This window comes from Clostridium sp. Marseille-QA1073, from assembly GCF_054863625.1.
In genome coordinates, this window is sequence record NZ_JBSVQM010000015.1 from 1 (window position 1) to 57,671 (window position 57,671).

At 27.8% G+C, this 57,671-nt stretch carries 54 protein-coding genes (1 of these 54 running past the window's edge); 48 read left to right on the forward strand and 6 right to left on the reverse strand.

All coding sequences use genetic code 11. The annotated features are described in order from the left end of the window. Positions 1-181 precede the first annotated feature (181 nt). The 11 genes from cdaA to ACY1IQ_RS13615 all read left to right on the forward strand — a co-directional run bounded on the left by cdaA (position 182) and on the right by ACY1IQ_RS13615 (position 10,645). Positions 182-1,030: a diadenylate cyclase CdaA gene (gene cdaA / locus ACY1IQ_RS13565; RefSeq protein WP_454052653.1), complete on the forward strand. Its 849-nt coding sequence runs from the start codon at positions 182-184 to the stop codon at positions 1,028-1,030. Then, positions 1,000-2,253, forward strand: a complete 1,254-nt coding sequence (locus ACY1IQ_RS13570; RefSeq protein WP_461614444.1) for a CdaR family protein — start codon at positions 1,000-1,002, stop codon at positions 2,251-2,253. The genes cdaA and ACY1IQ_RS13570 overlap by 31 nt, the downstream gene beginning before the upstream one ends. Further along, the gene (locus ACY1IQ_RS13575) at positions 2,234-3,838 is read left to right on the forward strand and encodes an NAD(P)/FAD-dependent oxidoreductase (protein ID WP_461614445.1); all 1,605 of its coding nucleotides are present in this window, start codon (positions 2,234-2,236) and stop codon (positions 3,836-3,838) included. The genes ACY1IQ_RS13570 and ACY1IQ_RS13575 overlap by 20 nt, the downstream gene beginning before the upstream one ends. Before the next feature lie 102 nt (positions 3,839-3,940). Next, positions 3,941-5,029, forward strand: a complete 1,089-nt coding sequence (gene buk, locus ACY1IQ_RS13580; protein WP_461614446.1) for a butyrate kinase — start codon at positions 3,941-3,943, stop codon at positions 5,027-5,029. Positions 5,030-5,256: 227 nt separating this feature from the next. After that, positions 5,257-6,162, forward strand: coding sequence for a phosphate butyryltransferase (ptb, locus tag ACY1IQ_RS13585; protein WP_461614447.1), 906 nt, complete (start codon positions 5,257-5,259; stop codon positions 6,160-6,162). A gap of 17 nt (positions 6,163-6,179) precedes the next feature. Then, positions 6,180-7,250 carry a butyrate kinase gene (gene buk / locus ACY1IQ_RS13590; RefSeq protein WP_461614448.1) on the forward strand — a complete coding sequence of 357 codons (1,071 nt, stop codon included), beginning with the start codon at positions 6,180-6,182 and terminating at the stop codon, positions 7,248-7,250. Between the two features lie 12 nt (positions 7,251-7,262). Beyond that, on the forward strand, positions 7,263-7,934 hold the full coding sequence (locus ACY1IQ_RS13595) for a nucleotide-binding protein (protein ID WP_461614449.1): 672 nt from the start codon (positions 7,263-7,265) through the stop codon (positions 7,932-7,934). Positions 7,935-8,069: 135 nt separating this feature from the next. Continuing rightward, positions 8,070-8,279 (forward strand): 4Fe-4S dicluster domain-containing protein, encoded by a 210-nt coding sequence (locus ACY1IQ_RS13600; RefSeq protein ID WP_039635976.1) that lies wholly within the window; start codon positions 8,070-8,072, stop codon positions 8,277-8,279. 16 nt (positions 8,280-8,295) lie between these two features. Continuing rightward, positions 8,296-9,363, forward strand: a complete 1,068-nt coding sequence (locus ACY1IQ_RS13605) for a 3-methyl-2-oxobutanoate dehydrogenase subunit VorB (RefSeq protein WP_461614450.1) — start codon at positions 8,296-8,298, stop codon at positions 9,361-9,363. Further along, positions 9,363-10,112: a thiamine pyrophosphate-dependent enzyme gene (locus ACY1IQ_RS13610; protein ID WP_461614451.1), complete on the forward strand. Its 750-nt coding sequence runs from the start codon at positions 9,363-9,365 to the stop codon at positions 10,110-10,112. Before ACY1IQ_RS13605 ends, ACY1IQ_RS13610 begins: the two co-directional genes overlap by 1 nt. Positions 10,113-10,114: 2 nt before the next feature. After that, on the forward strand, positions 10,115-10,645 hold the full coding sequence (locus ACY1IQ_RS13615) for a 2-oxoacid:acceptor oxidoreductase family protein (protein ID WP_461614452.1): 531 nt from the start codon (positions 10,115-10,117) through the stop codon (positions 10,643-10,645). 239 nt (positions 10,646-10,884) lie between these two features. Here the strand turns inward: ACY1IQ_RS13615 and ACY1IQ_RS13620 are convergent, their stop codons facing one another. Further along, entirely contained in the window at positions 10,885-11,127 is a 243-nt protein-coding gene (locus tag ACY1IQ_RS13620) for a hypothetical protein (protein WP_461614453.1), read from the reverse strand. 519 nt (positions 11,128-11,646) lie between these two features. Between ACY1IQ_RS13620 and ACY1IQ_RS13625 the strand changes: the two genes are divergently transcribed. The 16 genes from ACY1IQ_RS13625 to glmS all read left to right on the forward strand — a co-directional run bounded on the left by ACY1IQ_RS13625 (position 11,647) and on the right by glmS (position 30,003). Then, positions 11,647-12,438, forward strand: a complete 792-nt coding sequence (locus ACY1IQ_RS13625; RefSeq protein ID WP_461614454.1) for a polymer-forming cytoskeletal protein — start codon at positions 11,647-11,649, stop codon at positions 12,436-12,438. 33 nt (positions 12,439-12,471) lie between these two features. After that, positions 12,472-13,092, forward strand: coding sequence for a YhbD family protein (locus ACY1IQ_RS13630; protein WP_461614455.1), 621 nt, complete (start codon positions 12,472-12,474; stop codon positions 13,090-13,092). Between the two features lie 82 nt (positions 13,093-13,174). Next, positions 13,175-13,528, forward strand: coding sequence for a hypothetical protein (locus tag ACY1IQ_RS13635; RefSeq protein WP_461614456.1), 354 nt, complete (start codon positions 13,175-13,177; stop codon positions 13,526-13,528). 489 nt (positions 13,529-14,017) lie between these two features. Then, on the forward strand, positions 14,018-15,367 hold the full coding sequence (glmM, locus tag ACY1IQ_RS13640) for a phosphoglucosamine mutase (protein ID WP_461614457.1): 1,350 nt from the start codon (positions 14,018-14,020) through the stop codon (positions 15,365-15,367). A gap of 749 nt (positions 15,368-16,116) precedes the next feature. Then, positions 16,117-16,836: an ABC transporter ATP-binding protein gene (locus ACY1IQ_RS13645; RefSeq protein WP_461614458.1), complete on the forward strand. Its 720-nt coding sequence runs from the start codon at positions 16,117-16,119 to the stop codon at positions 16,834-16,836. A 12-nt stretch (positions 16,837-16,848) separates the two neighbouring features. Next, on the forward strand, positions 16,849-18,417 hold the full coding sequence (locus tag ACY1IQ_RS13650) for a putative ABC exporter domain-containing protein (protein ID WP_461614459.1): 1,569 nt from the start codon (positions 16,849-16,851) through the stop codon (positions 18,415-18,417). A 173-nt stretch (positions 18,418-18,590) separates the two neighbouring features. Beyond that, positions 18,591-19,157 carry an RNA polymerase sigma factor gene (locus ACY1IQ_RS13655; protein ID WP_461614460.1) on the forward strand — a complete coding sequence of 189 codons (567 nt, stop codon included), beginning with the start codon at positions 18,591-18,593 and terminating at the stop codon, positions 19,155-19,157. Next, positions 19,136-20,506 carry a hypothetical protein gene (locus ACY1IQ_RS13660; protein WP_461614461.1) on the forward strand — a complete coding sequence of 457 codons (1,371 nt, stop codon included), beginning with the start codon at positions 19,136-19,138 and terminating at the stop codon, positions 20,504-20,506. Before ACY1IQ_RS13655 ends, ACY1IQ_RS13660 begins: the two co-directional genes overlap by 22 nt. A gap of 794 nt (positions 20,507-21,300) precedes the next feature. Then, positions 21,301-21,492: a hypothetical protein gene (locus ACY1IQ_RS13665; RefSeq protein WP_461614462.1), complete on the forward strand. Its 192-nt coding sequence runs from the start codon at positions 21,301-21,303 to the stop codon at positions 21,490-21,492. A 79-nt stretch (positions 21,493-21,571) separates the two neighbouring features. Then, complete coding sequence (locus ACY1IQ_RS13670) at positions 21,572-22,882, forward strand: radical SAM protein (protein WP_461614463.1); 1,311 nt, start codon at positions 21,572-21,574, stop codon at positions 22,880-22,882. Beyond that, positions 22,875-23,561, forward strand: coding sequence for an ABC transporter transmembrane domain-containing protein (locus ACY1IQ_RS13675; RefSeq protein ID WP_461614464.1), 687 nt, complete (start codon positions 22,875-22,877; stop codon positions 23,559-23,561). Before ACY1IQ_RS13670 ends, ACY1IQ_RS13675 begins: the two co-directional genes overlap by 8 nt. Before the next feature lie 76 nt (positions 23,562-23,637). Continuing rightward, positions 23,638-24,465: an ATP-binding cassette domain-containing protein gene (locus ACY1IQ_RS13680; RefSeq protein ID WP_461614465.1), complete on the forward strand. Its 828-nt coding sequence runs from the start codon at positions 23,638-23,640 to the stop codon at positions 24,463-24,465. 166 nt (positions 24,466-24,631) lie between these two features. After that, positions 24,632-24,835 (forward strand): hypothetical protein, encoded by a 204-nt coding sequence (locus ACY1IQ_RS13685; RefSeq protein WP_461614466.1) that lies wholly within the window; start codon positions 24,632-24,634, stop codon positions 24,833-24,835. A gap of 240 nt (positions 24,836-25,075) precedes the next feature. After that, the gene (locus tag ACY1IQ_RS13690) at positions 25,076-26,398 is read left to right on the forward strand and encodes a TraB/GumN family protein (protein ID WP_461614467.1); all 1,323 of its coding nucleotides are present in this window, start codon (positions 25,076-25,078) and stop codon (positions 26,396-26,398) included. A gap of 643 nt (positions 26,399-27,041) precedes the next feature. Further along, a complete protein-coding gene (locus tag ACY1IQ_RS13695; RefSeq protein ID WP_461614468.1) occupies positions 27,042-27,233 on the forward strand; it encodes a hypothetical protein in 192 nt (63 codons plus the stop codon). Positions 27,234-28,176: 943 nt separating this feature from the next. Beyond that, entirely contained in the window at positions 28,177-30,003 is a 1,827-nt protein-coding gene (gene glmS, locus ACY1IQ_RS13700; RefSeq protein WP_461614469.1) for a glutamine--fructose-6-phosphate transaminase (isomerizing), read from the forward strand. Positions 30,004-30,418: 415 nt separating this feature from the next. Here glmS and ACY1IQ_RS13705 read toward each other — a convergent pair whose 3' ends face one another. After that, entirely contained in the window at positions 30,419-31,318 is a 900-nt protein-coding gene (locus tag ACY1IQ_RS13705; protein WP_461614470.1) for an AraC family transcriptional regulator, read from the reverse strand. A gap of 257 nt (positions 31,319-31,575) precedes the next feature. Between ACY1IQ_RS13705 and ACY1IQ_RS13710 the strand changes: the two genes are divergently transcribed. The 5 genes from ACY1IQ_RS13710 to murC all read left to right on the forward strand — a co-directional run bounded on the left by ACY1IQ_RS13710 (position 31,576) and on the right by murC (position 35,697). Then, positions 31,576-32,034 carry a GNAT family N-acetyltransferase gene (locus tag ACY1IQ_RS13710; RefSeq protein ID WP_461614471.1) on the forward strand — a complete coding sequence of 153 codons (459 nt, stop codon included), beginning with the start codon at positions 31,576-31,578 and terminating at the stop codon, positions 32,032-32,034. Between the two features lie 187 nt (positions 32,035-32,221). Continuing rightward, positions 32,222-32,698: an NUDIX hydrolase gene (locus ACY1IQ_RS13715; RefSeq protein ID WP_461614472.1), complete on the forward strand. Its 477-nt coding sequence runs from the start codon at positions 32,222-32,224 to the stop codon at positions 32,696-32,698. Positions 32,699-32,715: 17 nt separating this feature from the next. Beyond that, positions 32,716-33,174 (forward strand): GNAT family N-acetyltransferase, encoded by a 459-nt coding sequence (locus ACY1IQ_RS13720; RefSeq protein WP_461614473.1) that lies wholly within the window; start codon positions 32,716-32,718, stop codon positions 33,172-33,174. A 99-nt stretch (positions 33,175-33,273) separates the two neighbouring features. After that, the gene (locus ACY1IQ_RS13725; RefSeq protein WP_461614474.1) at positions 33,274-34,125 is read left to right on the forward strand and encodes an aminoglycoside 6-adenylyltransferase; all 852 of its coding nucleotides are present in this window, start codon (positions 33,274-33,276) and stop codon (positions 34,123-34,125) included. Positions 34,126-34,260: 135 nt separating this feature from the next. Next, complete coding sequence (gene murC, locus ACY1IQ_RS13730; RefSeq protein ID WP_461614475.1) at positions 34,261-35,697, forward strand: UDP-N-acetylmuramate--L-alanine ligase; 1,437 nt, start codon at positions 34,261-34,263, stop codon at positions 35,695-35,697. Positions 35,698-35,903: 206 nt separating this feature from the next. Here the strand turns inward: murC and ACY1IQ_RS13735 are convergent, their stop codons facing one another. Both ACY1IQ_RS13735 and ACY1IQ_RS13740 read right to left on the reverse strand, forming a co-directional pair. Next, positions 35,904-36,467 carry a D-glycero-alpha-D-manno-heptose-1,7-bisphosphate 7-phosphatase gene (locus ACY1IQ_RS13735; protein ID WP_461614530.1) on the reverse strand — a complete coding sequence of 188 codons (564 nt, stop codon included), beginning with the start codon at positions 36,465-36,467 and terminating at the stop codon, positions 35,904-35,906. A gap of 224 nt (positions 36,468-36,691) precedes the next feature. Further along, complete coding sequence (locus tag ACY1IQ_RS13740) at positions 36,692-37,729, reverse strand: zinc-dependent alcohol dehydrogenase (protein ID WP_461614476.1); 1,038 nt, start codon at positions 37,727-37,729, stop codon at positions 36,692-36,694. Between the two features lie 520 nt (positions 37,730-38,249). Between ACY1IQ_RS13740 and ACY1IQ_RS13745 the strand changes: the two genes are divergently transcribed. From ACY1IQ_RS13745 to ACY1IQ_RS13795, 11 genes are all read left to right on the forward strand, one after another. Then, positions 38,250-39,122: a transglutaminase domain-containing protein gene (locus tag ACY1IQ_RS13745; protein WP_461614477.1), complete on the forward strand. Its 873-nt coding sequence runs from the start codon at positions 38,250-38,252 to the stop codon at positions 39,120-39,122. Positions 39,123-40,919: 1,797 nt separating this feature from the next. After that, positions 40,920-42,353, forward strand: a complete 1,434-nt coding sequence (locus ACY1IQ_RS13750; protein WP_461614478.1) for a serine hydrolase — start codon at positions 40,920-40,922, stop codon at positions 42,351-42,353. Between the two features lie 18 nt (positions 42,354-42,371). After that, a complete protein-coding gene (locus ACY1IQ_RS13755) occupies positions 42,372-44,669 on the forward strand; it encodes a GNAT family N-acetyltransferase (RefSeq protein ID WP_461614479.1) in 2,298 nt (765 codons plus the stop codon). A gap of 36 nt (positions 44,670-44,705) precedes the next feature. Then, positions 44,706-45,461, forward strand: a complete 756-nt coding sequence (locus ACY1IQ_RS13760) for a hypothetical protein (RefSeq protein ID WP_461614480.1) — start codon at positions 44,706-44,708, stop codon at positions 45,459-45,461. Between the two features lie 172 nt (positions 45,462-45,633). After that, positions 45,634-46,140, forward strand: a complete 507-nt coding sequence (locus tag ACY1IQ_RS13765) for a GNAT family N-acetyltransferase (protein WP_039636032.1) — start codon at positions 45,634-45,636, stop codon at positions 46,138-46,140. 15 nt (positions 46,141-46,155) lie between these two features. After that, positions 46,156-46,812 (forward strand): hypothetical protein, encoded by a 657-nt coding sequence (locus ACY1IQ_RS13770; RefSeq protein ID WP_461614481.1) that lies wholly within the window; start codon positions 46,156-46,158, stop codon positions 46,810-46,812. Then, positions 46,790-47,368 carry a hypothetical protein gene (locus tag ACY1IQ_RS13775; RefSeq protein ID WP_461614482.1) on the forward strand — a complete coding sequence of 193 codons (579 nt, stop codon included), beginning with the start codon at positions 46,790-46,792 and terminating at the stop codon, positions 47,366-47,368. The genes ACY1IQ_RS13770 and ACY1IQ_RS13775 overlap by 23 nt, the downstream gene beginning before the upstream one ends. A 159-nt stretch (positions 47,369-47,527) precedes the next feature. Continuing rightward, entirely contained in the window at positions 47,528-47,965 is a 438-nt protein-coding gene (locus ACY1IQ_RS13780; RefSeq protein WP_461614483.1) for a 2-thiouracil desulfurase family protein, read from the forward strand. Between the two features lie 30 nt (positions 47,966-47,995). Continuing rightward, on the forward strand, positions 47,996-48,415 hold the full coding sequence (locus tag ACY1IQ_RS13785; RefSeq protein WP_461614484.1) for a GNAT family N-acetyltransferase: 420 nt from the start codon (positions 47,996-47,998) through the stop codon (positions 48,413-48,415). 293 nt (positions 48,416-48,708) lie between these two features. Continuing rightward, a complete protein-coding gene (locus ACY1IQ_RS13790) occupies positions 48,709-49,161 on the forward strand; it encodes a hypothetical protein (protein ID WP_461614485.1) in 453 nt (150 codons plus the stop codon). 255 nt (positions 49,162-49,416) lie between these two features. Further along, positions 49,417-50,232, forward strand: coding sequence for a hypothetical protein (locus ACY1IQ_RS13795; RefSeq protein ID WP_461614486.1), 816 nt, complete (start codon positions 49,417-49,419; stop codon positions 50,230-50,232). A gap of 238 nt (positions 50,233-50,470) precedes the next feature. Here ACY1IQ_RS13795 and ACY1IQ_RS13800 read toward each other — a convergent pair whose 3' ends face one another. After that, a complete protein-coding gene (locus ACY1IQ_RS13800) occupies positions 50,471-51,070 on the reverse strand; it encodes a hypothetical protein (protein WP_461614487.1) in 600 nt (199 codons plus the stop codon). Between the two features lie 618 nt (positions 51,071-51,688). On the opposite strand from ACY1IQ_RS13800, the gene ACY1IQ_RS13805 reads away from it, so the two are divergent. Genes ACY1IQ_RS13805 through ACY1IQ_RS13815 form a run of 3 tightly spaced genes read left to right on the forward strand, consistent with a single transcriptional unit; the run spans position 51,689 to position 54,325 of the window. Continuing rightward, positions 51,689-53,209, forward strand: coding sequence for a serine hydrolase domain-containing protein (locus tag ACY1IQ_RS13805; RefSeq protein ID WP_461614488.1), 1,521 nt, complete (start codon positions 51,689-51,691; stop codon positions 53,207-53,209). A 42-nt stretch (positions 53,210-53,251) separates the two neighbouring features. After that, positions 53,252-53,716: an aminoacyl-tRNA deacylase gene (locus ACY1IQ_RS13810; RefSeq protein ID WP_461614489.1), complete on the forward strand. Its 465-nt coding sequence runs from the start codon at positions 53,252-53,254 to the stop codon at positions 53,714-53,716. Positions 53,717-53,743: 27 nt separating this feature from the next. Beyond that, the gene (locus tag ACY1IQ_RS13815; protein WP_461614490.1) at positions 53,744-54,325 is read left to right on the forward strand and encodes a GNAT family N-acetyltransferase; all 582 of its coding nucleotides are present in this window, start codon (positions 53,744-53,746) and stop codon (positions 54,323-54,325) included. A gap of 187 nt (positions 54,326-54,512) precedes the next feature. On the opposite strand, the gene ACY1IQ_RS13820 is transcribed toward ACY1IQ_RS13815, so the two are convergent. Next, complete coding sequence (locus ACY1IQ_RS13820; protein ID WP_461614491.1) at positions 54,513-55,826, reverse strand: sodium-dependent transporter; 1,314 nt, start codon at positions 55,824-55,826, stop codon at positions 54,513-54,515. Positions 55,827-56,328: 502 nt separating this feature from the next. Here ACY1IQ_RS13820 and ACY1IQ_RS13825 point away from each other — a divergent pair. After that, positions 56,329-57,303 carry an MBL fold metallo-hydrolase gene (locus ACY1IQ_RS13825; protein WP_461614492.1) on the forward strand — a complete coding sequence of 325 codons (975 nt, stop codon included), beginning with the start codon at positions 56,329-56,331 and terminating at the stop codon, positions 57,301-57,303. A gap of 195 nt (positions 57,304-57,498) precedes the next feature. After that, on the forward strand, positions 57,499-57,671 hold the beginning of the coding sequence (gene pepF, locus ACY1IQ_RS13830; RefSeq protein WP_461614493.1) for an oligoendopeptidase F. Its footprint extends 1,792 nt past the window's final position; 173 of the gene's 1,965 nt are visible here — the first part of the coding sequence; its start codon is at positions 57,499-57,501; its stop codon lies off the right edge, out of view.

Genomic DNA, 57,671 nt, shown 5'->3' on the forward strand with positions numbered 1-57,671 from the left:
TGCATCTACTTAAGAATAGAGCTATTGCTTTTTTATTATTGTTATATTAAGGAGTAAGGAAAAATATTCATAAATTATAAATTCATTATTTTACTAAATAAAAATAAACTTACAATGTATTATAAATAAAATTATTAGTGTATAATTATAATTAGGAATTATAGTAAGAGGTGAGGCAGCAATGGAGGGTTTAAATTTTATAATAAATAGCTTAAAAGGATTTGATATATTTTCACTTATAGATATCTTAGCAGTTTCTGTAATATTTTATAAAGGATACACACTTATAAAAGAAACAAGAGCTGTACAACTCTTAAAAGGTGTATTACTTATATTTTTATTAATACCTATAAGTGAGTTTTTCAATTTGACAATGCTTAATTATATCTTAAGCAATACAATCACAATTGGATTAATTTCTGTTGTTATTATTTTCCAACCTGAAGTTAGAAAAGCATTAGAACACATAGGAAGAACTTCCTTCATGGATAAGATAATTTATGAAGATGAAGAAATTATGAATAATGTTGTTAATGAAATTGTTGATGCTGTAGAAGAGCTAGCTAAAGAAAAAACAGGGGCACTAATTGTAATTGAACAAAAGACAGGGCTTGGGGATATTATAAATACTGGTACTAAAATAGATGCAGTAGTTTCTTCTGCACTACTTCAAAATATATTTGTTGTAAATACTCCTTTGCATGATGGAGCTACAATCATTAGAAATGATAGAATTGTATCAGCAGGATGTTTCCTTCCACTTACTAATAATGACAAATTGAATAAGCAGTTAGGTACAAGGCATAGAGCAGCTATAGGTGTCACTGAAATAACAGATGCACTTACAATTATAGTTTCCGAGGAAACAGGTGTTGTATCTTTAGCTGTGAATGGACGACTGCTAAGACACTATGATAAAGATAAGTTAAAGAGTATTCTTGTTAAGATAATGAAGAGTAGACATAAAACGGAAGTAACATTTAAAGAGAGGGTTAGAGTATGGATAAAGAGAAAAGACAAGATATCTTAATTAAAATTTGTTGTATCATAGCCTCATTTGCATTATGGTTTTATATAAGAGGTACGGAAAATCCTATTACAAGTCATTCAATAAAAAATATACCAGTACAAGTTTTAAACACAGAAGCTTTAGCTCAAAATAATTTAGTGTTACTACCTGACCAAGATTTTAAAGTTAATTTAAATGTAAAAGGACCAGCATCAGCTGTTTACCATATAGATAAAAATAAAGATTTTAAAATTGTAGTAGATTTAAGTAAATATGCTCTAAAAGCAGGAAAAAATACTATACCTATAGAGATAACGGAGAGCCCAAGTACTGTAAGTATAGTGAGTGAAAATTTATGGATAGATGTACAAATTGATACTTTAAAGGAAAAAGAGGTAGCGGTTATACCGGATATACAAGGAGAATTAACTCCAGGGGCATTTAAAGAAGAGCCATTTATTTCTCCATCAGTTGTAAAAGTAAGTGGACCATCTAAATATGTAGATATGGTACAAGGTGTATTAGGAAAAGTAGATGTTACTAATATGGATAGAGATGTAGAAAAAGTTGTTGAATTAATACCAATTAATGCTGATGGAAATGTAGTAAATAATGTTACATTATCAACTTCTACTGCAACAATGAAAATCTCAATAAAAAAAGGTAAATCTGTACCGATACGAATTAACACTACTGGGGAAGCACCAAATGGAGTAACGATTGAAACTATGGATGTCAATCCCAAAAATGTTGAGATAACAGGTGTTAGTGATGTAGTAAATAATATAGCTAGCTTATTAACAGAACCTATAGACTTAAGTACTATAAATGCCGATACAACTTTAGATGTGAATTTACAAGTACCTGAGGGTGTTAAAATATCAAATGATATTATTACGGTAAAAGTTAAGTTTACTTTAGATTTAAAGAAAAAATCAGAAAAAACCTTTAATATAGGTATAAAACAGCTTAATGTTCCAGAAAAATCAACGATAACTCTAGATAAAGATACTTTGGAATTAGTATTATCTGGTTATGATGAAGACTTAAATAAGGTGACCCCAGAAGCTATTACTGCAACTTTAGATTTGAAAAATTTAAATGAGGGAGATCACGATGTTCCAATAGTTATTTCTGGTATTTCAGAGAATTTAACAAAAGTATCACAAAATATACAAACCGTAAAAGTAAACATTAAGAAAACTACGGAGGGAAGTAACGATAATGTGGATTCGAGTGAATAACCTAATCCTAGATATAGAAGAGGATATTAATTTATTAAAAACAAAAGCGGCTAAAAAGTTAAAAATAAAAGAAAATCAAATAAAAGATTTTAGAATTTCTAAAGAATCTATAGATGCACGTAAAAAGAATTCTATAAAATTCAATTACTGCGTTGAAGTTACCTGTGATAATATGGAGAAAATTGTATTAAAGGCTAATAGTAGTGATGTTAAAATAGAAAAGAAAAAATATACTGCAGAAATTGAATTTGGAAATGAAAAAATGCATAGTAGACCAATTATAGTAGGGATGGGACCAGCAGGACTTTTTGCTGGTCTTCTTATGGCTCAAAAGGGATATAAACCTATAATAGTTGAGCGGGGCCAGGATGTAGATAGTAGAAGTAAGTCTGTGGACAATTTTTGGATTAAAGGAAAGTTAAATACAGAGTCTAATGTCCAATTTGGAGAAGGTGGAGCAGGTACTTTTTCTGATGGAAAGCTAACGACAAGAATTAAAGATGATAGATGTGATTATGTTTTAGAGGAATTAGTTAAGGCAGGAGCACCAGAAGAAATATTATATATGGCAAAACCGCATATAGGAACAGATATATTAAAGTCAGTAGTTAAGAATATAAGAGAAACTATTATTAATTTAGGTGGAGATGTATTATTTAATTCTAAACTAGAAGATTTAATCATAAAGAATAATAAGGTAGAAGAAGTAATTGTAAATGGACAAAAAATACCTTGTGAAGCATTAATACTAGCTATAGGCCATAGTGCAAGAGATACCTATGAAATGCTTTTTAAAAGAGGGGTATTTATGACACCAAAGCCTTTCGCTATAGGAGTTAGAATAGAACATCTTCAAAGTTTAATAAATGAAAATCAATATGGAAAGTATAAAGATCATCCTAGGCTAAAAGCTGCAGAATATAAGTTGACTTATAATAGTAAAAATTTAAATAGATCTGTTTATAGTTTTTGTATGTGTCCTGGTGGTCAAGTAGTTGCTGCTGCTTCAGAGGAGAATACGGTAGTAGTTAATGGAATGAGTAATTATAAAAGAGACAGCGATAATGCTAATTCAGCTATAGTAGTATCTGTTAATCCAGAGGATTTTGGAAATACTTCTCCAATAGCAGGTATAGAATTCCAAAGACGTTATGAAGCTTTAGCTTATAAGGTGGCAGGAAAAAGCTATAATGCACCGCTACAATTAGTAGAAGATTTCTTACAGGATAGAAAATCAACAAAATTAGGTAAGGTCAAACCGAGCTATACACCAGGTTATGAATTTAGTGAAATGAAGGATTGCTTACCTAATTATGTCATAAAGGCTTTAAAAGAAGCACTACCGATATTTGACAAGAGGATAGAGGGATTTGGCAGTGGTGATGCAGTACTGACAGGCGTTGAAACTAGAACATCTGCACCAGTTAGAATAAATAGAAATGAAAGCAATACAAGTATCTCAACAGAAGGATTATACCCTGCTGGTGAAGGTGCAGGATATGCTGGAGGAATTATATCTGCTGCTGTAGATGGACTGAAAATTGCAGAAGCAATAATGAAAAAATACAATGTGCCGAATTGTTAGTCATTTTAAGTTGATATTTACATTGCAAATTTGATAAAATATAAGTGGGGATTTATAAAAATTGTAAAAGTATGGCGAATTTTCGACATAGAGGGGGATATTATGGCAAAGAAAAGTTATATGTTAGTAATTAATCCAGGATCTACATCTACAAAGCTAGCAATTTTTAATGATGAAAATTCTATAGTATCAACAAATTTAACTCATGATATAGAAGAAATTAAAAAGTTTGATACTATATATGATCAAAAAGATATGAGAGTTAAAATGATTCTAGAATGGCTCAAAGAAAAAGGTATAGAATTAAATGAATTAGCTCTTGTAGTAGGAAGAGGTGGTCTTTTAAGATCCATGCCAGGTGGAACTTATGAAGTCACAGAAAGAATGCTTGAAGATTTAAAAATAGGAATACAAGGACAACATGCTGCAAATTTAGGTGGAATTATTTCATATGAAATAGCTAAAAGAGTAGGAATACCTTCCTACATTGTTGATCCAGTTGCAGTAGATGAAATTGAAAATGTAGCAAGAATATCAGGAATGCCTGAACTGCCAAGAAGGTCTTTACTTCATGCACTAAATATGAAGGCAGTAGTTAGAAAAGTTTGTAAGGATAAGAAATTAGATTTTTTTAATAGTTCTTTTGTAGTAGCACATCTTGGTGGAGGAATATCTATATCACCATTTAAAGATGGAAAATTAATTGATTGCAATAATGCAAGTCATGAAGGACCATTTTCTCCAGATAGAACAGGAACACTTCCAGTAGGTGATTTAGTTGAACTTGCTTTTAGTGGAAAATATACAGAAAAAGAGCTAAGTAAAAAAATAATGGGACAAGGCGGTTTAATAGCTTATCTTGGAACTAATGATGGAAGAATTATAGACAAGCTTATTGATGAGGGAGATAAAAAAGCAGAGCTTATTTTTAAAGCTATGGCTTATCAAATTGCAAAAGAAATTGGATCTATGTCAATAGCATTAAAAGGTAAAATGGATGCGATAATAATAACAGGGGGATTAGCTCATAATAAAAGGTTAATGAACTGGATTTCTGAATATGTAGGATTTATTGCACCAATAGAATTGGTTCCTGGTGAAGATGAAATGTTAGCTTTAGCTCAAGGTGCTTTAAGAGTACTCAAAGGAGAGGAAATTGCAAAAATTTATGAGCAAGAAGTAAGCTTTTAATTCTTCATTTTGAATTAGGCATCTTGCAAAAAAATAATAAGTCAGTATGTTAGCCTATTTTGCATCATACTGCGTTGTTGGAACCAATCTATTATTACTATGAATGGAACCTGAGACCTTGTCTGATATAAAATAGACTAATATCTTTGACCTGTTTTTTCTTTCAGATGTCTTATAGATTATCATTAGCTTAAAAAGCTATAACTAATGCATAGGGAGGATAAAAAATGATAAAGTCATTTGATGAAATTATTGGTAAAGTTAAATCTCAAGCTATAAAAACTGTGGCAGTTGCAGTGGCTCAAGATGAACCGGTATTAGAAGCTATAAGAGATGCTAAAAAAAGTGGCATTGCAAATGCTATACTAGTTGGTGACAGAGAAGAGATAATTAGTATTGGTAAAAAAATAGGAATGGACATGGATGACTTTCAGATTATTGACGAAAAAAATGTAAATGCTGCTGCATTAACAGCAGTTAAATTAGTATCAAGTGGTAAAGCGGATATGATGATGAAGGGATTAATAGATACAGCTACATTTCTAAGAGCAGTATTAAACAAAGAAGTGGGACTGAGAACTGGAAAGCAAATGTCTCATATAGCAGTGTTTGAAATTCCAGGATATGATAGATTAATATTTTTAACTGATGCAGCCTTTAATATGTATCCAGAATTAAAAGAAAAGGTAGATATAGTTAACAATGCCGTTATGGTTGCAAAAGCAGTAGGAGTTGAAACTCCAAAGGTAGCACCAATTTGTGCTGTAGAAGTTGTAAACCCAGCAATGCAAGCAACACTAGATGCTGCTATGCTTTCAAAAATGAATGAAAGAGGTCAAATAAAAGGATGCATAATTGATGGTCCACTAGCACTTGATAATGCATTATCAGAAGAAGCAGCTTATCATAAGAAAATATCTGGTCCAGTTGCTGGAAAAGCAGATATATTACTTATGGCGAACATAGAGGCTGGCAATGCAATGTACAAATGCTTAACATATACAACAAAATCTAAAAATGGTGGATTACTTGCTGGAGCAGCAGCACCTGTTATAGTTACATCTAGAGCAGATTCACCAGAATCTAAGATGAATTCTATAGCTTTAGCTGCATTAGTTGCAGAAAGTAGATAGTTTAGGAGGATAAATTTATGGCGTTTAAGTTACTTATTATCAATCCAGGTTCAACTTCAACAAAGATTGGTGTATATGAAGACACAAATCCTATATTAGTTGAAACACTAAGACATAGTTCTGAAGAAATTGGAAGATTTCAAGCTATATATGACCAATTCAATTTTAGAAAAGAAGTTATATTAAATGTATTAAAGCAAAAGAATTTTGATGTCAATACATTAGACGCAATTGTTGGAAGAGGTGGATTACTTAAGTCAATTGAAGGTGGCACATATGCTATAAATGAAGCTATGTTAGAAGACTTAAGAATAGGAATACAAGGACAGCACGCATCTAATTTAGGTGGAATAATATCTAATGAAATAGCTAAAGAATTAAATATCCCAGCCTACATAGTTGATCCAGTGGTTGTAGATGAAATGACTGATATAGCTAGAATTTCTGGTATGGCAGAATTAGAAAGAAAGAGTATATTCCATGCACTAAATCAAAAGGCTGTTGCTAAGAGATATGCTAAAGAAAAAAATATTAAATATGATGAATTAAATTTAATAGTAGCTCATATGGGTGGTGGAATTTCTGTTGGAGCTCATGAAAAGGGTAAAGTTGTTGATGTTAATAATGCATTAGATGGAGAAGGACCATTTTCACCAGAAAGAAGTGGTGGATTACCAGTTGGAGACTTAGTAGGTATGTGTTTTAGTGGAAAATATACCAAAGAAGAAATTAAAAAGAAAATTACTGGACAAGGTGGATTTGTAGGATATTTAAATACAAATGATGCCAAAGAAGTTGATGATAAAGCTTCAGCAGGGGATGAAAAATATAAATTAATATTTGAAGCAATGGGATATCAAGTAGCAAAAGAAATAGGTAAGTGTGCGGCAGTTCTAAAAGGAAAAGTTGATGCTATAATATTAACAGGAGGAATTGCATATTCTAAATCAATGGTAAACTATATTAAAGAAAGAGTTGAATTTATCTCTGAAGTAGTAATTTACCCAGGAGAAGATGAGTTATTAGCACTTGCTGAAGGTGGATTAAGAGTTTTAAAAGCAGAAGAACAAGCTAAAGAATATAAATAAAAAGGTGATAATATGAGTAGAATTAGGGTTTTTACAGGTCATTTTGGAAGTGGAAAAACAGAAATAGCAATAAACTACGCCATAAACCTAGCAAAAGAAGGAAAAAAGGTTGCAATAGTTGATTTAGATATTGTAAATCCATATTTCTGTGTTAGAGATTTAAAAACCGAATTAGAAAAACATAACATAAAGGTTATATCTTCTAACCCAGATTTCGTAAATGCAGAGCTTATGGTAGTACCAGCAGAAGTACTTTCTGTATTTAATGATAAAAGCTATGATGTGGTATTTGATGTAGGAGGAGACGACTCAGGAGCAATAGGACTAGGTCAATATAACAGATATTTTAGAGAAGAACCTTATGATATGTATTTTGTTATAAATGGAAATAGGCCATTTACATCAAATAATATAGATACTAAAGAATATATACAAATGATACAAAGGGCTTCAAGACTTAAGGTATCTTACTTAATATCAAATACTAACTTATCCTATGAAACAACTAAAGAACATATAGTTAAAGGTGATAAGGAAGTTTCAAAATTAAGTAAAGATCTTAATATACCTCATGCATTTACAGTTTGCACTAAAGATTTAGTGGATGAAGTAAAAGATGAGATCAGTGGAAAATTATTCCCAATAGACATTTTTATGTTACCACCATGGCGAAAGTATGAATAGTTAGAATTTTAACAATTAAGAAAATTGACAGCAAATTCATACAGCGTTAAAATAGAGTGGACAACCATAAAAATAGTTATCTGAAATGCCAAATTATTGAAGTATAGGGTTTGGCATTATAAGGAGGTAGAAGTTATGGCAAAAGTTATCTTTAGAGAAGAAAGATGTAAAGGATGCGGTAACTGTATAGCAGCATGTCCTAAGAAAATAATAAGCTTCTCTGAAAAACTAAACTTAAAGGGTTATCATCCAGCTACAATCACTGAGGATAAAAAAGATGAATGTATTGGATGTGCGTCATGCGGAAGAATGTGTCCAGATCTTGTAATTACAGTTGAAAAGTAAAGAGGAGGTTAGATTCATGGCAGAAAAAGTATTAATGAAGGGAAATGAAGCTATCGGTGAAGCAGCTATTAAAGCTGGATGTCAATGCTTCTTTGGATATCCTATAACACCACAAACAGAAATATCAGCATATCTTTCAAGAAGAATGCCTCAAATAGGAAGAGTATTCTTACAGGCAGAGAGTGAAATTGCAGCTATAAACATGGTTTATGGATCAGCAGGAACAGGAACAAGATGTATGACATCTTCAAGTTCACCAGGAATAAGCTTAAAGGCTGAAGGAATATCATATATAGCAGGTGCTGAACTTCCTTGCGTAATCGTTAACATTGTAAGAGGGGGTCCTGGACTAGGTAGTATCCAACCAGCACAATCAGATTATTTCCAAGCAACCAAAGGTGGAGCACATGGTGACTTCAATATGCCAGTATACGCTCCAGCTTCAATACAAGAAATGGTTGATATAATTCAAGATGCTTTTGATGTTGCTGAAATATACAGAACTCCTGTAATGGTAATGGGAGACGGTATGATGGGTCAAATGATGGAACCTGTTGAATTTAAAGAGAGAGAAGCTAAAGAACTTCCAGCTAAAACTTGGGCTGCTGAAGGTCTAAGAGGAAGAAAAACTCATAATGTAATAAATTCTCTTTACTTAAAACCAGAAGGTTTAGAAGAGCATAATATAAAGTTACAAGCTAAATTTAAAGCTATAAAAGAAAATGAAGTTAAATATGAATTATTTAATTGCGATAGAGAAAATGAATTAGTATTAGTTGCTTATGGAACAACTTCAAGAATTTGTAAGAATGTTGTTAAAATGGCTGAAAAAGAAGGTATTAAGTTAGGCTTAATAAGACCAATAACTTTATGGCCATTCCCAGTAGAAGCTTTTGATAAAACTGTAAATAATACAAAAGGATATTTATCAGTGGAACTTAGCTGTGGACAAATGGTTGAAGATGTAAGACTAGCTGTTGAAGGAAGAAAACCAGTAAGCTTCTTTGGAAGAAGTGGTGGAATAGTTCCAAACCCAGATGAAATTTTAGATAAAGTAAAAGAAATAGTAGGAGGTGCTAAGTAATGGCTATAGTATTTGAACCAACAAAAGCATTATTAGATGTTCCTACACACTATTGTCCAGGATGTACTCATGGGATTATCCATAGAATAGTAGGAGAAGTTCTAGAAGAATTAAATGTTTTAGATAAAACAATAGGAGTTGCTCCAGTTGGATGTTCAGTTTTAGCCTATGATTATTTTGCATGTGATATGTTTGAAGCAGCACATGGAAGAGCACCAGCAGTTGCAACAGGAATAAAAAGATCAAAACCAGATTCAGTAGTGTTCACATATCAAGGAGATGGAGACCTTGCTGCAATAGGAACTGCAGAGATAGTTCATGCTGCAACAAGAGGAGAAAATATAGTTACTGTATTCGTTAATAACTGTATATATGGTATGACAGGAGGACAAATGGCTCCAACTACATTACCAGGGCAAGTAACAGAAACTTCTCCATATGGAAGAGATGTAAAAACTCAAGGACATCCAATAAGAGTTTCAGAAATGATAGCTACTTTAGAGGGTGCTTGTTATGTTGAAAGAGTGTCTGTAGATAGTGTTCCAAATGTACTTAAAACTAAAAAAGCTATAAAAAAAGCTTTTGAGAATGCTATAGCAGGAAAAGGATTCTCATTAGTTGAAGTATTATCAATATGCCCAACTAACTGGGGATTATCTCCGAAAGAGTCAATGGAATGGTTAAGAAGCAATATGATGCCATTCTACACTTTAGGAGTAAAAAAAGACACAACTGCGGAGGTGAAGTAATTATGGCATCACAAGAAATTATATTTGCTGGATTTGGAGGACAAGGTATTCTTTCAATGGGTAAATTCTTAGCTTATGCAGGAATGGACGCTAATAAAAACGTTTCTTGGTTACCATCTTATGGTCCAGAGATGAGAGGAGGTACAGCTAACTGTTCTGTAATAGTTACTGATGACCAAGTTGGATCTCCTATAGTTACTAAACCAACTTCAGTTGTAGTAATGAATAGACCATCATTAGATAAGTTTGAAAAAACATTAGTTAAAGATGGATTATTGATAATAGATAGTAATTTAGTAGATAGAGAGATTGAAAGAACTGACATTGAAGTTATAAAAATTCCAGCACAAGATGAGGCTGCTAAAGTAGGAAGCGGTCAAATAGCTAACATGGTGCTTTTAGGAGCGTTAGTGGCTAAAACTCAAATAGTTTCTATGGATGAATTATTAGAAGCTTTAAAAGCTCATGGAAAAGAAAAATTCTTTGAAATTAATAAAAAAGCGCTAGAAATAGGAGCTTCATACACTAAATAATAAAAAGTTCCATTGTTTAAGCAATGGGACTTTTTTAGATTAAGGAATTAGTTTAATCAAAATTAATTTCTTAATCATAATTCTTCATTCTTCATATTTAATTTTTAATTTCTATAGGATTTTCATTAATTAAGTTTCTCATAAGTAAAAGACTGAGAATTTTATTGTTAGTAAAAAATCAATCAGGATCACCAATTTACTGGTGATCCTAATTAAAATATAAAATATATTACAAGATTTTAAATATTTTTAGGATCTTTATCTTCATGTGCTTTAATATAGCCTTTATAGCTACAATTTGGGCATTGGATTTTATAATTGTTATAAGTAAGAAATGCTTTATTTGTTTTAGAATTAAAGATGAAACCGCATTCTGGACAAATAAAATAGTATTTCTTAATTGTGTTTTTAAAGATGAAAACAATAATTAGTGTTAAAGATACTGCTATAATAGGTAATATACCAGTAATAGAAGAATCCATTCTTCAATAATCCCCCTTTATGATTAAACAAATAATAAATTATATATTACCGAAAATAATAACTTTAAGCAAGAACATTCCACAATTAGCATCTTAAATATAATTATTATAGTAAATTAGTAGTTTAAAATTAGCTAAAAGATTTATTTTTACTTTATAAAAGATAATCTATTAAACTTGTATTATTTTAAAGAAGATGCAGAATTATGAAGTATTAATTGAAAAGTTATGATTTTGTTGTAATTATATTATATTAAAATAAATGATAATTTACATCCTGTTTAAAAAAATTTTAAAATAACATTGCACAATGAAACAATGTTATGTTACAATGATTTTATAAAAAACATAGATAATATTTTTGTAAATAATTTTAAAGTAAATATTTAGTTATAAAAATATAATTTTTTTAACTAAATGGATACAATTTGAATAATAATTTTGATAAATTTTAGACATAAATTATTTTAGAAAGCTATATTTGGAGATAGATTTGTATTTAAGAAAGAGGGGATGTATATGTCATTTGATAAAAATGAATTAAGAGAATTAAAGATTTCAGGAAGTGGAAGTTCTTCAGGTGGTAAATTTGATGAAGTAAGTATAAGTGGAAGTGGAAAAATATATGGTGACACAGAATGTAATAATTTTAGAATAAGTGGAAGTGGGAAAGTAATTGGAAATTTAAATGCATCAGAGTTTAAAATAAGTGGCAGTGGCGGAGTAGAAGGAAATTTGAAATGTAAATCAGGAAAGATTAGTGGTTCAGGTAAAGTATTAGGTCATGTTGATTCAGAAGATTTTAAGATAAGTGGAAGTGGAAAAATTGAAGGAGATTTAAGTGGAAAAGAAATTACAATTTCTGGTTCAGCAAAGGTACTAGGCAGTATTTATGGAACTGATGTTAAAATTTCTGGCGGAGTTGATATTGAAAAGAATGTGGAAACAGATAATTTTCAAATGACTGGCAGTTTTAAATCAAGGGGCATGTTAAATGCTGAGAATGTTAATATATATTTAGGTGGAAATTCTAATGTAGAAGAAATAGGTGCTACTAATATTGAAATTTTAAAAAGACCTTCAAGAAATAATATAGTAGTATTAATAGCTAAAGTCATTGGAAATAGTTTTGGAACACTAACTACTAAAGTTATTGAAGCGGATGAAATTTATCTTGAAAATACTAAGGCAGAAGTTGTTAGAGGAAAAAATGTTATAATAGGTGATGGTTGTAACATAAAGTTGGTAGAGTATAAAAATGAATTTAAGATATTAGGTAATGGGATAGTTGGTGAAGAAAGACATATATAAAGTTAAAGCCAAAGAAAAGTGGGAGGTGATAACTTGGAGGATTTAATATCTAAAAAAGAACTTTTAGAAGTGACTAATATTTCCTATGGTCAATTATATAGGTGGAAAAGAAAAAAATTAATTCCTGAGGAATGGTTTATAAAAAAATCTAGTTTCACAGGGCAGGAAACCTACTTTCCAAAGGAAAAAATATTAGACAGAATAGAAAAAATATTATCCTTTAAAGAAGATATGCAACTGGATGATTTGGCAGAAATGTTTTCACCTAAAGTTCAAGTTGATAAAAAGAGTAAAGAAGAACTTCTAAAGCTAAATATTATAGATAACTCTACTCTAGAAATCTATATTAAGGTATATGGTGAAAAGGAAATATATGATTTTCATCATATACTCTCAATGTATATTTTAGATGATATTTTACCTAAGGGAGAAATAATCTTAGATGAAGCTAAATCTATAATAGCTATTATAAATAATAATTATATGAAATTTCAAAATAATAATTATAAAATATTTTTAATAAGAAAATTAGGAGTTTCTTTCTGTATAGCTACTGTTGAGAATAACAACGTAATATTAGATGAAAGCGTAAAAGTTGTACTAGAATTAGAGTTATCTAATTATATAGAAGAGCTAAAATTAAAGCTAATGTAATTTAAGAATAATCCTATTTTTAGAATTACTATAATTATCTTATCATATACTTTATAAGTAGTACTAATTTAGGAGGGAGTCAATGAGGGATGAATTAACTAATATATTAGTTTCTCTTAAGGAAAATAATATATCTGTTGATAATGCCAAGATGTTAATTGAACGATTATATACTCCTTATAAAGGAAAAAATATAAGTATTGTAGTATTTCAAAGTGGAAAAGATCCTGTTAAGCTTAATTTGCCTATAAAATTTGTACTTTCTGTAATTAAAACTTTTGGTACAATACCAAATTTAGGAATAAGACAATTAGAATCAGTTGATTTAAAAAAGCTTTCAAAGCTTATATCAGTAGCAGTACAAGAGAAGATTACAGGTGAAATTTTAGAGCTAGAAACAGATGAGCATAATATAATTAAGATTTCTATAGTGTAAACCTTAATCAATGGAGAATTGAGAATGGAAAATTGACAATTATGCTTGAAATTAATTTTTGTTAACGTGAAGTTACTAGGTTTTTATAAAAAGTTACTGCGTAACTTCAAAGAAGAACAAATTTTAAATTTCTCAGCTTTTGCTGAGAAGTGTCTTAAATTGTAAACTAAAAAAGTTTTAATTAGAATGCTTAAAATTCCAACATTTTTAACATATAAATTAAATTTGAACTGGTATAACTATAGATACATTTAAAAGCATGATATAAGGTCATGCTTTTTTTACTTGAGCTCATTGTCGCAATTTCCAATTTCTTCTCATATTGTAGAGGTAAGGGTTTTATATTATAATAACAATGTATATTCATTAATAATCTATGAAAGAAACTATATTTATATAAAATTTGATTTTAGGCATCTGAAATAAAATAATTAGTAAAGATGTCTTGTGCGAAATTAGAGAAAAACGGATTAGAAAAGAGGTAAAAATATGAGTAGAATATTTGGTACTGATGGTGTTAGAGGCATTGCTAATAGTGAATTAACAGTAGAACTTGCATATAATTTGGGACGAGCAGGAGCTTATGTACTAACTGAAACAGCACATAAGCCTAAAATATTGGTTGGAATGGATACTAGAATATCAGGACATATGCTTGAAGCAGCATTGGTTGCTGGAATCTTATCTGTTGGTGCGGAAGCAGTTTGTTTAGGTATTGTTCCAACTCCAGCTGTTGCTTATTTAATTAAGAAATATAATGCTGATGCGGGAGTAGTTATATCTGCTTCTCATAATCCTGTGGAGTATAATGGTATAAAGTTCTTTAATAAGGAAGGATTTAAGTTAAGTGATGAGTTAGAAGATAAAATACAAGCTACTATAGAAAATAATTTTCAAGGAGTGCCTGTTCCTGTAGGAAAAGACTTAGGAAAAAAATCTATATTTGATACAGCCATTGAGGATTATGTTGATTTTGCAATTTCAACAGTTGAGGGAAATCTAGAAGGATTAAAAATAGCAATAGATTGTGCTAATGGTGCTTCATACAAGACTTCAGAATTAGCACTTAAAAAGTTGGGAGCAGAAGTCTTAACTATAAATAATACTCCAGATGGATGTAATATAAATTTAAATTCTGGTTCAACTCATCCTGAAGGGTTAATGAAATTTGTTGTTGATAACAAGTGTAATTTAGGACTAGCCTTTGATGGTGATGCTGATAGATGTTTAGCAGTTGATGAAAAGGGAAATCTTATTAATGGAGATTTTATGATGGTAATTGCTGCAAAGCATTTAAAACAGCAAGGAAAGTTAAATAAGGATACAGTAGTTGTAACTGTTATGAGTAATTTAGGATTAGATATAGCATTAAAAGAAGAAAATATAAAAACTATCAAAACTAAAGTTGGAGATAGATATGTTTTAGAAGAAATGAAAAAGAGCGGATATAGTATAGGTGGAGAGCAGTCAGGACACGTTATATTCCTAGACCATAATACAACAGGAGATGGATTAGTGTCAGGATTACAACTTGCTTCAACAGTTAAAGCAAGTGGAAAAACTTTAAGTGAACTTGCTTCAGTTATGACAGAACTTCCACAGATATTAGTTAATGCTAAAGTTCCTAATGATATGAAAAATATTCATAATGAAGATAAGGAAATAATGGATGAAATAGCTAAAATGGAAGCAAGACTTCAAGGATGTGGAAGAGTATTAATAAGACCTTCAGGAACAGAACCTTTAGTAAGAGTAATGCTTGAAGGAAAAGTTCAAAGTGAATTAGATGAGATGGCACATTCACTAGCTAAATTAATAGAAGAAAAGGCAAATAAATAAACTCTTTAACTAGCAATAATTTTATTGCTAGTTTTTTGCTTTAGTAGAATAGTAGTGCAGCCATGAAAGGATTCTCGTGAGGTGCAGTACCTAATTTAATAAATAATTTTATTGGAACTTAATTCTTAATAAATTAATATATTGAAAAATTGTATATTATAAGCTGCACATTGTTAATTCAATAACATTATTTAATTATTAAAAATTCATTAAATTACTAAACTTAAAGTTTTTATATGCAATAATAGAAGAGAAACAAATTTATTATATAACTCTACTTAATTATAAGTTAATAATTATAAACTATGAATTTAACCTTACTCTGAAGAACTTAGCCAATTGAGAATTGACTATGGAGAATTGACAATTATGGTGGAAATTAATTTTGTAAATTAATTTCTTAAAATGGATTATTCAGCAAAAGTAACATAGTCACTTTAAAAAGAAATAAGTTTAAAACTTATCTTATAAAAGAGAAGTATTAGTAATTCTCCATTGTCAACAGTCGATTCTCAATTATAAAAGGGTGTAGTGTTTAGTTAATAGGAAATTGACAATTATAGTAGAATTTAATTCTTACTGAATTAATTTCCTAAAATGAATCAATTATGAATTTCTTCAATTTTATAAAGAAATTCATAAAATATACTAAAGATTTACTTGTATTTATAAAAGTTATGAGTTATTATATACTATATTAAACGATATAAGATAATATGTATTACATATTATTGATAAGGGGGAAAACAATGTTAAAGGTTGAAAATCTAACAAAGAAATATGGTAAAACCTTAGTGGTAAAGGATGTATCCTTTGAGGTTAATGATGGAGAGATTGCTGTATTGTTAGGACCAAATGGTGCAGGAAAATCAACCACTATAAAATCAATCTTAGGATTATTGAAAACTAAGGGAGAAATTAAGGTAAATGGATATGAGAATAAGTCTATAGAGGCTAAAAGAGACTTAGGGTTCATTCCAGAGATGCCAGTTTTATATGATTGGTTAACAATAGAGGAACATGTTGAGTTTGTATCTAAGGCTTATGGAATAAAAGATTATAAAGAAAAAATGGAAGAGTATTTTGAGAGATTTGATTTAAAAGATAAAAGAAGCAAGCTTGGTAGAGAACTATCTAAAGGTATGCAACAAAAGGTTTCAGTTATTTGTGCTCTAATTACAAATCCAAAAGTAATTTTATTTGATGAGCCAATGATAGGACTTGATCCTAAGGCGATAAAAGAGATTAAAGCAATTATTAAAGAATTAAAAAATAATGGTTGTACTATTGTTATTTCAACTCATATTATAGATTCTGTAGATGAACTTTGGGATAGAGCTTTAATAATGGACAAGGGTGAAATTGTAGTGTCTAAGTTAAGATCCGAAGTTGAAGAAGGTGGAGAATCACTAGAAGAAATTTTCTTTAGAGTAACAGAAAAAAGTAATAAAGAAGCAGAAGAAAAGTAGGAGGTGGGATAAATGAAACCATTACTTTATATACATTATAGAAGCTTCATTAATTTTTTTAAGGATATGGTTAAAAAGCCTCTAAAGCTTTTAGGTATGACTTTTTATATTGGACTATTAGTCTTTGCAATAATTGCAGGATTAAAAAGTGCAACAAGTGGTGATTACAAATCGCCAGAAATGCTATTAGCTATAACATCAAGCGTTTGCATTTTCTTTTATGGATTAACCTTATTTGGTAGTGGAAGTAGTAAGGGGCTATTTAGAAAAAGTGATGTAAACTTTGTATTTACATCTCCTATTAAGCCGCAAAAGGCAATTGTTTATGCCTGCATTAAAAATATGGCACAGCTTCTTATGTTTATCATTATGATTGCATTTAATTCAGCTACATTGGTGAAGTTCTTTAATTTAAAAGATACAGGTTTAATAAATATTTATGTATCAATGATTTTTTGCTTAATTTCAACTAGTGCGGTATCTGTATTATTAATAGCACTAAACACTAAATATCCGATATTAGATAGAATAACTAAGTATATAGCATATATATTAGGTGTAACTCTTGTTATACAATTTGGATTTAGTTATTTTTCAACTAATAACTTATATGAAGCATTTATAAACACTTTTAATAGTAATGTTTTATATTATATTCCATTACTAGGATGGAATATGCAGATAGTTAAAGGTGGATTAGTTGGTTTTGAAGTTAACACTATTATTTTCATAGGAGTATTTTTATTATTTATAGCTGCAATAATCTACACTATAAATAAAATGAGCTTAGAGTATACAGAAGAAATGGTACAAAAAGCAGAAGAGTTTGAAGAAGCGCTAGAATCTGTTAAAGATGGTAAACAAATGAATGTTTTCAGCAAAAATAGAAAGGCAAAAATGTTAAGAGAAGCCAAAGTTAATTACAATAAAAGTGGTGCTGCAACAATCTTTAAAAGACAGATTTTAGAATTTAAAAAGCGTGGAGTATATACTCAAGGATTAAAATTATTAGCATTTACATTAATTACTGCTATAGCAACATATAAATCAGGAGAAAACGGATTCAATATAGCACTTGGAATAAATTTATATTTTGCTTTTATAATGACAATGTCTGGAGCAGTAGGAGGAGAAAGAAAAAAACACTATATTTATTTAATTCCAGATAGTAATTTCAATAAGTTATTTTATAGTACTTTATTTGATAACTTAATCACTATTTTTAATGGGTTAGTAATTTTCTTACTTCCTGCTATTATATTTAGAATAAGTATAATTAATGTAGTATTAAATATAGCTATATATTCAATGTTTCATTATTATTTAAGATATAATGAAATAATATTTAGTAAGTATTTAGGAAATATATTAACAAAACAATTGAAACCACTTATATATTCCTTACTTTTGGTTATAACTTTAGCCTTAGGTGGAGTAATAATTGGAGTAACATCAGCTTACATTGGTGAAGCATTCACTATTATTTATGGTAAAATAATAGCATTAATATATATAACAATTTTATGTTTCATATTTATGATATGGGCAAAAGCTATATTTAATAATATGGAATTGGAATAAAGGGATTTAAGAATAGCAATAGAAGATAGCTTTGAAAGAGGCTATCTTTTTTTGTGATTAAATTAATAGTTATAATACATAAAATTTTATTATTTTTCCAAAATTTAAGCTTTAAAGTTGTATTACTATATGAAAGGCTTTTCAAACTAGTAAATTTTGGGGGGAGGGGTATTGTGGATGATAAAGAAATCATCAAATCAATATTAGAGGGAAATAAGAACGATTTTGAAAAAATACTCATTAAATATGATAAAAAAGTATATGGATTTATATGTAAGCTTATAGGAGATAAACATATAGCTCAAGATTTGGCTCAAGAGACTTTTCTTAAGGCATATAGAAATCTTTATAATTTTGATTGTAATAAAAATTTTATAACTTGGCTTTTTACTATAGCTAAGAATACTAGTTTTAATTATTTAAAAAGCAATGAAGCTAAAAGCTTTGAAAAAATTGACGAAGAATTTGCCCATGATTTAACACCAGAAGTAGTTATTGAAAATAAAGAAAACGCGAAAGAACTATATGAATTAATTCATAGTCTGCCTGAAAAATATAGAGTTCTAATATTACTTAAATACGTAGAAAAATTAACTGCAGAAGATATAGGAAAAGTTCTAAACCTGCCAAAAGGTAAAGTAGAATCAAGACTTTATATAGCTAGGCAAAAACTTATATCCATGAGAAATAAGAATAATGAAAAGAAGGTGAAGAATTTATGTATGATAAAAGACAATTAAAACTTATAAATAAGCTATTTAATAAAGAGAAAACATATGATATAAATTCTGAAGAAGAAGCCATTCTTGAAGAAGAACTTTTAGAACTATTTGAGGAAGAAAAGCCAGATGAAAATTTTAGAAGTAATATAATGGAATTAATAAATAAAGAAGATGTTCAATTTAAGAATAAAAAGTTAAGAAAAAATAAAAAATCCTTAATAGCAGCTTGTGCAGTTGTACTAGTTTTAATGGTTATATTGCCACATAACAAAGTTATAGTAGATGCTATTGAACAATGGGTAAGAAATATAACTATTAGCAATAAGAATATCTCACAAACTTTTAAAAGCGTAGAAGACATAGAAAGTTTGATTGATAAAAATGAAGAAAGAAAATTAGATGAGTATGAAAAAATGAAAATGTTTAGACCAATATGTAGAAAAGTATATAAAAATATTAATTCAAAAGAAGCGGAAGAATACCTTAAAGATGAATCAATAATACAATTGCATAAGGTTGGTAATTTAGAATTATGTAATATGATATATCAAGAATACAATAATTATAAGAGGTTTGAATATCATTTTTTACGTAGAGCAGATAAAAATGTGGAGGATTATGGAAATGTTGATATTGTTATAGAGCAGCATGAGGAAGTTTTTACAAATATGACTACTTACAGCGAAAACAGTGAGTTTAAAAAAGTTAAGGTATTATCTTATGAAGGGGTATTTGAAGATACAACATCTAAGTATGATAGTAAATGGGCCTATTCAAAATCTATTTTTGTACCTATTCCAGAAGAAAAAGTAGAGGTGACATTAGTATTTCAGAATTATTTAAGTGAAAATTTTGAAAAAGAAATAATAAAAATGACGGAGCAGATAATAAAAGAAATAAAGAGAAATAAGAATTTAAAAATAGTTACTGAGAAAAAATATGATACTGCAAAAGAGGGAAAGAAATATATAAAAGATCAATCAATTATAAAGTTACATGAACTATTAGGAATACAATTGGATAGTATGGAATATAAAAAGTATACTACTAAAGAAAAATTCAGCTATTTATATATAGATAAAAATCTTGAGGCAACATCTTCTAAGAGTATAAATAATATTAGTGTAGACATAACAAAATATAATAAAGATAATAGTAGCAATATATCAGTACCAATTTCAATTTTTGAAAAAGTAAAGATTTTATCTTATGATGGAATATTTATGACACGTTATGATGATGGCAATTGCCTTGAATTATATATGCCAGATAAAAAAATTAAGATACATTTATCTTCTACAAATGATATGAAAAAAGAAGATGCAATAAAAGCTATGGAAGCAATAATAATGGACATTAACAAATAATTTAAATATGGCAGAAACAGAATGGTATTTAAGAAGCTCTTAAATACCATTTTGTTTATGTACTTAGTTACAGGATAAATTTATATTATTTCATACTTTTGCTCTTTAAATAACTATATCAGAAATTTTAGTCAACGAGAAATTAACAATTATAGTTGAAATTAATTGAGAAAGGTGCATTGTAAATTAATTCCACCTCACATGAACAGCTTATACAATTGAAAGTTGATAATGAAAAATTGATAATTGTGGTTGAGATTAATTTCTTTAAATAGATTTTTCAATAAAAGTGACTGTGTCACTTTTAAAATAAATCAGTTCAAAACTTATTTCATAAAAGAGAAGTATCAATAATTATCCATTGTCAATCGTCAATTCTCAATTGCATAAAGGTGCAGTATTCCGTTAATTGAAAATTAAGTATTAAGAATGAAGAATTATGGTTGAAATTAATTGTTAAGGAATTAATTTCTTAAATATACTTTTGTAGGGGCAAAAAGTGTTCGCCAGTTCCATAATATATTTTTAGAAAGCTGTTGGAAAATGATCAAAATTTGGTCAAAGGCAACAGTTTCTTTTTATAAAGATTATTTTCATATTTTCATATAAATTGTTGTAATATGATGAACATTGCGTATTTTATTTATGGAATTTGTAGATAATTAAAAAGATATTATATTTACAAAAAGATAAAAAATAGAAATAATGTTTATAAAATGTTAATTATTTCTATTGTTTATATAGTCTAATATAGATTTGTATCATGATATAGAAAAATTAAGGGGGTTTAGTAAATGGAAATCATAGTGAAAGGATTTAATAATTCATCAGGAACATTTGGTGAGTCATGTACATGTGATTGTAATTGTAATTGTAATTGTGTTTACAACGATCTTGGAGACAAAGTTTTTGATGATATTCAGTGTGCTAAAAAAGGAAAGTTTGATTGGGGATATGAGTGTACGAGACATACTCCATCTAACTAAATATGAAATTTATGAAATTTATGAAAATAGTGAAAGGTAGAATATTTCTACCTTTTACTATATGAAATGGGGGATCAGAATGAAATATAAAAAATCTAAATATAATATAGAAATAGATAATCTAGATAATGAAAAAGTTATATTATTTAACACTTTTTCAGGTGCGTTAGCAACAATGAAAAATGAAGAGTATAACATATATAATAATATTGAAGATGTAGATATAGATAACGAAAAAAATTTAGATATAATAAATTTAATGTATAATAATGGATATATTGTTGAAGATGAAATAGATGAGTATAAAAGATTAGAATTGGAAACTAAGTTCGTAAGATATAGTAATAAAGGAGCATTACATATAACTATTGCACCAACAATGAATTGCAATATGGAATGCCCATATTGCTTTGAGCAAAAGGACGCAAAAAGGATGGATAAGGATATAGAGACTAAAATAATTAAATATATAAAAAATTATTTATCAAGAAATCAGGAAATAAATGCATTAACTGTTGCATGGTATGGTGGGGAACCATTACTAGAAAAAGAAACCATAAAAAGAATGTCTAAAGAAATAATAGAATTCACTAAAGAAAATAATATAGATTATACATCAAAAATAATAACTAATGGCGTTTTATTAGATTATGATACAGCTAGAATGTTAAAAGAGGAATGTAAAATATCATTTGCTCAAATTACATTAGATGGTGTTTATGAAACTAATAATAAAACTAGAATTTTAAAAAATAGAGATGATAGTTTTAAAATAATCACAAATAACATAGAAAAAGCAAAAGATATTTTAGATATTACAGTAAGAATGAATATAAGTAAGGAAAATGTAGAAGATAGTAAAAAATTAACTGAATTTTTTGTTGATAAAAATTGGCAGGAAAAAGTTAATTTATATTTTTCGCCAGTAACATCGAATACGGATGTAAATAAAAATATTTCTAATAAATGTTTTACTATGAATGAATTCAATGAAAATTTTTTAGAATTTGAGAGTCATTTGGTGACAAATGGTATTAGAGAGAATGTAACATATCCAGAAAATTTTTTTGGATGTTCTGCTATAGGAGTACATGGATTAGTAATAGACCCTGAAGGGAACTTTTGTAAGTGTTGGCATAGAATAAATATACCTGAATACTATATTGGAAACATAAAGGAAGGCATTAATATAAATAAAGAATATATTGAATGGCTTACTTTAGAGACACCAAAAAAATGCACTGAATGCAAGATATATCCTATATGCAAAAGTGGATGTCCACATGATAGATTAAATAATAATAATATTCCAATATGTGAATATTCAATGAATCAATTAATAGATCAAATAAAAACATTTTATAAAAATTTAGATAAAGAATATGCATAAATATGCTTTCAAATATCTAAAAAAATACAAGGCATATGGGATTATTGTAATAATTTTGAGTATTATAGGTTCTATATCTAACATTTTAAATTCATATATAATTAGTATTTATATTGATAAACTTATTGAGGTAGTAACTTATAATTATATTTATAAATTTATATGTATTTTGTTTATTATTTTTATTATAAATATATTATCAAAATATATAAATAACTTAATCATGATTAATATTGTTATGAAATCTGTATTTGACATGATATATGATATTTTTGAACATGTAAAAAGAATCCCATTAGAAATATTAAATAAATTTGATAGTGTATATTTAAATCAGAGAATTAATAGTGATAGTAATGAAATTATAAGTTATGTGACTAATAATTTTATAGGTATAATCTTAAATAGTTTAAATATATGCATAATAAGTACAATATTATTAAAAATAAGCTACAAGATAAGTGTTATACTATTTTTCATGATACCTGTATATTTATCTATATATTTTTTATTTAAGAACTTGCTTTATAAATATAATAAAAAATTAAAAGAAGTTCAAAATAGATATATGTCAGTATTAAATAGTCAAATTACAAATGTAAAATTAATAAAAATGAATAGTTGTTTTGAATTTTTTTCAAATTCTATGAAAAAGAATTTGAAGAATATTTCAAATTAAATTTTAAAACATCTTTTCATAACATAAATTTTAATTTTATTGGATTAATAACATCGAGTATATCTACAATATTATTATGTTTAATGGGTTTTTTGAGATAAAGAAAGGTAATTTATCAGTAGGAAAATTTATTGCTATAAATAATTTTTTTCCAATGCTAGTTAATAGCATTGAATATTTTTTCCAATTAGGATCAAATTATCAAAAAGCTAATGCATCATATCAACGTATAATGGAAATCTTACAAATAGATAAAGAAAAAAATGGTTTAGAAAAGCTGGAGATTATAGAAAATATAATATGCAAAGATATATCATTTTCTTATAATGGATGTAAAAATATAATAGATAAATTTACATACGAATTTAAGAAAGGAAATATATATTGTGTTTTGGGTGGAAATGGTAAAGGGAAAACTACATTAATAAATATATTAACTGGTTTATATCAGAGTTTTGATGGACAAGTTTTATATAATAATATAAATATAAATAATATGGATCTATATTATTTAAGGCAGAACAAAGTTTCTGTATCAGAACAAGAACCAACTCTAATACAGGATTCTATACAAAATAATATAACTTATGATAATGAAAACATTGAGAAGAAAATGGTAGAGTACTATATAAATAAATTTAATTTAAATCAATTTAATTTGGATTATGAAATAAATAGTGGTAATAATATTTCAGGTGGTGAAAAACAAAAGATTTCATTGATAAAGTGTTTTTCCAAAAAAAGTAATCTAATTATATTAGATGAGCCAAGTTCTGCATTAGATAGTAAAAGTATAGAAGTATTAAAGAGTGAATTATGTGAATTAAAGAAAGAAAATATCATAATTATAATAACCCATAACCATTCTTTTGAAGATATTTGTAATTATAAAATTTGCTTATAAAAATTATAAATGAATGAGATCTTGTGAAAGAACATTATATACATTATATGTTTAATATGCATTTTAGTATGAGAAATTATTTTTTATAATTATCCTATGATTAAACGTAATTTAGTAAAAATATTAAGTCTATTAAAATTAGTAATCAATATAGAAATAAGGGAAGTTGATAATAGAAATCATAATAAAAGGATTTAATAATTCATCAGGAACATTCGAGGAAATGTGTACATGTGATTGTAATTGTAATTGTAATTGTAACTGTGTTACAGATGATAGTACAGGATTTATTTATGAAGAAGTTCAATGTGCAAAAAAAGGAAAGTATGATTGGGGCGCTACGTGTAAAAGACATACTCCAACAGGCTAAATAAAATGATAAAATAAATGAGCTGTTGTAAAATGACTAGAATCCAGTCAAGAGTGACAGCTCTTTTTAATATAAATAGGAAATAGTTCAATTCATTATTGCAATTTATCAGAAATTAATTTTTAAAGTATATTTTTGTAGGAGTAAATACTGTTCACAATTTTTGTAATGTGTATTTAGAAAGTTGCTGCAAAATGACTAAAATTTATTTTTAAAAACTTATATAAAGGAGGAAAAGTTTTGAAGAGAAGAATTATATATATTATATGTTTTATATGTATTTTAGTAGGAGGAATTATTTTTTATAATCGTCCTATGAATCATATTGATTATATTAAGAAAAATAGTAGAGATTTAAAACTTAATGATATTGATGATAATAGTGATTTAGATTTAATATGGGAAGATATAAAGGATAAAAGCATAATTTTTACAAATGAGCATCATGGTATTAAAGAAAATTCAGATATTCAATATAAATTTATAAACTATTTAATGGATAATTGGGATTTAGAATATTTTTTAATGGAATGTGGACATGCATCAGGAGTTATTTTAAATGAGTATTTACAAAGTGGAGATGAAAAATTATTAGATGATATTTTTGAAAATGGAGTCTTAGAAAAAGGGAATACTTATGAAGCAAAGGAATTTATGAAAAAATTATACTTAAAAAATAAGGATTTACCAGAGGATAAAAAATTAATTATAGTTGGATTAGATGTTATGGAAGAACCAGGAGGAGTAACTTATTATTTTAAAAATATATCAGAAAAGCATAAGGAAATGCCTAAAGTACAATTAGATAAAATGAAAAGTATTCTACAATATTCTGAATTAGAGTGGACTGCAACAGAAAAAAGTAGTGAATTTTTAAAAGTCATTGAAGACTTAGATAAAGACTTAGAAGAAAGTGAAAATGCATATGTAAAATATTTAGGCAATGATGGACTGTTTGATCTTAAGTTAATAGTAAATAATTTAAAAAGCAGTTCCGACATAGAAAAGTCACTTAAAAAAGGAGGGATGACTGCTAATAAAGGATATTATGAACTAAGGGATAAAATGAGTTATGAAAACTTTAAAAAGATATATGAACGTTTTGGAGGCGGAAAGTATTATTCTCATTATGGATTACAACATGTTTATCAAAATGAAATTAATACTGTGAAATTTTTAGCTGCAAACTTTAAAGAAGATCCTAATTTTAAAGATAATATATATAGTATAAATACCATATATAAAGAAGGACAATATTATAATTATTCGAATTTAGCACCAGTAGAATATTATAGTATTACCACAGATTTAAAAAATATTTTAAAAGAAGCTGGCATGGAAAATGGAAACAAAATAATTGTATTAGATAATAAAAGAAGCCCTTATAAAAAGAAAATTTTTAAAGAATGCTTTCAATTTCCTGAAGCTGAGATAAATGAGGAGCTTTTTAAAGAAAATAAAGGGGTAACTACAGATTATTTTCAATCAATAATAGTAATAGAAAATCCAACTCCAATTAAGTGGTTGCATTGGGAAGATTTTATAAAGGGAAACATTAAATAAAGATTAAAAATTATGCAATGAGTTAGAAATAAATAATGCATTAATAGTAAAATTGAATATTATAGTAAAATGTGAATAAGAGGCTGTTTTAGAGCTAACTTTTTAAGTTAATTCCAAAACAGTCTCTTTTTTATAAGAAGTTACTACGTAATTTGGAAAAATTAATTCAAGACTTGCCTCTAAAGGAGAAATATCAATAATTGTTCAGCGTCAATCATCGATTTTCAATTGTGTAAGGGTACAGCATTTAGTTAATTGAGAATTAAGTATTAACAATGAAGAATTATGGTTGAAATTAATTCTTTGTAAATTAATTTCTTTAATATACTTTTGTAGGGGTGAACAGTGTTTGCCAGTTCTATAATACATTTTTAGAAAGCTAGTGCAAAGTGATTAAGATTTGGTCAAAGGCAACGGTTCCTTTTTATAAAGAATTATTTTATATTTTTATAAAAATTGTTGTAATATGATGGAAATTGCGTATTTTATTTATGAAATTTGTAATCAATTATAAAAGACATTATATTTACAAAAAGTACAAGAAATGGAAATAATATTCACAAAATATCAATTATTTTTACTGTTTATATAGTTTAATATAGATTTGTATCATGGTATAAAAAAATTTAAGGGGGACTTAGCAATGGAAATTATAGTAAAAGGATTTGGTAATTCATCAGGAACATTCGGGGAAATGTGTACATGTGATTGCAATTGTAATTGTAACTGTGTTACAGCTGATGATACAGGTAAGACGTATGACGAGATTCAATGTGCTAAAAAAGGAAAGTTTAATTGGGGATATGAGTGTACGAGACATACTCCATCTAACTAAATATGAAATGGGGGATTAGAATGAAATATAAAAAATCTAAATATAATATATAAATAGATAATCTAGATAATAAAAAAGTTATATTATTTAATACTTTTTCAGGTACATTAGCAATAATGAGAAATAAAGTGAATAAAGGCTGTTTTAGAGCTAACTTTTTAAGTTGATTCTAAAACGGCCTCTTTTTTATAAGAAGTTACTACGTAATTTGAAAGAAATTTTTGTAGGGGCGAACAGTGTTCGCCAGTCTTCTTTTGTTTATACATCATAATTTAAGATAGATTAATATTATGACAAACACTGTTCGCCGCTACAGTTAGATAATTAATATGGAATTGAATTTTTACTAGCATGAAGTTGCTAGTTTTTTTATTGTAAGAAGTTACTGTGTAACTTGAAGAGAAATTAATTCAAGACTTCTCCCTAAAGGAGAAGTATCAGCAATTGTCCATTCTCAATCGTCAATTCTCAATTGTATAATCCCTAATCTTAAACGAATTCTTATTTGTTTTGGTAAATATAATGATATGATAACGTTATTTTTAGGAGGTGAATATTTGTTGGCATAAATTAACATTGACCATTTTAAATTACTTGAATATAATAAACTGAGATTTAATTAGTTTAAATCTTAAATTTTTAAAGCGCCAGAACTTATAGAGTTTTTATTAGTAAAGCTTTCAAGAAAGCCATTACTAAAGAGTTTGTAAGTTGACGAGGATGGGGAGTATCGAATCTTCGGCGGGTGCCCCACGGTATCGCACTACCGTTAACGATTGACAAAAGCAGAGAGTAATTTCTGTTACAAATCAATCTGGTGTTAAAACCTTATTATGCAATATAAGGAAATGGTTCTATGTTTATGGTATTTATTGAATATTGTGACAAATGGCCTTTGCTTATCTTTGTGTAAAATATTTTAATATGGAAGGAAGAAGATTTTATGTGCGGAATAGTAGGTTATTTCGGAAAAAGAGAAGCGTCACCATTATTAGTTGAAGGTTTAAGTAAACTGGAGTACAGAGGTTATGATTCAGCAGGAGTTGCTATTTTAAAAGAAGATAATCTTGAAATAGCAAAATGCAAGGGAAGACTTTCTTGTCTTGAGGAAAAGTTAAAGGAGAGTCCTCTTCATGGAACAATAGGAATAGGACATACAAGATGGGCAACTCATGGACAGCCATCAGATGTTAACTCACATCCACATTCAAATGGAAAGAAAACTATAAGTGTTGTTCACAACGGAATTATAGAAAATTATATCAGTATTAGAGAGTGGTTAATATCAAAAGGATATGAATTCACATCCGAAACAGATACAGAAGTAATACCTCAGCTTATAGATTATTACTACGATGGAGATTTGATTAAAGCTGTAATGAAAGCAGTTTCCAAAATGGAAGGGGCTTATGCAATAGGAGTTGTTACAACTCATGAACCAGATAAGATGGTGGCTGTAAGAAAAGATAGCCCACTTATAGTTGGTCTTGGAAAAGATGAGACTTTTATAGCTTCAGATATACCAGCAGTTTTAAATCAAACTAGAGACATTTATTTATTAGAAGATAAAGAGTTTGTTATTATAACTAAAGATGGTGTTAAAATAATAAATGAAGATGAAGAAGTTGTAAATAAAGAAGTTTATCATGTAACTTGGGATGCAGATGCTGCTGAAAAAGGCGGATATGAGCATTTTATGATAAAAGAGATACATGAACAACCAAAAGCAATAAAAGATACAATGACATCAAGAATAGTTTTAGGACAACCTATAAAGCTTGATGATATTCATATAACTAAAGAGCAAATAAATAAACTTAATAAAATTTATATAGTTGCTTGTGGAACAGCCTATCATGCTGGAGTAGTTGGAAAATATGTTATAGAAAAGCTTGCTAGAATACCAGTTGAGCTTGATATAGCATCTGAATTTAAATATAGAGATCCAATTTTAGATGAAAATTCATTAATGATAGTTATAAGCCAATCAGGAGAAACAGCAGACACTATGTCAGCATTAAGACTTGCTAAATCTAAAGGTGCAAGAGTTATAGCTGTTACAAATGTTGTAGGAAGTTCAGCTTCAAGAGAGGCGGATGACGTTCTATATACTTGGGCAGGACCAGAAATAGCAGTTGCATCAACAAAGGCTTATGTAACTCAGCTTATAGCAATGTATATAATTGGATTATTCTTTGCACAAAACAAAGAAACTCTATCAAATGAGGAAATAGAAGAAATTAAAGCTGCAATGCTAGAACTTCCAGGAAAAGCAGAAAAAGCATTAGAATGTAAAGAAGTAATACAAAAAATGACTTCAAAAACATCTATGCAAAAGGATATGTTCTTCTTAGGAAGAGGACTTGACTATGCAGTAGCAATGGAAGGTTCATTAAAGCTTAAAGAAATATCTTATATTCACTCAGAGGCATATGCTGCTGGAGAATTAAAACATGGTCCAATAGCATTAATTGAAGATGGAACCATAGTAATAGCATTAGCAACTCAAGAAGAGTTATATGATAAAATAGTGAGCAACGTTCAAGAGGTTGTATCAAGAGGCGCTAAAGTATATATGATAGCACAAGAGGGACACTGTGAAGTACAAAAAACAGTTAACTCAGCAATCTATATACCAAAAGTAATGGATTTACTAGCACCAGTAATCACAGTAATTCCACTACAACTATTCTCATACTACATGGCAATAGAAAAAGGCTGCGACGTTGATAAACCAAGAAACCTTGCAAAATCAGTAACAGTTGAATAAGATATTATAGATAAAAAAGTAGACTTAGAATAACTTTTATTCTAAGTCTACTTTTTTAAACTAAGATGTAGAATTTAAAGTATATTATAGGGTTCCTTAATGAAAAATTAACTTATGCATAATTTTAATTTCCATAACAAAAATTATTTTCTATGAATGAAAAATGAAGAATCATGGTTAAAACTTCACCAGCAAAGCCTTTGGAGTTTTTTAAAATGAATTTCATCCTAAATTTTTCATTTTTAATTGTTAACCCTTAATCTCTAAGAGGTTAATCTGTTTTTATATAAAATTTATTCTCCAGAGTATATATTAAGTTTCCGCATTGTATCTCTATAATGCATTAATATATGGGGTTGCAGGTTTAAAGTAAATAAAAGAATCTTCTAAGCTAGAAGGTTCTTATGAAAATCTTTTATTTTCTTAGAATAGGTGCGTAAATCTTAATCATGAATGATTCGTCTTTAAAATTAGCATCGTATACCTCAAAACTAGGAAGTTTTGAGTAAACATATTTGTTCTTGGTATAAATTGTTTGAGGTTGTTCCAGACCTTGCTCACGTAGCCATGTCTTGTAAAAATATTTCCAAAATTCTCCGCTAGTTTCCATAGCGAGGATAGTATCAAATACTGCGTATTCACAGGTGTCAAATCTACGGGCAATCAAACCAGAAGGCAAGTTGTCAAGTGTAGAAACTTCCACGCCAACCATATACTTGGCCGTATCATTTCCTCTTGATTCATGAGTCATACCATATACTACTGGGTGATTTACTTGATCAGGAATTAATTCTACCAAATTTTCATTATTCCATTGGTCATATAAATCTCCTATATTGTCAGTACCTATATTGTAGTCAATATCAGCTTCAATTCCCACTACTAGGAAGCTTTCTTTTGTGACAAACTTTACATTTTCGAAGCATTGTTTTAAATCCATAATTATACCTCTTTCCATAAATAAATTTTCTGGAGGAAAAGGATCAATAGGTGGATTTATTTTTCTGAAATGTGCCGGTGGAATTTTGTATTGACGTACAAATTTCTTAGTAAGCGATTGCTGAGAAGAAAAGCCTGATTCAAAGGCTATAGAAATGATTCTCTTATCAGTTTCTTTAAGTGCTTTTGCTGCTTGGTATAAACGGTATTGATTAACATATTCTTTCACGGTGTAACCTGTAATAATTCTAAATACCATTGAAAAGTAAGATGGTGAAAGATATATATATTCAGCTATATCAGAAACTAAGATATTTTCGTCATAGTTTCTGTGTATAAACTCTGTCGCTTTAAATATAGTATTCAGATAATCCATGTTAATCCATCCTTCCAATATTATATTACTATATCAGGCATGTAAAAGTTTTGTCAGAATCAACTTAGTTTGAAATTTACCTATCAAACATTCAAATTTGATGGAGATGAGTGAGGGATTGTACCATAAATTATATATGGCTCAAGCTAAGAATTATAGAGAATAAATGTAAGTAAGAGAGAAGATATGGTAAAATATATGTAATTAAAATTTGTAATTTATTATGGTTTAAATTTTATGAAGGGGATTTTAACATTATGGTTAACATCAGACATGCTAAGGTAGAGGAATATGAAAATTTAACTGATATAGCTATTAAATCCGAGGCCTATTGGGGATATGATTCTGATTATATGGATAAGTTTAAGTCCATTTACAATGTAAGTAAAGAATTTATAAAAAATAATTCCACTGCTCTTATAGAAGAAGATAACAGTATCATTGGATTTTATGGTTTAATATGCAAAGATAATGAGGCTTCTTTAGAGTATTTTTTTATTGAACCTAAATACATAGGTAAAGGATATGGAAAATTGCTATGGAATTATCTAGTTAGCGATTGCAAGAATCTTGGTATTAAAGACTTTGACATAGTAACAAGTCAACAGGCTAAAGAGTTTTATGTAAAAATGGGAGCAATACCATGTGGAGAAGTAGAGTCTCTTCTAAAAAAAGGACGCATAATTCCACAATTAATTTACACAGTAGAAAAGTAGAGAGTTTTACAATTGATTTTTAAGACTCATTTTAGAATGAGTCTCAATTTATTTTTAGCTTTAATTGAAAAGTTAAATGAATCTAGTAATAATTATTTAAAAATAACAGTAAAAAAATCCATCTTGAATTGTGCCTAAATAAGTAAAAAATTATAACAAATCGAAATTTAAATTTTGTGGAGGAATTATGGAAACTGTTATTGGATGCTCAGCAATAATATATGATAATAATAAAAAAGTTTTGATTTCACAAAGAAGTAAAACAAAACATAAATTTCCGTTATTTTGGGAAACAGTAGGTGGAACTTTAGAAAATGAAGAAAGTCCAGAAGAATGTATTAGAAGAGAGGTTAAAGAAGAATTAAATTGCAGCATTAGAGATTTAGAATTATTTAAGGTCTATATTATTAATTCAGATAATCGTTATGTTTTAATTGTGTATACAGGTAAACTTATTGGTGAAGTAGAAGCAAATGGAGAGATAGAGCAAGTTAAATGGGTAACTAGGAATGAAATTGATAAATACAATTTTATGGGAAATTGCAAAGAAAAGATTATAGACTTTTATAATGAGGAAGCTGAGAAAAGAATTGAAGAACTTAGAGATAAACAGAATATAAAAAGATATAAAGTGGGCAATTGTAGGAAATTACATCCAAATTAATTTTAGGGGGATATTTTATGTATCAATATTATAAGGGATTGATTATTAGAGAAGGAGCAGATGGACTTAAGGGGGATACGATTAAAAAAATGTACAATGAGGTTGGTTGGGTGTCTGCAAGTCAACCATCATGGCAAGATGAAAAGTACGAAATCTGCTTCAAAAATTCATCATGGGTTTTCACTGTCTGGGATAAGGAAGATATGATAGCTATGGTAAGGGTTGTGTCAGATAGAATTATGACTGCAACAATCCAAGACCTAGCTGTGAAAGAAGAGTATCGAGGAAAAGGCATAGGTAAAAAACTTGTGGACCTGTGTTTAGAAAAGTTACCCCATGGAAATTGGTGGGCGCATACAACTCCAGAAAATTATGACTTCTATAAAAAATGCGGATTTGAAATGCCTCAAATATCTGATAGTTCAACAATGACATATATGGGATATACTAAGGCTAAATTAGAAGGACATAGATAGATAATGTTTTAGATTTTTCTTAAGATGTGCATCAAATTGTAATTATTACAAGGGACTAATATATTGTGCACTAGATATGATAAGAAGGGAACAATAAATATGCGAAGTGAACAAGAAATGATGAATTTGATATTGAATATAGCAAAGGATGACGATAGAATTCGTGCTGTATATTTATCTGGTTCAAGGGTAGATCCTAATGCGACACATGATAAGTATTCAGATTTTGATATTATTTATATAGTGAAAGATATTCAGTCTTTTACAAGCAGTGAGCAATGGTTAGGATGTTTTGGAGATAGATTAATCACGCAAAAGCCAAATGATTGGTACAGTCATCCATATGATTATAGCAGTAACCAAGATTTTGTATATTTAATGCAATTTAAAGATGGGAACAGAATTGATTTAACTCTTGTAGATATTGAAAATATTCAGGGAAAAATATATGATAAAGAACCTAGAATTATATTACTTGATAAGGATGGAATAGATGGATTAGATGCTATTGAAGTAGGCGATTACTATTATATTCAAAAACCTACAGCAGAAGAGTTTAGAGATTGCTGCAATGAATTTTGGTGGTTAAGTATAAATGTTGCAAAGGGATTATGTAGAGAAGAATTGATGTTTGTTAAGTCATTTATGGAACGTTATGAAATGGATATGTTTTTAAGGATGCTTAATTGGAAAGTTGGAATTGAATACGATTTTTCAGTTTCTACAGGAAAATGCTACAAATATTTTAAGAGATATCTTAGTGATGAAGAGATGGACAGATTTACAAATTTATTTCCTAATAGCACATATGATGATATCTGGGCAAAGTTGTTTGAAATGTGTAAATTTTTCCATGAGATTGCTTCTAAGCTATCAGAACATTTTAAATTTGAATATTGCAAAGAGGAAGCAAAAAAGATTATGGAATATCTTAAATCAATGCAACAATAAAAAATAATTGGAAATGATTATACTAAAATATGTAATGTACCTCTTGAAGATTTACCAGATATTAATTTGGTAGATGATATAAAAAACATTAACTAAATCAAGAATAAAAGATAGGGAAAATAGGAGTGAATCATATTGAAAGATAAAATTAAAGTACATTTTATGGGTATATGTGGAAGTGGAGCTGCCCCTATAGCAATTATAGCTAAAAATATGGGATTTGAGGTATCTGGATGTGATTTAAATGTAAAAGGATACTATAGCAATACTCTTATAGAAAATAATATAGAAGTTAAAAAAGGTCATGATTCAAAACATATAGAAGGCATTGATGTTTTGGCGATTTCACCTGCTATTTTAGATATTTCACCTAATCATCCAGAAATCATAGCAGCTAGAGAAAGAGGCATTTTAATGACGTGGCAAGAATTTTCAGCTAGATATATCCAAAATGAAAAGTTTGTTATTTCCATTGCAGGAACTCATGGTAAATCCACAACTACAATTTTAATGGGAATTGTTTTAGAAAATGCAGAGTTGGATCCAATTGTTGAAGCAGGTACAACTTTTAAGAAGTGGGGTGGAGGATATAGGATAGGAGAGTCAAAATATTTTATCTGCGAGGCGGATGAATTTAATAACAATTTCCTTAACTATAATTCTTCCATAGCTATAATAAACAATGTAGAAATGGATCATCCAGAATTTTTTAAGGATTTGGATGAAGTTAAAGATTCTTTTAAGAAGTTTATAAAAAAACTTCAAATGCCCAAAATTTTAATTGTTAATGAGGAAAGTACAGCCCTTAAAGAAATATTATATGAATTAAAAGATTGGCTTCACGAAGAACAAGTAAAAGTTATAGGATATTATATAAATAATAATTGCGATTTTCCTTTTGATATAGAATATAAAGCAGTTCTAGGTAGAAGTCTTTCTGAATATTCAGAGTACAAAGTTATAAATGGAGATAAAGAATATGAATTTCAATTAGGATTAATAGGAAAACATAATATTGAAAACTCTTTAGGTACATTAATTGCTGCTTTAGAGTTAGATGTTGATATAGATGTAATAAAGGATTCTTTTAAAAATTTTAAGGGAATAGGAAGAAGATTAGAATTAATAGAAGATATAGAAGGTGTTAAAATTTATGATGATTTTGCTCATCATCCTACAGCTGTAGCATCAACATTAGAATCAATTAAAGTTAGCCACCCAGGAAAAAAAGTTTTTGCTATTTTTGAGCCGCATCAGATTTCAAGAATAAAGTTATTTTTTCACGAATTTGCAGAAGCATTAAAAAAAGCAGATAGAGTTATTATTTTAAAACCATTCTTAGGAAGAGAGGCAAATAAAAATATTGAACCAATAAATGTAGAAACATTGGTAAATGAAATAAATCCAGATATAGCAGAATATATAGAAGACTATGATAATGTATGCAATAAAATTATCAATGAAGTTGAAAATGGAGATATAATTATGGTTTTTGGAGCCGGTGAATCCTATAAATTATCTAGGAAAATCATTAATATGTTAAAAGAAAAAAGTAATATAGAGATAAATTAAAATCTTATAGGCTTTATTATAAAAAACCATATAATAATATCAAAAAATAAAGGAGCGTTTTTTATTTTAATCTATACTTTTAGTGATAAGATAAAATATATCATATTAGCTATAAATGTATATTACTTGTGGAAGTTAATATAACATTTCACTAAGTTTATAACGTTCCTTTTTCTATTTATATCTTTAAAGTACATATTATATATTTATTTAAAGTTTAATATCCAATTGACAGCTTTCAGAACATTTTCAGCAATATAATCAGCCTCATAATTAATCCATGTATCTCTAAATTCTGTTAAGCTTCCTTTTCCACCACCTGTCAATACTAGAACTCCTTTTACTCCTATTTTCTTCGATAAAATAATATCGGATATTCCCATGTCTCCTACTACAAAGCTATTTTTAAAATCAATGTTAAAATCTTGAACAGCCATATCAATTAATCCTGCTAATGTTTTTTTACAATTACACTTGTCTTCTCGAGTATGCGGAGAGCAATAAACTCCATCAATATATGCTCCTTCTTCTTTTAATCTTTTCTTTAAAAAATTCATTTTATCATCAAAGTATTCTTGTGAAAGATATCCTCTTGATATATTACTTTGATTTGTTATAATAATCGCCAGAATACCATTTTTATTTAGTTTTTTTATAGCTTCAATTGAAAAAGGATAGAAATCAAAGCTTCTAATATCATCTACCCCTGTTCCACCTAAAGTACCTTGCATATCTAAAAATACTGCCTTATTTAAAATATCTATACTTATAAATCTCCTCTATATTTTTTCAAAATAGTATATAGAATAAAAGTATAGTAGAACTTTTAATAGTATAAGTTAAAAAATAGATATATGTATATATGAATTAAACAATTTTTGTTTAAATTTCTCTATAAATTGTGATTTTAAACTATTTTTTCTAAAATCAAATAGTTATATAGTGTAATTTAGCCTGTTGTGCTAACTAATTTAACTAGCACAACAGGTATATATTAAGGTCTTATAAGTATTTTTATAGTATCTTCTGTTCTTTTATCAAAAATATTATAAGCTCTATCTATTTCATCTAAGCTTACTCTATGGGTAATTAATGGCTTAACATCTATCTTTTTAGAGGCTATTAAACTTAAAATGTCAGAAGCTAGATTTAAATCTCCAAGACCCATGGTTATATTAAGGTTTTTACAGAAAATTTCTGATAATGGAAAAAGTATATCTGCTCCTATACCAATAAGAGAAACTCTACCGCCAATTCCAGCACATTCTACAGCTTGTTGAATAGCTATCTCTGAACCAGAAGCTTCTATTACTACATCTGCTCCCTTACCTTCTGTAAGTTCATATACTTGCTTTAAAACATCACTTTTTGATGCATTTATTATATGAGTAGCACCTATTTCTTTTGCTTTATTCATTCTAAATAAGTCTTTTCTACCTACTAAAATTATTTTATTTGGGTTATATAGTTTTGAAGTTAAAATACTACTTAACCCTATAGGACCAGCTCCCATTATAACAACGTTATCTCCAGGTTTTATATTTGTTCTTTTTACAGCTGAATAAGAGGTTGATAGTATGTCAAAAACCATTACAGCTTCTTCATCGTCTATATTATCAGGTACATGTTTTAAACATATATCTGCAAATGGAACTCTAACATATTCTGCATGTACTCCATCAAGATTTTTACTTCCATGAACATTTAAAGAAGAACCCTTTACACAATGAGAAAAATTGCCTTTTAAACAATTTTCACATACTCTACAAAATGGAGCAGGAGGACCAATAACTCTATCATTAGGCTTAAAGTTCTTAACAGAGCTTCCTACTTGTTCAATTATACCAACATATTCATGTCCTAAAATAAAGCCTGGCTCTGAAGGGATAACCCCCTTTACTATATGAACATCGCTTCCACATAGAGCTGTGAGGGATACTTTGACTATTACATCAGTATCATTTACAATGGTTGGTTTTTCAACTTCCCTCAATTCAACCTTGTTAAAATCAGAAAAATAAAAAGCTTTCATAAAAATACCTCCCCTGAAATAACTCAATATAAGTACATTTTAATACATAAATCACGAAAAATTAACCAAATTTTACACATTTATAAAAATATCTTAATTAATCACCTCGGGGAACAGTTAAACAATTGAGAATTGATGATGAACAATTGACGATCATGATGGAAATCAACTCTTAATAATTGATTTCTTTAATGATTTTTAACCTACAATTTTATTAGTAGTTTTTGAGAATTTATATGTTAGCTGAAAGAGAAATTTAATAACTTTATATTGTAAATATTTATCTGTGCAGTAAATTTCTATTAAACTTTTTGATATTTTGTGTTAAAATCTTATGGTACTTAATTATTACACAATAAAATTTACTTTATATGTATTTTGATTTGTTTCTTATGTCCTAAAGTAAAGTTTTTATGATTGTACATAATAGCTTATTATGGTAATATTTTCTCTTTTATATGCTTAATATAAAAGTTGAAATAAAAATTATACAAATATATTTAAAGGAGACGAACTAAAGATGAAAAAATTTTTAGGGAAATTATTTGAAGTTATAGTTATTGTTTTATTTTTCTTGATAGGTGCTAAAACATTTAGAGTGCTTGATGCTACTATTGAACTCGCTGGGGAAACTTCAGTAGAAGCTGAAAATTATAGTGAGTATTGTAATATAGTAAAACAATCTATAAATAATTATGACAGCTCTATAATTATAAAGATTAAAGATTTTGATAAAGAAACATATGATGTTGATTCTATGAACAACATATTGAAAGCTAACGAATTAGAGACTCTTAATTCCAGTGTAAAACGATATACAATTACCAAATATGATATACTTAATACTTTTTTAAAAATTGATTTTAGATACGTAGATAGTGTGGAGGAATTAAAGAGAAAAGAAAAATTGGTAAATGAAAAAGTTCATGAGATAGTTAAAAATACAATTACTAATGAAATGGGAGAGTATGAAAAAGAAAAGGCCTTATATGATTATCTAGTCAATAATTGTGAATATGATATGGATACCTTTAATTCCGGGGTATTGGATAAAAATAATGATGAATATAGTGCGTTAATTAATGGACTTAGTATGTGCAAAGGATATGCTCAGGCTATGAATCGGCTTCTAAAAGCTGCTAATATAGAGTCAAAGATTGTTATTGGAGATATTATTGATGCAGAGGAACCAGATAAGGAAAAACTTGGACATGCATGGAACATAGTTAAAATAAACGGTAAGAATTATCACATAGACGCTACTTGGGATTCTACATATACACATATGTATAATGAAACTTCAGATTATTTCTTTAATTTGTCAGATGAAGAAATAGAAAGTACTCGTACATGGAAAAGAAAGTCTTATCCTGTATGTAATACTTTACAATAATATATAGGAATTATAGAAGGCATTTTTAAAGAAAAATAAAGATGATAAAACTAATAATTACATATTTATAATTACTGTCATAAAATAAGAATATTGCATTATATCAATGATTTTGAATGTATTTAAAGTGAAATATATTCTATGTAGGGGCGAACAGTGTTCGCCAGAAAATATTGTACATACAGTTGAGTTTTAACTAGTTATCTAAACATTTATCCACATTGTTGATAAAAATAAATCAATAATGTGGATATTTATTTTAAAATCTATATGTGCAGATTAATTAGGTGATACAGCATGTAAAATGGAGTAAAGAAAATTAACTCTTATTGCTTAACAAAATAAATCAGAAAAAATAAAGAAGATGTTAATTTACATAGTGGAGTAACTGATGAAGTAAGTACATAAAAGATTACGTATAATTCTAGAAGGTATGGTTTTTATAATTATAATTTAGCACACACATACATATAAGTGTTAAAAATAATAAAGATTGATAACATAAAGTCTATATAAATACTTTTAAATTAATAAAAAATTCTTAAAATTATAAGTCAGTCATTGATTTGTGGTAAATAATATATTACAATATAATTATTGGAAATGAAAGGAGAATTAGTGATGAGTATGTTGTTATAATTCTAGTAAATAAAAATCTGTAATAAAATTATAGCAAGAATTTTTTAACCTTTTAAAAAATAGGTTTGTTTATGTGAATTTTAAGATTTTAATTATATAGATGGTCTTATCAATTACAATTCTTTAATTTTCATTTCATATTAAAATAAGTTATATAAAGGGTTAATTGTCACTTAGATTAATACTAAATGTTATGAATTACAAAGCTAATTTTATAGAATTTAGATATTAGAGGATAATGATTTATTAACTTTAGCTTATTTAATAATTTGAAACAGAACTGTATTCATTTTTGATAACACAGTTTTTTATTTTAAAATAAGGCGTTTACTATAAATAACCAGTCAAAGATGTGAGATATTTTGTACAATAGTGACCAGTTAATTTTAAAGACGTTTAAGTATATATGTCAATTGTAAGTTACCATAGCTATTAATCTTATAAAAGGTAAATAAGTTTACTTTGTAAGTATTTTTAATACTTGGTAATAAAATTTTAAAGTATAAAATTAAGTTAAACTTAAGTATATAGTATGTGGTGTTTTTACTATATACTTATACCATCATCATAGGGGAATAGGTTTAAAGCTTATAGGTTTTAATTATGGTGAAAAAATTGTACTTTTAACATTATAGTAGATATATGTAATATGAAATTTAAAGGATGTAGATGAATAGCGTGTTCATCTGCATCCTTAGTTTTTTTGAAAGGGGATGATTAAGAAATTTTTATGATTCAATAAAAAATAAATAGATATTATTAATAAATATTTTGAGTTTTGGAGGAGAATATGAACAAAAATTCTAGAAAAATTGGAAAGCTTCTTAAATTTATAATAGATCGGAATAACAGCACGTGATGGCAATGATAAATTAAATTCAGTTTTAATAACAAAATCATCAGAAGAGTCCTTTTATAATAAGTTTGAGTTGATAGAAATAGCAACGACTCGAGGCATCTTCAAAAAAATAACCAGTCAGTATGCTCGTCTATTTTTCATCATACTGCGTCGTTAGAACTTCATGATAGCCAAACTATCATGAAAACCTATCTCCTTGTATAATGCTAAATATACTTCGCATCTTTGACCTGTTATTTTTTTTCAGATGCCTTATATCAATGCTTAGATGGCAATAGATAAAGAGAGGAAGAGATAGTATGGATATTAAAAATAAAATGATAAAAAATTTAGATATGATAATAAATGAATATGTAGAGAAAGAATCCATTCCAGGATTAGCAGTAGGAGTAGTTTATGATAATGAGATTCTTTACACAAAAGGATTTGGTGTGAAGAATGTTGATACAAAAGAACCAGTTGATGAAAATTCACTTTTTCACATGGCATCAGTTTCAAAAACTTTTGTGGCTACAGGAATAATGCAGCTAGTAGAAAAGGGCAAGATTAAATTGGATTCACATTTAACAGAATATCTGCCGTACTTTCAGCTTAAAGATGATAGATATAAGAATATAACTATAAGGCAATTATTAAGTCATATGTCAGGCATGCCAGATGTAGATGATTATGGATGGGATAAGCCTCAATATGATGAAGATGCTCTAGAGAAGTATGTTAAAAGTATTAAAAATGAAGAATTAATGTGGGAGCCAGGAGAAAAATTTGCTTATAGTAATATTGCTTTTGAGATACTAGGGGATGTTATTGCAAAGGTTTCAGGGGTATCTTTTGAAGAATATATGAAAGTAAATATTTTAGAAGTTCTTCAAATGAAGGAAAGTGACTTTTTTAATCCTAATGTTTCAAAAGAATTACTTACAACACCTCATATTCTTGGAGTTGAAAATGGGTATGCTGGAGTAGTAAGTGAGGTATTTCCTTATAATCGTGCTCATGGACCAAGTTCTACACTATGTTCAAATGTAACAGAAATGTGTAACTATGCTATTGCTAATATGAATGGAGGATGTTTTGGAGAAGAAAAGATATTAGAACCACATAGTTATTCAGAACTTTGGCATAATCATGGTTCTACAGGTTGGGGTGGATACACTTCAGAAGTTGGATTAGCATGGTTTTTAGGAGAATATAAAGGAAATAAAGTGAGGTCTCATAGTGGATTAGATACAGGATTTAGAAGCAATTTTATCATCTTACCTGAAAGAGGTATATCTGTAGTTATTATGACTAATTCAGATTATATCGGACTTAAGCTTATTTGCATGGCTATTTTAGACATACTTTTAGGAGAAGAAGTTCAATATGTAAAACAATCTCTTGCACACCATATGGCAAAAAAATTGTTTGATAATAATTTTGAAGCAGCATTAAAAGAATATTACTTAATAAAAGAAAATTCATTTGATAAATATAATTTTATTGAGGATGAATTTAAATTTGTTGCTTATGAATTAGTGGAGCGGGGAAAAGTAAAAAAAGCTATTGAAGTTATGAAAATCTCCACTGAAATATCTCCAGAATCATCAAATCTTTACTATAATCTTGCTAAAATGTATTTACTTCATGGAGATAAAGAACTTGCCTTAGAAAACTATAAAGAATCAATGAAATTAGATCCTGATAATATAAAGGCTAAAAAGAAAGTAGAAGAATTAATTAGAGAAATTTAGTAAAAATGGGGGCTATATATGGAAGATATAAAATTAGTAGAATATAATAACTCTTACGCAAAATCCATAGCAGATATGTGGAGAAGAAGTACTGAAGGATGGAACGGAAATAATGGTACAGAAACAGAAGAGAGTATTTTAAAAGAACATGAAAGCATCACAGATATAAATACTTATTTAGCATTAAAGGGGGAAGAGGTAGTAGGATATTGCGGTTTTTCTAAATATCAGTATGATGATAACACCCTTTATATAAGACTTTTAAATGTAAGATATGATCTTCATGGGATGGGTATTGGAAGAGCTCTGGTATGCAAATGTGTAGAGAGGACTACAGAACTAGGATGGCCAAGAGTTGATCTTTTTACATGGCCGGGAAATATAAAATCTCTTCCTCTTTATAAAAGATGTGGATTTTTTTTAGAAAAGAGAGATGATACCACACATTTGATGAATTTTATCCCAAAAGTATTAAATACAGAGGCATTTAAAGAATATTTTAAAAATGTAAATTGGTATAGAGATTTAGAGAGAACTATAGATATGGAACCAGATGGCATAGAAGAAGATGGATTCACCTATTATGAGTATAGTTGGGAAAAAGAAGGAAAAGAATTAAAAGTTCAATTTGAAAATAAAAGCCGAGGCATTAGATTAGTTGACGTAGAAGATTACTTAATTAAGACTTATGTGGAGGAACAAAAGCTTATATTTGGAGAGAAGTATAAGATTAAATATGAAGTTTTAAATAAATCTAAAACTCCTTTAAATATTAAAATTAAGGGCTTAGATGATAAAAATATAAAGTATTCATTTAATGATGAATTTGAAGTTTTAGATAGAGAAATTATTGAAGGGGAATTTGTGGTTGAGGAACCTAAAGAAAAGGTAGCCTCATTAAATACTTATCCATCTGTTATATCAGAAGTTTTAATAAATGGAAAGAGTGTAGAATTTAGAATTGGTATAGATTCGCAATATCCGGCAGATATATCTCTAAAAGTTCCAAAAGGAGAATGCTATAAAAATGTTAATTCATCTTTATATTTAGATATAAAAAATAACTATCAAAAAGATGTTACCTTTGAAATTAAGCTTAGAGATAATGAGTCTATTAAGTTTATAAATAAAGAAATAAATATAAATATGAAGGCAAATGAGAAAAAGTCTTTAAAAATTCAATATATATTAAATAACTTTAATTTCTATAATGAATTGATTGAAGTGAAGGCTAAATTTCCAGATGGAAAAGAGGTGGTGTTTACAAAAGCATTAGTTGCTCCTTTTAAGGGTAGAGAAGGAAGATTTGGTGGCAAAACAGAAGACTTTTATATGATTGCAAATGGACCTTATTCATTAAAATTAGATGAAGAAAATAGTATATCAATAGAAGCTTTTGGAGCATATGATTTGGCTTTCAATTTATACTATCCAATGTTAGGAAGACCTTTTTCTGAAGAATTTTCTAATGGAAGACCTAATAATATAGAGCATTATGAAGAAAAAGATAAGATAGTTTTAAAAATAACCTATATATCTGAAATCTTTAAAAATATAAGAGTAGAATCTATATTAAAGCTTTCTCAAAATGGAATAGTAGAATATCATTACGAGATATATAATGATGGAGACGCTGAAATAGCTAGTGACATTTTCTTATGCAACAATTTATTTATGAAATTAACTAATGGTATTTTGCCAATAAAAAATAAATTTGTTCAAATTATAGACCCAAGAGCTATGTGGGCAGAAAATTTTAATCTTGATGATTTAACAGAAAATTGGATATATGCTAGGGGCACAGGAGAAAACATAGGAATATGCTGGCATAAAGATTTGAAAATTAAATCAAATGGGTGGAAGATTGCCTTTGAGCATAATCTTGGGAAGATGAAAGCTTGTGAAAAAAAGGTAACAAAGCCTGTGTTTATGGTATTGAACACCTTTAAAGATTGGAAAGACTTTAGAAATTTTGCTCTAGAAGAAAGTAATGCTGAGAATTTACATTTTAATAACAATTTTGAAATGATTATAAACGAAGGTAATCCTTTTGTAGAAGAAAAGTTTGCTGTTAGTGTTAAGCAATATCAAAACTATGGGTTAGACGGAGAATATTCAATAATTTCTGGCTATAACAATTTTGAAAAATACAGCAAAAGCATAAATGAAGAAGATAAAATCTTTAAAACAAAACTTGAAGCTTCTTTAAAAAATGATATTGATAGAGATATTTTGAAATTAGAGGCAGATTCTAAAAGTATGTATTCAGAAGAATATAAAATGGTATTTAAAGTTAAAGATGCTTTCTGTGAATGAAAAATAGTTGAAGAACAGGGGCATAAAGTTCACTCTGTGAATAATGGTGTTATGGAAATTAAAGCATGCGAGACTTTTAGCCACGTATTATATTCTTTAAAATACAATAATCATGATTTTCTTGAGAGTTCATTCCCGACACCAGTACCAAAATCATGGTTTAATCCTTGGTTTGGAGGCATAGGAACAATGCCAGAAGATTTAAGTTTTAGATCAGTATTAAAAGAAAATATTAAAGCAGATTTTGTTACTATTGAAGATAATCTCAAAAATAAATGGCAGGGTATTAAAGTAAAACTTCATATAAAAAATCATGAGAAGTTTAAGGGGGTAGTAATAAATCAATATTATTTAATGCTACCTGGAGTGTCAGTATTATGTCATACAGCGGAAATAGTACAAAATACAGGTAATTTTATGAGTCTTGAACCCTTTGAGAGCTTTACATTCTTCAATTTTGATGAGAATCTTAAAAATAATTGGCTTAAGTTAAAGAATATAAAAGGAGGCTTTGATAAGTATAAAGTAGGAGTAGAAGATATGGATATTCCAACTACTTCTTCAATACTATATGGAAGTAATGATATAAAGGATAAAATTCAACTTTATTTAAATCATGATGAAGCAAAATGTCTTGGATCTATAAATACAAATGATACTACTGCTTTAATATCAAGACATATAACCATGGAAGAAGGTATAGCAAAATTTACTTCTCCAGACTTTTATGTATTTACTGAGGATTATATAGAAGATGAACTTCTAAAAGATTTAAAAAATATAAGATTCTAAGCTTGTAATAATAGGGGACGGTTCTTAAAATTTTTAGGAATTATAAAAATTTGAGAACTGTTTCTATAAAGAAAGTAGGACTTATGAGATTTGAAAAATAGCCAAAGGGAATAAATAAGTATCTAAGTTTTATTTGTATAAAGCTTAGATACTTAAAAAAGGAGAATTTAAAATGAATATAACAATTAAACAATTACAAAAAGAATTATTTATAGATACAGCAAAGATGATAACGGAACTTATGAACTATCATAGAAAATTAAATAATGCACCAAAGGAATTTTGGACTGATGATGAGGAATCTATTGAAACTCTTAAAGAATGGCAAGCAACAGGAACAATATACAATGTGTTTAAAGATGAAGAAACAGTAGGATTTTTTTATATAAGATTTGGTGGACAAAATGCTGCTTGGTTAGAAGACTTATATATATCAGAAGAATTTAGAGGACAAGGTATAGGAAAAAAAGCTATGACAGCTTTAGATAATCTTATGGAAGAGAAAAAAATAACAGCTATGTTTGTTAGTGTAATTCCAAGAAACATAGCTGCAATTAAGCTTTATAGAGATTGTGGTTTTGATCATTTAAATATGATTGAACTTAGAAAGAATTATGACAAGAGACTAAATAAAAGCGAAGAAGTAGACATTTTAGGATTCCAATTTAAAAAATATTAGAAAAGAGTGGGAAGATTGGAGAATAAAAGGTTAAATTTTTATTTTTTTGGGGACATCGGCACTTATGATGAGTTCAATCCAGCATGTGTATGTAACAAAGAATATGCTCCAGAAATATTATATAGTATTGCAAGTCATAGACCATTTTCCATATGTAAATTTGATATAATGAAAAAATTAAACATTGAGGAAAATGATTTTGATGATGTAATTAGTAGTCTTAAATTAATAAATTCTATAGATGAAGATGAAAAGGGATATAAAATAAATTTTCCAACATTTTTAGAGAAAGATGTAATAAGTATGGACAAGCATTTAAATAATATAGGTGAAGTAGTTGGAGATAAAATAATATCTTTAAAGAATATACTTTATGAAAAGCTATCATGCTTAACAAATTATAAGACTTTTACCAATGAAAGATTATTATATCATATCATCTGTGATGAAATTTTTGATGGAACTGCCTTTGATTTTTTTGAATCTAGGAAAGTTTTTTGCACATCTAAACTTCAAAAGAATAATAGAGATTATATTATAGTGGCTTATGAAGGTAGTAGCATAGTAGAAAAACACAGTGATAAACTACTATGCAGTAGTAATAATTATAGAATTAATGGCTTTACTTTTAATAGCTTTGGAGATTCAAATGGAGCGAGGAAAGATATATAGATTTTTTAGATTAGTGCAAAAGGGTCTTGAAAATGTATCTCCTTTTTATGATTTAAATTTATCTTATATAAAAGTTATAGATGATATGAATAAGGAGATTGCCAAAAGATGTGGAGAGTTAATTTATGATGCATATAATAACTCTATTAATTATGATGAACTTACAAATAAAGATAAAAATTTATTACATTTTCTTAATGAAGTTAACTATATAACTATAAATGATGAAGATAAAAGTATATCTATAAATATACCAATATTTCAATCTAATGATAAATGTATAATCAATGAAATATCGGATATTGTTCTTTCAAATATTTTCCCAATAGTAAAGGAGATTTTTGAAAACTTTGAAACTAATGTTCCAGATTTAACTGGAGTAATACACAAAGTAGACATAAAAGAAATAGCTAATGAACTATGGCATCAAATTTTTGGATCTACTAATGAATACCTAGTAAAAAAGTCCTTTGTTCAGCAGCCAGAAGATTTAAATGGGCAAGGTAGATATTTAAGAAGTTTGTATATGGAGAAAAATAAGGGGACGGTTCATTAATTTATTGAGCTTAATAAAGATATAATTCAAGATAGATTAGATTATTTTGACAATGTTTATAAGGTGTTATAAATTTTATTGTAAAATCTTCTGTTAATAGCTTATAATAGATGATTAATAGTATTACATTATATAAGATATAAGGGGGGGATTTTGATTATGTATTTAGTAAGTTCCTGTTCAGCTGGAGTAAACTGTAGATATAATGGAAGTAATAGTGAAAATAAATTCATATTACAACTAGTTAAAGAAGGAAAAGCTATAGCCTTATGTCCAGAACAGCTAGCTGAATTACCAACACCAAGACCAAGTTGTGAAATTATTATAGATGAAAGTGGTAATAAGAAAGTAGTTAGTAAAGATGGACAAGATTTTACTAAAGAATTTACTGAAGGTGCAGAAAAGACTTTAGCTATTGCAAAAATTACAGGAATTAAGAAAACAATATTACAGTCTAAAAGTCCTTCTTGTGGATATGGGTTTATATATGATGGAAACTTTTCAGGTAAATTAACAAAAGGAAATGGATTAACTGCAGAGATATTAATTAATAATGGAATTAAAGTATATACAGAAAATGATTTAAATCAATTATAATTATATTAATATTTAAAAAGGAGGATAAGAATGAATAATATTATAAAGGATATTGAGATTAAACATAGTATACCATCTATAGAAGAATATTTAAATCTTAGAAAAATATCAGGTCTAAGTGAAAAAACTGTAGAAGCTGCAGAGATAGGATTAAAAAATTCACTATATTCTGTAATCATATATCATAAAGATTCACTTATTGGAATGGGAAGAGTAATTGGTGATGGAGGTTGCTTTTTTCAAGTTGTTGATATAGCGGTTACACCTACTTTTCAAGGTAATGGTATTGGAAAAATAATAATGAGAGAAGTAATGAATTATTTAGATAAGTCAGTACCTAAAGGCGGGTATGTAAGTCTTATTGCTGATGACCCTGCAAATAATTTATATGAACAATTTGGATTCAAATATACATATCCACGTTCATATGGTATGCATATATACTATTAAGAAATACTTAAAATAAATCTTTATTACTAATTTTTTTATGTAATAAAATCATAGGATGAATTGCAAGAAAAGATAGAAGAGATTTTTCTATCTTTTTCTATTATTGAAGGAGAATTTATATTTACATGGAAATTATAATTCAAGAATAGTTATCTTTTAGTAACTATTCTTGAATGTTTTATGGTTATCTGTTACGGTATATATAAGTATAGAGATTAACTAATATTATGATTAAAAGCCAACTATAGTATTTTTTGTAATTATTAGTAAGTGTAATTTAAGGGAGGATTATCATGGGGGTTTTTGCAAATGAAATAAACTTTGATAGTTTAATAACTAATTTAGGAAATTGTTGTTTAAAGAAAGATAGTTGTACAAGTTGTATTAAAGAAAAATGCTTAATAGGATATTCAGAAGAAAGTGTTAAGAAATGCTTAAAAAATAATGTTACTTATGTTGAAAATGGATATGAAAATATTCCATTAGCTGATACCAAAGTATATGATCATGATAATTTAATTGTTGCTATAGCTGATATTCTTAAGCAGTGTAAAAGCTGTAGAGAAAATCATTATGATAATTGTATAATAAATGTTATAAGAAGTTGTTATGAAGTAGCTCTTGTTGGGGAAACTCAAAAATATAAAGGAAGTACATTAATTTATTTAAGTGATATAAAACATCTTAATGAAGACATAGGAAATAAAATACTTGATAAATATAATTTAATTAAATCATATAAATAACTAATAAGCATATTCAAAAATAACTAGCTAGCATACTAGTGTATTTTTCATCATACTCCGTCGTTTCAAATTATTATGAAGATATATATTCTTTCTGTTTGATGCAAAATATACTTTGTATCTTTGACTAGTTATTTTCTTTCATATGCCAAATTAAAAATCACCCTTTATTAAATTAAATCATAATAAAAATAATTCAATGAAAGATGATTTGAGTTTACAATTAGATATAAATATTGGAGGTAATATTATAAGATGATATCTTCTGAAATTTTAAACCGTAAAGGTGCAACAAAGGCAGAAAGAATACCAAAGGAGATCATAGAACTACTTAATAGTGGAGAAATCGAAACTGTAAACCTAACTGAATGGCTTCAAGTTGATCAAGTTTTTTTGTTGAAAAATATATTAAAAGAAATGGATAAAGAAAGCTATTTAAAATTAATTTTAACAGATATTATAAATTCTAAAAAGCAATCAACAGTGACCTTAATTGGGATTATAGGAAGAAGAATGTCTCAATTGTCACATGAAGATAATCAATGGGAAGAAAATTTACAAATTCTTTCTAATCATAAATCTGATACTGTAAGGTGTTGGGCTGCATATTTTAGTATTAATAATAAAGCTACCTTTGAGGAAAATTTAGAAAAGATTAAATTTTCTGCAGCAGATCATCATTTTGGAGTTAGAGAAATTGCATGGATGGCAATAAGACCAGAAATTGATAAGAACCTAGAAAAAAGTATAGAAATACTTTCTAATTGGACAAAAGATAGTGATGAAAATATTAGACGTTTTCCATCAGAAGCTACAAGGCCTAGAGGAGTATGGTGTAAACATATTGAAATATTAAAAGTAAATCCAGCACTAGGACTTTCAATTTTAGAACCACTTAAGTCAGATAGTTCAAAATATGTGCAAGACAGCGTATCAAATTGGTTAAATGATGCAAGTAAAACACAGCCTAATTGGGTAATTGAAATATGTAATCAATGGAAAGATGAAAGTCCTATAAAACATACTGAAAGGATTATAAAACGAGGTTTACGTTCAATAAATAAAGAATAAAATGAAAAATGTTATTAAAATCTTCCTCATGGAATTAAAAGTAATGTATAGGTTCAATTTAAATTAAAAAGCACTATATTTTAAGCGGCTAATTTTAAGTTTTTTACTGTTATAAAAATATATAATTTATAAATATAAGCTTTGATGTTCATAAAAGCAAAAATGCTCTGAATTATTATCAGAGCATTCTCATAATAAATATATATTTTATTGAAAGAAAAATTATAATAATTTATAATTAATCTCTATATTTAACTCTTTCTAGGATAACTATTGTTTGTTCCATATTAGGATTAACCATAAAACCATTAGCTAATCTTGAAACAGGTTCTTTAGTATTACTATGTATTCTATTACCTAAATCATTTGAAATAATAAAACTAATCTCCCATCCTTCTCTTCCATAGAGATTAAGTTTGTTTTCAAAGTATTCAAGAGTAAATGTTCCATTATAATTATCTCTAAAATCTATCACTTTATATTCCTTATACTCTTTATATCCTTTATATTCCTTATTTTCCTTAATATTACTTTCTAGTTGAATCTTTGAATTAATAATTGAAATCAATGAAGCTAATTCTTCTATATAGTATTTTGATAAATCTAAATCAGGTTTTAATACTTTCTTATTTTTATGATCGGATTCATCTAGTAATACCAAATCGGTAAACTTTCCTGTTCTTTTATATATTTCGTAAGATTCTTTTGTATATCTTTTACCAAAGAGCTTAACTGAAATATTATCTAGAGCCTCCCTAGATTCTACGTCTGTTTCACAATTAAAATAACCAATATTCTTAAGTAACTCCTCTAATTCGGCTATTAACTTATTAACCATTTTTTCCTCCAGCATCTCATTGTATTTTTATATTGTTTACATTATAATTTATTCTTTATAAAAACTATTTCTCCTTTTATTTATGCGTTTTAAAGAAATTTCTAAAAAAAGTATATATATTTAGTATAACATAAAATTTTAAGAAATAATAAATAAAAAATAACCAAGAAATTTTTAAAAATATGGTAAAATTTAGTAGTAAATAATTGAATATGAACTTCTATTTTAATAGATAAAATAGAAGTTAAAATTGTGAGGAGCAATATATATTCAAGAATTGATTTAGAAAGGTACTTGCAGATATATGTAAAGATGTATTAAACATTTATAAAAACTGTGTAGATGAGAGTTTTTTAACTAAAGGGTATTTTTAAAGAATATGACGATTGTATATCAAATACAGAAAAAATGAACAAATATATATTTAATAATACAATCATAAGGAAATTAAGTTGTATCATTAAATTAAGCTAGGGAATACATCAGACTAATGGACAGATCATTGAAATGTAAATAGATTAAATTAAAACTCTTTAATTAAAGATGTTTTTTAATTTTAATATTTACTTATTTAAAGAGCTGTCCTAGATATAAAATAATGATAAAGGGGAGATTAGGGTGAAAAAATTAAATCCTATATTTAAATTAGGAATAATAACTATACTTTTAACTTATTTTGCTACCTGTTTTAATGTTTATGGTAAAGAATATAACTTAGGAGATACAGAAAAATTTATAAATAAATTGAATGATGAAATGCCTAAATTGATGAGTAAATATAATATTCCAGGAGCTTCAATTGGAATAGTAGAAGAAGGAAAAATTCAAGGAATTTATAATTATGGCATGTCAGATAAGAAAGATAAAGTGATGGTAGATGATAACACGGTATTTCAAGTTGCCTCTATTTCAAAAAGCATAACATCTTGGGGAATAATGAAATTAGTCGAAGAGGGTAAAATTGACTTAGATATGCCTGTTGAAAAATATCTTACAAGGTGGAAGTTGCCGGAATCTGAATATAACACTAATAAAATTACAGTTAGAACATTGTTAAGTCATACTTCAGGTCTATCTGGTGTTAATTATGCAGGTTATTCTCCAAAGGAAAAGTTACCTACAATTGAGGAATCACTTTTAGGAGAAAACTATAGCAAGAATAAAGTAGAGATTATAAAAGAAGCAGGAGAACAATTTAAATATTCTGGTGGAGGATATACTATTCTTCAATTGATAGTTGAAGAAGTTACAGGAATGACTTTTGAAGATTATATGAAAAAAGAGATAATTGATAAATTAACATTAAATAATAGCTCTTTTATATTAGATAAAAGTACAGAAGAGAATCTTTCAAGCAGTTATGGTGTTTTAGGCAATGAAATTCCTAGATATATGTATACAGAAAAAGCTGCAGCAGGTTTATTTACAACTACAACTGATTTATGTAAGTTTATGATTGCAAACTTAGAAGGTTATAATGAGAATACTAATTCTAAAACTCTAATAAGTAAAGAAAATATTAATTTAATGCACACTCCATTAAAAAATACTTATGGGCTAGGATATGCAACAAAAGAATTGGAAAATGGATATAAGACTATAGGACATAGTGGTTCAAATAGAGGATGGCGTTCTAATTTTACAATAATACCAGAGAAAAATAGTGGAGTTGTAATTCTAACTAATAGTGATAATGGAACTAATTTACTTATAGATATAATGAGTTATTGGGAAAAGTATAGTATGGGGGAATCTATTGAAAATTATAAACCTGAAAATGGTCTTGTAAAAATTATTAAGTATGTATCTATTGGACTATTTTTCGTATTGTCATTATACATGTTATCCATAATAGTTAAGATAAGAAAAGGTAAAAGAGTATTTATTTCAAGAATTCAATATAAATCTGTTTTAAGTAAGGTTATAAGGATTATAATTCCTGTATTAATCGGAATAGCTTGGTGGGTAATTTTTTATGGACAAGTAGTGAGTAAGTGGACTATAGCATCAACCCTACCATATGAATGTAAGTGGATTACGTGGGCAGTGACAACTTGGTGTATATTATTTGCCATATCTGGGATATTTCCAAAAGAAAAAGTTCACCATAAAATATATAATAACTATAAGTATAACTAAACTGATGATAACTATATCTCAAGATGTTTGGAGGGGATAAATTTGAAGGAGTTTGAGAATAAGCTAAAAGAATACTTACTAAAAAATAATATAGATGGAGAACAGTATATTTTTGAAGAGACTTGTCATTCTGTTGAAGAAGCGGCTACAGCAGCTAATGCATCTACAGAAGATTTTGTAAAAAATATATGTATGATTGATAGTAACGGAAAGCTTATTGTAGCTATAGTTAAGGGCGAGCATAGAGCAAGTACGTCAAGAGTAGCAAAAGCATTAAATATTGAAATTCCAAGAACTGCAACGCCAGAAGAAATACTTGAAATTACTGGATATCCTTGTGGAGGAGTACCTTCATTTGGATATGACGCAATATTTTTAATTGACCCTAAAGTTATAGAAAGAGAATTTGTTTATACAGGTGGAGGATCACCTTATTCCTTAACGAAAATTTCAACTAAATTGCTACAACAAGTAAATAATGGTCAAATTGTTAGGGTGAGAAAATAGATTGTTATTGAAAGTACAAAATAAACTATGAGATTAAAGGGGAAATATGAAATGTTTGAAGGGGCAAGAATAGAAACTAATAGATTGCTTATAAGACCTTATTCTTTAGAAGATGCCGAAAGAATTTTTCAAATTGTAGGAGAGGATAATTTTTATAAATATATTCCTGAAGATGTACCATCACTAGATGAGGTAAAGGATATTATTAAATGGTCTATGGATTGTTGTAAAAAGAATACTCCAGATAAGATATATAAGTTCAATTTAGCTATCATTCATAAGGGTGATAACAAAGTTATTGGGTATTGTGGACTAGGTCCTGACGATTTAGATCTACAGGAAATTGAACTTTATTATGGATTGTCTAGTGAATATAGAAGTCAAGGGCTAGCATCAGAAGCTGCCTATGCACTTGTTGAGTATGGTTTTAAAGTTATTAAGCTGAAAAAGATTATTGGGCTGGTAGATGCTGAAAATATACATTCAATTAAATTGGTTGAAAAATTAGGAATGAAATATCATTTTAAGATTAAGGATTTACCTAAAAATTTATCTTATTTTGAAAATCTTTCTTATTATTCAATACTAAGAGAAGAATTTATTAAATAAATTATTTTACATACTACATTGTAAACACATAAGCAATTATATTGTATTAGTTGCTAAATATTTTTATATTAATTATAAAAAAGTAGAATATACAAAAAGCATTGTAAGACTTTGATAAACATATAAATCTTACAATGCTTTTTATTTTATATTCATTTAAAGTGAAAATAAAATTTAATTTAAAGTATTAACCAATTCCTCCATATATCGCCCCTAAAACAATAACTATTATTGATACAAATACAAAAACATATTTAGCTAAAGGCATAAACCAATTGCCTAAAGGTCGTTTTGCTCCCATATTAATTTCTTCTAAAGCCTTATCTGCTCCATATATCCAAAAGAAAGCTATGGCTGAAATTACTGTACCAAAAGGAGCTATATAAATAGTGATTATATCAGAAAAATTATTAAATAATTCTATATTAAAAGCTAATGGTATAGCAACTAAAAATGAAATTACTCCAATAAATAGTACGCTTTTTCTTCTACTCCATTTTGTTTTATACATAAAGGCCTCTGAAGTTGCTTCCATCATATTTATAGTTGAAGATACAGCCGCAAATACAATACTGCCAAAGAAAATGGCTCCAAATAAATGTCCACCAGGCATTGATTTAAAGATAGTTGGAACTGTTATAAATAATAAAGTAGGACCTGACGCTGGATCTAGTCCAAAAGCAAAAGCTGCTGGAATTATTATAAAAGCTGCTAGCATAGCTGATAAACTATCATAAAAAGCTGTATTTATTGCAGAAGAAGGTATATCAACATCTTTCTTTATGTAGCTACCATATACCACCATACCAGCTCCATTTAAAGATACAGTAAAGAATGCTTGGCCAAGAGCCATAACCCAAGTGGTAGGATTTAATAAATAAGACCATTTAGGAATTAATAAATATCTTATTCCTTCTGATGCTCCAGGAAGGGTTACAGACCTAATAAGTAATATTATAAATATAATAAATAGTGCAGGCATCATAACTTTATTTGCTTTTTCAATTCCTTTGCTAACTCCATAGGCTACAACAACAGTTGTTATCAACAAAGCTAAAGCAAGCCAAAAAATAGTTTCATTGCTTCCTAAAAAACTATCTAAGTAATTTGGAACATCTATATTTTTAAAATTACTGGTTGTGCTTATTGAAAAATATTTTAAGACCCATCCAACCACTACATTATAAAATAAGAATATTCCCCAAACACCTAAAGTTGGTATTAGAGATATGATAGATGAACCGAATATATTCTTTTCATCTAAGATTTCTTTTATACCACCTAAGGAACCTTTTCCCTTTGCTCTCCCTAAAGCGAATTCTCCCATAAGTCCTGTAGTTCCTAATATAAATACAAATATAAAATAGGGTATAAGAAAAGCGGCTCCCCCATACTGACCTAATCTCCAAGAAAACATCCATATGTTTCCAAGCCCAACTGCTGAACCTATACAAGAAAGTATAAATCCAAATTTACTTGAAAAATTCTCTCTTTCTTTCATTTTAACTCCTCCTTATTAATTTTCTATATAAAAAAACCACATAGACATTTTATCTACGCGGTGTAAATTCTTAATAAAATAAACCACGCAGAGCTCTACGTGGTTTTATTGCATAACTATATAACCATCATAGACGCAAACTGTATTTTAAAAAATACTTTACTAATTTGCATCTATGAATTTTTTTCATTTCAGCAAACCTTATCTATAATAGCTATAATAATATTCATTTGTATTTATCATTTTTATAGTAATCATAATAAGTTGCTCCTCACATGGAATATTTTAATAGATTATACTATAAATATTTAAATAATTCAATAAAAAGTCTTTAGTTAATTAATATTTTCTTTATATAACCTATGATTGTAGGTGAGATTCCAATTATAAACAATATTTAAATGTAAATTATAAGGTGTCATAGTATAATGATATAAACGAGGATTTATTTATAAATAGGTATGTTAAACCAAAGAATAGATAAGATGAAAGGGGAATTAATATGATTGAACAAGTATATAAAAATGTTTATAGGAATGAAATACCATTGCCTAATAATCCATTAAGAGCTATAAATAGCTATATTATATTGTCAGAGGATAGAAATTTAATAATAGATAGTGGATTTGATACAGAAGAATGTAGGCACGCATTTATGAATGGTATAGAGGAACTTGGTTTAGATTTAAATAAGACAGATCTTTTAGTAACTCATTTGCATGCTGACCATTCAGGACTTGCTGCTGTTTTAAGTAAACAAGGTTTTAGGGTATATTCAGGAGAAACAGATGGTCATATGATAAATAAGATGGCTACTGCAGAATATTGGAATACTTTTAATGACTACAAAAAACTATTTTCTCTTACTCAAGATAATATAAATTTTGATGACCATCCTGGATATAAATTTTCTCCAAAGGAACCAGTAGATTTTATATTATTACATGAAAATGATGAAATAAATATAGGGGAATTTTCTTTTAAAGTAGTTAATATTCCAGGACATACACCAGGTCATATAGGGCTTTATGAAGAGGAACACAAATTGTTTTTCTGTGGAGACCATATATTAGGAAAGATAACTCCTAATATAGCATTTTGGGGATTTGAATATGGTGATATGTTGGAAGTATATTTAAAGAATTTAAGGAAAATATATGATTATGACATAAATTATTTATTTCCTGCTCATAGATTTATAATAAAAGATCATAAAACAAGAATAAATGAATTAATTAACCATCATGAAAGCCGCCTTGATGAGGTTATGAATATAATAAAAGAAGAAAAGAAAACAGTTAGAGATACTGCAGCATCCATGCATTGGGAATTGCGATATGATAAGTGGGAAGATTTCCCTAATCCTCAAAAATGGTTTGCTTCAGGAGAGGCTATGTCACATTTAGAACATCTTTTATATATGGGAAAAGTTGAAAGAACAGAAGAAAATGGAGTTTTATACTATAAGCTTAAGTAGAATAAAAACCTATTATCTTTAATGATAGTAGGTTTTTATAATCTAGACTTATCATAGTATTGAAGGACTAAATTTTAAGTTTTCATAATTTCTTTAAAATACATACACTGAAAATTAACTTATAAAGAGTATAATGTATCTAATATATGTAATAAAATTACAGTTATTGAAATTTTATTCAAGTGGAGGGGTATCATGCTAAAATCAAGAAAAAAAATTGTTATTATCTGCATAACTGCTAGTATGATGATGAATTCAACGATTAATACTTTTGCAATAGTTAATAAAAATGGTGTAAATGTAAACGAAAAACAATCAATAATGTATTCTGAGTCTAAGAACAATACAATAAAGCCTCAAGGTGAAAA

What these genes read in the sequence shown, in the direction of transcription:
- cdaA (WP_454052653.1), top strand. Translation starts at nt 182, where the DNA reads ATGGAGGGTTTAAATTTTATAATAAATAGCTTAAAAGGATTTGATATA.
- ACY1IQ_RS13570 (WP_461614444.1), top strand. Translation starts at nt 1,000, where the DNA reads ATGGATAAAGAGAAAAGACAAGATATCTTAATTAAAATTTGTTGTATC.
- ACY1IQ_RS13575 (WP_461614445.1), top strand. Translation starts at nt 2,234, where the DNA reads ATGTGGATTCGAGTGAATAACCTAATCCTAGATATAGAAGAGGATATT.
- buk (WP_461614446.1), top strand. Translation starts at nt 3,941, where the DNA reads ATGGCAAAGAAAAGTTATATGTTAGTAATTAATCCAGGATCTACATCT.
- ptb (WP_461614447.1), top strand. Translation starts at nt 5,257, where the DNA reads ATGATAAAGTCATTTGATGAAATTATTGGTAAAGTTAAATCTCAAGCT.
- buk (WP_461614448.1), top strand. Translation starts at nt 6,180, where the DNA reads ATGGCGTTTAAGTTACTTATTATCAATCCAGGTTCAACTTCAACAAAG.
- ACY1IQ_RS13595 (WP_461614449.1), top strand. Translation starts at nt 7,263, where the DNA reads ATGAGTAGAATTAGGGTTTTTACAGGTCATTTTGGAAGTGGAAAAACA.
- ACY1IQ_RS13600 (WP_039635976.1), top strand. Translation starts at nt 8,070, where the DNA reads ATGGCAAAAGTTATCTTTAGAGAAGAAAGATGTAAAGGATGCGGTAAC.
- ACY1IQ_RS13605 (WP_461614450.1), top strand. Translation starts at nt 8,296, where the DNA reads ATGGCAGAAAAAGTATTAATGAAGGGAAATGAAGCTATCGGTGAAGCA.
- ACY1IQ_RS13610 (WP_461614451.1), top strand. Translation starts at nt 9,363, where the DNA reads ATGGCTATAGTATTTGAACCAACAAAAGCATTATTAGATGTTCCTACA.
- ACY1IQ_RS13615 (WP_461614452.1), top strand. Translation starts at nt 10,115, where the DNA reads ATGGCATCACAAGAAATTATATTTGCTGGATTTGGAGGACAAGGTATT.
- ACY1IQ_RS13620 (WP_461614453.1), bottom strand. Translation starts at nt 11,127, where the DNA reads ATGGATTCTTCTATTACTGGTATATTACCTATTATAGCAGTATCTTTA.
- ACY1IQ_RS13625 (WP_461614454.1), top strand. Translation starts at nt 11,647, where the DNA reads ATGTCATTTGATAAAAATGAATTAAGAGAATTAAAGATTTCAGGAAGT.
- ACY1IQ_RS13635 (WP_461614456.1), top strand. Translation starts at nt 13,175, where the DNA reads ATGAGGGATGAATTAACTAATATATTAGTTTCTCTTAAGGAAAATAAT.
- glmM (WP_461614457.1), top strand. Translation starts at nt 14,018, where the DNA reads ATGAGTAGAATATTTGGTACTGATGGTGTTAGAGGCATTGCTAATAGT.
- ACY1IQ_RS13645 (WP_461614458.1), top strand. Translation starts at nt 16,117, where the DNA reads ATGTTAAAGGTTGAAAATCTAACAAAGAAATATGGTAAAACCTTAGTG.
- ACY1IQ_RS13650 (WP_461614459.1), top strand. Translation starts at nt 16,849, where the DNA reads ATGAAACCATTACTTTATATACATTATAGAAGCTTCATTAATTTTTTT.
- ACY1IQ_RS13660 (WP_461614461.1), top strand. Translation starts at nt 19,136, where the DNA reads ATGTATGATAAAAGACAATTAAAACTTATAAATAAGCTATTTAATAAA.
- ACY1IQ_RS13665 (WP_461614462.1), top strand. Translation starts at nt 21,301, where the DNA reads ATGGAAATCATAGTGAAAGGATTTAATAATTCATCAGGAACATTTGGT.
- ACY1IQ_RS13670 (WP_461614463.1), top strand. Translation starts at nt 21,572, where the DNA reads ATGAAATATAAAAAATCTAAATATAATATAGAAATAGATAATCTAGAT.
- ACY1IQ_RS13675 (WP_461614464.1), top strand. Translation starts at nt 22,875, where the DNA reads ATGCATAAATATGCTTTCAAATATCTAAAAAAATACAAGGCATATGGG.
- ACY1IQ_RS13680 (WP_461614465.1), top strand. Translation starts at nt 23,638, where the DNA reads ATGTTTAATGGGTTTTTTGAGATAAAGAAAGGTAATTTATCAGTAGGA.
- ACY1IQ_RS13695 (WP_461614468.1), top strand. Translation starts at nt 27,042, where the DNA reads ATGGAAATTATAGTAAAAGGATTTGGTAATTCATCAGGAACATTCGGG.
- glmS (WP_461614469.1), top strand. Translation starts at nt 28,177, where the DNA reads ATGTGCGGAATAGTAGGTTATTTCGGAAAAAGAGAAGCGTCACCATTA.
- ACY1IQ_RS13705 (WP_461614470.1), bottom strand. Translation starts at nt 31,318, where the DNA reads ATGGATTATCTGAATACTATATTTAAAGCGACAGAGTTTATACACAGA.
- ACY1IQ_RS13710 (WP_461614471.1), top strand. Translation starts at nt 31,576, where the DNA reads ATGGTTAACATCAGACATGCTAAGGTAGAGGAATATGAAAATTTAACT.
- ACY1IQ_RS13715 (WP_461614472.1), top strand. Translation starts at nt 32,222, where the DNA reads ATGGAAACTGTTATTGGATGCTCAGCAATAATATATGATAATAATAAA.
- ACY1IQ_RS13720 (WP_461614473.1), top strand. Translation starts at nt 32,716, where the DNA reads ATGTATCAATATTATAAGGGATTGATTATTAGAGAAGGAGCAGATGGA.
- ACY1IQ_RS13725 (WP_461614474.1), top strand. Translation starts at nt 33,274, where the DNA reads ATGCGAAGTGAACAAGAAATGATGAATTTGATATTGAATATAGCAAAG.
- ACY1IQ_RS13740 (WP_461614476.1), bottom strand. Translation starts at nt 37,729, where the DNA reads ATGAAAGCTTTTTATTTTTCTGATTTTAACAAGGTTGAATTGAGGGAA.
- ACY1IQ_RS13745 (WP_461614477.1), top strand. Translation starts at nt 38,250, where the DNA reads ATGAAAAAATTTTTAGGGAAATTATTTGAAGTTATAGTTATTGTTTTA.
- ACY1IQ_RS13750 (WP_461614478.1), top strand. Translation starts at nt 40,920, where the DNA reads ATGGATATTAAAAATAAAATGATAAAAAATTTAGATATGATAATAAAT.
- ACY1IQ_RS13755 (WP_461614479.1), top strand. Translation starts at nt 42,372, where the DNA reads ATGGAAGATATAAAATTAGTAGAATATAATAACTCTTACGCAAAATCC.
- ACY1IQ_RS13765 (WP_039636032.1), top strand. Translation starts at nt 45,634, where the DNA reads ATGAATATAACAATTAAACAATTACAAAAAGAATTATTTATAGATACA.
- ACY1IQ_RS13775 (WP_461614482.1), top strand. Translation starts at nt 46,790, where the DNA reads ATGGAGCGAGGAAAGATATATAGATTTTTTAGATTAGTGCAAAAGGGT.
- ACY1IQ_RS13780 (WP_461614483.1), top strand. Translation starts at nt 47,528, where the DNA reads ATGTATTTAGTAAGTTCCTGTTCAGCTGGAGTAAACTGTAGATATAAT.
- ACY1IQ_RS13785 (WP_461614484.1), top strand. Translation starts at nt 47,996, where the DNA reads ATGAATAATATTATAAAGGATATTGAGATTAAACATAGTATACCATCT.
- ACY1IQ_RS13790 (WP_461614485.1), top strand. Translation starts at nt 48,709, where the DNA reads ATGGGGGTTTTTGCAAATGAAATAAACTTTGATAGTTTAATAACTAAT.
- ACY1IQ_RS13795 (WP_461614486.1), top strand. Translation starts at nt 49,417, where the DNA reads ATGATATCTTCTGAAATTTTAAACCGTAAAGGTGCAACAAAGGCAGAA.
- ACY1IQ_RS13800 (WP_461614487.1), bottom strand. Translation starts at nt 51,070, where the DNA reads ATGGTTAATAAGTTAATAGCCGAATTAGAGGAGTTACTTAAGAATATT.
- ACY1IQ_RS13815 (WP_461614490.1), top strand. Translation starts at nt 53,744, where the DNA reads ATGAGATTAAAGGGGAAATATGAAATGTTTGAAGGGGCAAGAATAGAA.
- ACY1IQ_RS13820 (WP_461614491.1), bottom strand. Translation starts at nt 55,826, where the DNA reads ATGAAAGAAAGAGAGAATTTTTCAAGTAAATTTGGATTTATACTTTCT.
- ACY1IQ_RS13825 (WP_461614492.1), top strand. Translation starts at nt 56,329, where the DNA reads ATGATTGAACAAGTATATAAAAATGTTTATAGGAATGAAATACCATTG.